The 55,740-nt window shown below is 73.7% G+C and carries 53 protein-coding genes and 1 tRNA gene (2 of these 54 running past the window's edge); 21 read left to right on the top strand and 33 right to left on the bottom strand.

Annotated features, from left to right (window positions below; translation table 11 throughout):
• Both DCS98_RS07865 and purB read right to left on the bottom strand, forming a co-directional pair.
• Positions 1-249 carry the beginning of a phosphoribosylaminoimidazolesuccinocarboxamide synthase gene (locus tag DCS98_RS07865; RefSeq protein WP_116450833.1) on the bottom strand. Its footprint begins 609 nt before the window's first position, so the window shows 249 of its 858 coding nt (coding positions 1-249); it begins with the start codon at positions 247-249; its stop codon lies off the left edge, out of view.
• Positions 249-1,556 carry an adenylosuccinate lyase gene (gene purB / locus DCS98_RS07860; RefSeq protein WP_116450832.1) on the bottom strand — a complete coding sequence of 436 codons (1,308 nt, stop codon included), beginning with the start codon at positions 1,554-1,556 and terminating at the stop codon, positions 249-251. Before purB ends, DCS98_RS07865 begins: the two co-directional genes overlap by 1 nt.
• 97 nt (positions 1,557-1,653) lie before the next feature.
• On the opposite strand from purB, the gene DCS98_RS07855 reads away from it, so the two are divergent.
• Positions 1,654-3,051, top strand: coding sequence for an AI-2E family transporter (locus DCS98_RS07855; RefSeq protein WP_116450831.1), 1,398 nt, complete (start codon positions 1,654-1,656; stop codon positions 3,049-3,051).
• Here DCS98_RS07855 and purD read toward each other — a convergent pair.
• A complete protein-coding gene (gene purD / locus DCS98_RS07850; protein WP_116450830.1) occupies positions 3,038-4,294 on the bottom strand; it encodes a phosphoribosylamine--glycine ligase in 1,257 nt (418 codons plus the stop codon). The two genes, DCS98_RS07855 and purD, sit on opposite strands and share 14 nt — an antisense overlap.
• A gap of 11 nt (positions 4,295-4,305) precedes the next feature.
• A complete protein-coding gene (rsgA, locus tag DCS98_RS07845) occupies positions 4,306-5,352 on the bottom strand; it encodes a ribosome small subunit-dependent GTPase A (protein ID WP_164704455.1) in 1,047 nt (348 codons plus the stop codon).
• Between the two features lie 96 nt (positions 5,353-5,448).
• Between rsgA and DCS98_RS07840 the strand changes: the two genes are divergently transcribed.
• On the top strand, positions 5,449-6,510 hold the full coding sequence (locus DCS98_RS07840) for a glycerophosphodiester phosphodiesterase family protein (RefSeq protein ID WP_116450828.1): 1,062 nt from the start codon (positions 5,449-5,451) through the stop codon (positions 6,508-6,510).
• Positions 6,511-6,563: 53 nt separating this feature from the next.
• Here the strand turns inward: DCS98_RS07840 and DCS98_RS07835 are convergent, their stop codons facing one another.
• Positions 6,564-7,853, bottom strand: a complete 1,290-nt coding sequence (locus DCS98_RS07835; RefSeq protein ID WP_116450827.1) for an adenylosuccinate synthase — start codon at positions 7,851-7,853, stop codon at positions 6,564-6,566.
• Positions 7,854-7,931: 78 nt separating this feature from the next.
• Here DCS98_RS07835 and DCS98_RS07830 point away from each other — a divergent pair, with 78 nt between their 5' ends.
• The 3 genes from DCS98_RS07830 (at position 7,932) to DCS98_RS07820 (ending at position 10,575) form a co-directional block, all read left to right on the top strand.
• Positions 7,932-8,546 carry a hypothetical protein gene (locus DCS98_RS07830; protein ID WP_116450826.1) on the top strand — a complete coding sequence of 205 codons (615 nt, stop codon included), beginning with the start codon at positions 7,932-7,934 and terminating at the stop codon, positions 8,544-8,546.
• A gap of 122 nt (positions 8,547-8,668) precedes the next feature.
• Positions 8,669-9,727, top strand: a complete 1,059-nt coding sequence (locus DCS98_RS07825; protein WP_241037353.1) for an ABC transporter permease — start codon at positions 8,669-8,671, stop codon at positions 9,725-9,727.
• Positions 9,724-10,575, top strand: coding sequence for an ATP-binding cassette domain-containing protein (locus DCS98_RS07820; protein WP_116450824.1), 852 nt, complete (start codon positions 9,724-9,726; stop codon positions 10,573-10,575). The genes DCS98_RS07825 and DCS98_RS07820 overlap by 4 nt, the downstream gene beginning before the upstream one ends.
• Before the next feature lie 30 nt (positions 10,576-10,605).
• On the opposite strand, the gene DCS98_RS22920 is transcribed toward DCS98_RS07820, so the two are convergent.
• The 6 genes from DCS98_RS22920 to pyrE form a co-directional block, all read right to left on the bottom strand.
• Positions 10,606-10,749, bottom strand: a complete 144-nt coding sequence (locus DCS98_RS22920; RefSeq protein WP_164704454.1) for a GPGG-motif small membrane protein — start codon at positions 10,747-10,749, stop codon at positions 10,606-10,608.
• 144 nt (positions 10,750-10,893) lie between these two features.
• Entirely contained in the window at positions 10,894-11,313 is a 420-nt protein-coding gene (locus DCS98_RS07815) for a DUF3151 domain-containing protein (RefSeq protein WP_116450823.1), read from the bottom strand.
• A complete protein-coding gene (gene fbaA, locus DCS98_RS07810) occupies positions 11,313-12,344 on the bottom strand; it encodes a class II fructose-bisphosphate aldolase (RefSeq protein WP_116450822.1) in 1,032 nt (343 codons plus the stop codon). The genes DCS98_RS07815 and fbaA overlap by 1 nt, the downstream gene beginning before the upstream one ends.
• Before the next feature lie 85 nt (positions 12,345-12,429).
• Complete coding sequence (locus DCS98_RS07805) at positions 12,430-13,776, bottom strand: FAD-dependent oxidoreductase (protein WP_241037351.1); 1,347 nt, start codon at positions 13,774-13,776, stop codon at positions 12,430-12,432.
• A gap of 37 nt (positions 13,777-13,813) precedes the next feature.
• Positions 13,814-15,238, bottom strand: a complete 1,425-nt coding sequence (locus DCS98_RS07800) for an FAD-binding oxidoreductase (RefSeq protein WP_116451116.1) — start codon at positions 15,236-15,238, stop codon at positions 13,814-13,816.
• Positions 15,239-15,269: 31 nt separating this feature from the next.
• Positions 15,270-15,824, bottom strand: coding sequence for an orotate phosphoribosyltransferase (gene pyrE, locus DCS98_RS07795; RefSeq protein ID WP_206340155.1), 555 nt, complete (start codon positions 15,822-15,824; stop codon positions 15,270-15,272).
• Positions 15,825-15,857: 33 nt separating this feature from the next.
• On the opposite strand from pyrE, the gene DCS98_RS07790 reads away from it, so the two are divergent.
• Positions 15,858-16,313: a TspO/MBR family protein gene (locus DCS98_RS07790; RefSeq protein WP_116450820.1), complete on the top strand. Its 456-nt coding sequence runs from the start codon at positions 15,858-15,860 to the stop codon at positions 16,311-16,313.
• A gap of 61 nt (positions 16,314-16,374) precedes the next feature.
• On the opposite strand, the gene DCS98_RS07785 is transcribed toward DCS98_RS07790, so the two are convergent.
• Both DCS98_RS07785 and DCS98_RS07780 read right to left on the bottom strand, forming a co-directional pair.
• Positions 16,375-17,040, bottom strand: coding sequence for a fasciclin domain-containing protein (locus DCS98_RS07785; RefSeq protein WP_241037349.1), 666 nt, complete (start codon positions 17,038-17,040; stop codon positions 16,375-16,377).
• A 119-nt stretch (positions 17,041-17,159) separates the two neighbouring features.
• A complete protein-coding gene (locus DCS98_RS07780) occupies positions 17,160-18,830 on the bottom strand; it encodes a molybdopterin-dependent oxidoreductase (RefSeq protein WP_206340154.1) in 1,671 nt (556 codons plus the stop codon).
• Positions 18,831-18,945: 115 nt separating this feature from the next.
• On the opposite strand from DCS98_RS07780, the gene DCS98_RS07775 reads away from it, so the two are divergent.
• A complete protein-coding gene (locus DCS98_RS07775) occupies positions 18,946-19,416 on the top strand; it encodes a hypothetical protein (RefSeq protein ID WP_164704442.1) in 471 nt (156 codons plus the stop codon).
• A gap of 42 nt (positions 19,417-19,458) precedes the next feature.
• On the opposite strand, the gene DCS98_RS23285 is transcribed toward DCS98_RS07775, so the two are convergent.
• Together DCS98_RS23285 and clpB are read right to left on the bottom strand one after the other, a co-directional pair.
• The gene (locus DCS98_RS23285; RefSeq protein WP_206340153.1) at positions 19,459-20,172 is read right to left on the bottom strand and encodes a hypothetical protein; all 714 of its coding nucleotides are present in this window, start codon (positions 20,170-20,172) and stop codon (positions 19,459-19,461) included.
• A 170-nt stretch (positions 20,173-20,342) separates the two neighbouring features.
• The gene (clpB, locus tag DCS98_RS07765) at positions 20,343-22,934 is read right to left on the bottom strand and encodes an ATP-dependent chaperone ClpB (RefSeq protein ID WP_116450817.1); all 2,592 of its coding nucleotides are present in this window, start codon (positions 22,932-22,934) and stop codon (positions 20,343-20,345) included.
• A 203-nt stretch (positions 22,935-23,137) separates the two neighbouring features.
• Between clpB and DCS98_RS07760 the strand changes: the two genes are divergently transcribed.
• Together DCS98_RS07760 and DCS98_RS07755 are read left to right on the top strand one after the other, a co-directional pair.
• Complete coding sequence (locus DCS98_RS07760; RefSeq protein ID WP_116450816.1) at positions 23,138-23,593, top strand: MarR family winged helix-turn-helix transcriptional regulator; 456 nt, start codon at positions 23,138-23,140, stop codon at positions 23,591-23,593.
• Between the two features lie 96 nt (positions 23,594-23,689).
• Positions 23,690-24,118, top strand: a complete 429-nt coding sequence (locus tag DCS98_RS07755; protein ID WP_116450815.1) for an OsmC family peroxiredoxin — start codon at positions 23,690-23,692, stop codon at positions 24,116-24,118.
• Between the two features lie 61 nt (positions 24,119-24,179).
• Here the strand turns inward: DCS98_RS07755 and DCS98_RS07750 are convergent, their stop codons facing one another.
• From DCS98_RS07750 to dnaK, 7 genes are all read right to left on the bottom strand, one after another.
• Positions 24,180-25,802 (bottom strand): DHA2 family efflux MFS transporter permease subunit, encoded by a 1,623-nt coding sequence (locus DCS98_RS07750; protein ID WP_241037347.1) that lies wholly within the window; start codon positions 25,800-25,802, stop codon positions 24,180-24,182.
• 40 nt (positions 25,803-25,842) lie between these two features.
• Positions 25,843-26,331, bottom strand: coding sequence for a MarR family winged helix-turn-helix transcriptional regulator (locus DCS98_RS07745; RefSeq protein WP_116450814.1), 489 nt, complete (start codon positions 26,329-26,331; stop codon positions 25,843-25,845).
• Positions 26,332-26,441: 110 nt separating this feature from the next.
• Positions 26,442-26,906 carry a MarR family winged helix-turn-helix transcriptional regulator gene (locus DCS98_RS07740; RefSeq protein ID WP_116450813.1) on the bottom strand — a complete coding sequence of 155 codons (465 nt, stop codon included), beginning with the start codon at positions 26,904-26,906 and terminating at the stop codon, positions 26,442-26,444.
• On the bottom strand, positions 26,903-27,340 hold the full coding sequence (locus DCS98_RS07735) for a heat shock protein transcriptional repressor HspR (RefSeq protein WP_116450812.1): 438 nt from the start codon (positions 27,338-27,340) through the stop codon (positions 26,903-26,905). The genes DCS98_RS07740 and DCS98_RS07735 overlap by 4 nt, the downstream gene beginning before the upstream one ends.
• A complete protein-coding gene (gene dnaJ, locus DCS98_RS07730; RefSeq protein ID WP_116450811.1) occupies positions 27,337-28,533 on the bottom strand; it encodes a molecular chaperone DnaJ in 1,197 nt (398 codons plus the stop codon). The genes DCS98_RS07735 and dnaJ overlap by 4 nt, the downstream gene beginning before the upstream one ends.
• 28 nt (positions 28,534-28,561) lie before the next feature.
• Positions 28,562-29,263, bottom strand: coding sequence for a nucleotide exchange factor GrpE (gene grpE / locus DCS98_RS07725; protein ID WP_116450810.1), 702 nt, complete (start codon positions 29,261-29,263; stop codon positions 28,562-28,564).
• Entirely contained in the window at positions 29,260-31,122 is a 1,863-nt protein-coding gene (gene dnaK / locus DCS98_RS07720; RefSeq protein ID WP_116450809.1) for a molecular chaperone DnaK, read from the bottom strand. Before dnaK ends, grpE begins: the two co-directional genes overlap by 4 nt.
• Positions 31,123-31,512: 390 nt before the next feature.
• Here dnaK and DCS98_RS07715 point away from each other — a divergent pair, with 390 nt between their 5' ends.
• Positions 31,513-32,019: a phosphatase PAP2 family protein gene (locus tag DCS98_RS07715; protein WP_241037344.1), complete on the top strand. Its 507-nt coding sequence runs from the start codon at positions 31,513-31,515 to the stop codon at positions 32,017-32,019.
• A complete protein-coding gene (locus DCS98_RS07710) occupies positions 32,016-32,924 on the top strand; it encodes a decaprenyl-phosphate phosphoribosyltransferase (protein WP_116450807.1) in 909 nt (302 codons plus the stop codon). Before DCS98_RS07715 ends, DCS98_RS07710 begins: the two co-directional genes overlap by 4 nt.
• A 21-nt stretch (positions 32,925-32,945) precedes the next feature.
• On the opposite strand, the gene DCS98_RS07705 is transcribed toward DCS98_RS07710, so the two are convergent.
• The 4 genes from DCS98_RS07705 to DCS98_RS07690 all read right to left on the bottom strand — a co-directional run bounded on the left by DCS98_RS07705 (position 32,946) and on the right by DCS98_RS07690 (position 36,502).
• On the bottom strand, positions 32,946-33,701 hold the full coding sequence (locus DCS98_RS07705; protein ID WP_116450806.1) for a decaprenylphospho-beta-D-erythro-pentofuranosid-2-ulose 2-reductase: 756 nt from the start codon (positions 33,699-33,701) through the stop codon (positions 32,946-32,948).
• Entirely contained in the window at positions 33,698-35,059 is a 1,362-nt protein-coding gene (locus DCS98_RS07700; RefSeq protein WP_116450805.1) for a decaprenylphosphoryl-beta-D-ribose oxidase, read from the bottom strand. The genes DCS98_RS07705 and DCS98_RS07700 overlap by 4 nt, the downstream gene beginning before the upstream one ends.
• Before the next feature lie 112 nt (positions 35,060-35,171).
• Entirely contained in the window at positions 35,172-36,173 is a 1,002-nt protein-coding gene (locus DCS98_RS07695; protein WP_116450804.1) for a DUF1700 domain-containing protein, read from the bottom strand.
• Positions 36,170-36,502 carry a PadR family transcriptional regulator gene (locus DCS98_RS07690; protein WP_116450803.1) on the bottom strand — a complete coding sequence of 111 codons (333 nt, stop codon included), beginning with the start codon at positions 36,500-36,502 and terminating at the stop codon, positions 36,170-36,172. Before DCS98_RS07690 ends, DCS98_RS07695 begins: the two co-directional genes overlap by 4 nt.
• Positions 36,503-36,818: 316 nt before the next feature.
• On the opposite strand from DCS98_RS07690, the gene DCS98_RS07685 reads away from it, so the two are divergent.
• Entirely contained in the window at positions 36,819-39,119 is a 2,301-nt protein-coding gene (locus DCS98_RS07685) for a heterodisulfide reductase-related iron-sulfur binding cluster (RefSeq protein ID WP_116450802.1), read from the top strand.
• A 125-nt stretch (positions 39,120-39,244) separates the two neighbouring features.
• Positions 39,245-40,594, top strand: coding sequence for an MFS transporter (locus tag DCS98_RS07680; protein WP_116450801.1), 1,350 nt, complete (start codon positions 39,245-39,247; stop codon positions 40,592-40,594).
• On the opposite strand, the gene dcd is transcribed toward DCS98_RS07680, so the two are convergent.
• On the bottom strand, positions 40,566-41,150 hold the full coding sequence (dcd, locus tag DCS98_RS07675) for a dCTP deaminase (protein WP_116450800.1): 585 nt from the start codon (positions 41,148-41,150) through the stop codon (positions 40,566-40,568). The genes DCS98_RS07680 and dcd overlap by 29 nt on opposite strands.
• A 170-nt stretch (positions 41,151-41,320) precedes the next feature.
• Here dcd and DCS98_RS07670 point away from each other — a divergent pair, with 170 nt between their 5' ends.
• The 4 genes from DCS98_RS07670 (at position 41,321) to DCS98_RS07655 (ending at position 45,888) form a co-directional block, all read left to right on the top strand.
• The gene (locus DCS98_RS07670) at positions 41,321-44,080 is read left to right on the top strand and encodes a S8 family serine peptidase (protein ID WP_116450799.1); all 2,760 of its coding nucleotides are present in this window, start codon (positions 41,321-41,323) and stop codon (positions 44,078-44,080) included.
• Between the two features lie 126 nt (positions 44,081-44,206).
• Positions 44,207-44,785, top strand: coding sequence for a PAS domain-containing protein (locus DCS98_RS07665; RefSeq protein ID WP_206340152.1), 579 nt, complete (start codon positions 44,207-44,209; stop codon positions 44,783-44,785).
• Between the two features lies 1 nt (position 44,786).
• Positions 44,787-45,749 (top strand): methyl-accepting chemotaxis protein, encoded by a 963-nt coding sequence (locus DCS98_RS23575; RefSeq protein ID WP_241037338.1) that lies wholly within the window; start codon positions 44,787-44,789, stop codon positions 45,747-45,749.
• A gap of 65 nt (positions 45,750-45,814) precedes the next feature.
• Positions 45,815-45,888, top strand: a tRNA-Gly gene (locus tag DCS98_RS07655).
• 16 nt (positions 45,889-45,904) lie between these two features.
• Here DCS98_RS07655 and DCS98_RS07650 read toward each other — a convergent pair.
• Complete coding sequence (locus tag DCS98_RS07650) at positions 45,905-47,947, bottom strand: putative bifunctional diguanylate cyclase/phosphodiesterase (RefSeq protein ID WP_116450797.1); 2,043 nt, start codon at positions 47,945-47,947, stop codon at positions 45,905-45,907.
• A 274-nt stretch (positions 47,948-48,221) separates the two neighbouring features.
• On the opposite strand from DCS98_RS07650, the gene DCS98_RS22915 reads away from it, so the two are divergent.
• Both DCS98_RS22915 and DCS98_RS07640 read left to right on the top strand, forming a co-directional pair.
• Positions 48,222-48,770: a universal stress protein gene (locus DCS98_RS22915; protein ID WP_164704453.1), complete on the top strand. Its 549-nt coding sequence runs from the start codon at positions 48,222-48,224 to the stop codon at positions 48,768-48,770.
• Between the two features lie 79 nt (positions 48,771-48,849).
• A complete protein-coding gene (locus DCS98_RS07640) occupies positions 48,850-50,535 on the top strand; it encodes a sensor histidine kinase (RefSeq protein WP_241037336.1) in 1,686 nt (561 codons plus the stop codon).
• A 2-nt stretch (positions 50,536-50,537) separates the two neighbouring features.
• Here the strand turns inward: DCS98_RS07640 and DCS98_RS07635 are convergent, their stop codons facing one another.
• The 4 genes from DCS98_RS07635 to DCS98_RS07620 all read right to left on the bottom strand — a co-directional run bounded on the left by DCS98_RS07635 (position 50,538) and on the right by DCS98_RS07620 (position 53,397).
• Complete coding sequence (locus tag DCS98_RS07635; protein WP_206340151.1) at positions 50,538-51,194, bottom strand: response regulator; 657 nt, start codon at positions 51,192-51,194, stop codon at positions 50,538-50,540.
• A 66-nt stretch (positions 51,195-51,260) separates the two neighbouring features.
• On the bottom strand, positions 51,261-52,289 hold the full coding sequence (locus tag DCS98_RS07630) for a type III polyketide synthase (protein ID WP_116450794.1): 1,029 nt from the start codon (positions 52,287-52,289) through the stop codon (positions 51,261-51,263).
• A 64-nt stretch (positions 52,290-52,353) separates the two neighbouring features.
• Entirely contained in the window at positions 52,354-53,046 is a 693-nt protein-coding gene (locus DCS98_RS07625) for a methyltransferase domain-containing protein (RefSeq protein WP_116450793.1), read from the bottom strand.
• 9 nt (positions 53,047-53,055) lie between these two features.
• Complete coding sequence (locus DCS98_RS07620; protein ID WP_116450792.1) at positions 53,056-53,397, bottom strand: DUF3140 domain-containing protein; 342 nt, start codon at positions 53,395-53,397, stop codon at positions 53,056-53,058.
• A gap of 81 nt (positions 53,398-53,478) precedes the next feature.
• On the opposite strand from DCS98_RS07620, the gene DCS98_RS07615 reads away from it, so the two are divergent.
• The gene (locus tag DCS98_RS07615) at positions 53,479-54,402 is read left to right on the top strand and encodes a ribokinase (protein ID WP_116450791.1); all 924 of its coding nucleotides are present in this window, start codon (positions 53,479-53,481) and stop codon (positions 54,400-54,402) included.
• 65 nt (positions 54,403-54,467) lie between these two features.
• Positions 54,468-54,623: a hypothetical protein gene (locus tag DCS98_RS22910; RefSeq protein WP_164704452.1), complete on the top strand. Its 156-nt coding sequence runs from the start codon at positions 54,468-54,470 to the stop codon at positions 54,621-54,623.
• On the opposite strand, the gene DCS98_RS07610 is transcribed toward DCS98_RS22910, so the two are convergent.
• A protein-coding gene (locus DCS98_RS07610) for an acyl-CoA dehydrogenase family protein (protein ID WP_206340150.1) crosses the window boundary here: on the bottom strand, positions 54,617-55,740 show its 3' portion. 34 nt of this gene lie beyond the right edge of the window; the window shows 1,124 of its 1,158 coding nt (coding positions 35-1,158); the start codon falls outside the window, past its right edge; the stop codon is at positions 54,617-54,619. The genes DCS98_RS22910 and DCS98_RS07610 overlap by 7 nt on opposite strands.

The raw sequence follows: 55,740 nt of genomic DNA, 5'->3' as shown, positions 1-55,740 counted from the left end.
GGCGACGTCGGCCGGCACGTCGGTGGCCGACACCAGATGGTGCGACGCCCCGAACCCGGCCAGCACCGGCGCCAGCTGCTCGAACCACCAGACCGACAGCTGCGTCAGCACCCGCCCCTTGTCCGGGATCGGCGTGGGCAGCACGTGGTCGTAGGCCGAGATGCGGTCCGAGGCGACCAGCAGCAGCCGGTCGTCGCCGGCGTCGTAGATCTCCCGCACCTTGCCGCGGGCGACGAGCGGGAGGTCCATCAGGTCAGCGCCGCGAGCCGGTCGAACAGCGGGCCGAGGTTCGCCACGTACCGCTCGGGCCGGCAGATCTCGTCCAGCCGCGCCTCGTCCAGCGTCACCGACGAGGCCGCCGCGCGAGCACGGAGGGTCTCGCGGAACGGCGTCCCGCTCTTCCAGGTCTCCATCGCCGCCGACTGCACCAGGGCGTAGGCGTCCTCGCGGGACAGCCCGCCCTCGACCAGCTCCAGCAGCACCGACGAGGTGTAGATGAGCCCGCCGGTCGACTCCAGGTTGGCCCGCATCCGCTCGGCGTCGACGACCAGGTTCTCCACCAGCCCTGCGGTCAGGTCCAGCAGGTAGTCGGTGGTGATCGCGGCGTCGGGGAGGAAGACCCGCTCCGTGGACGAGTGCGAGATGTCGCGCTCGTGCCACAACGGGATGCCCTCCATCACCGGCACGATCGCCGCCCGCACCACGCGGGCGAGGCCGGCGATGCGCTCGGAGCGGATCGGGTTCTTCTTGTGCGGCATGGCGCTGGAGCCCTTCTGCCCCGCGCCGAACGCCTCCGAGAGCTCGCGCACCTCGGTCCGCTGCCCGTGCCGCACCTCGAGGGCGACTGCCTCGCAGACCGTCGCGATGATCGCCAGTGCCGAGACCCACTCGCTGATCGAGTCGCGGATGACCACCTGGGTCGAGGCGTCGGCGGCCCGCAGACCCAGGGCCTCGGCGACGTGCACCTCGACCGACGGGTCGATCAGGGAGTAGGTGCCGACGGCACCGGAGATCGCCACCACGCCGACCCGCTCCCGCGCCGCGCGCAGCCGGTCCCGCGAGCGGGCGGCGGCGAAGGCGAGGTCGGCGACCCGGTGGCCCCAGACGTCGGGCTCGGCGTGCACGCCGTGCGTGCGACCCACCTTGATGGTGTCCCGGTGCGCCAGGCCGTGGTCGCGCAGCGCGGCCACCAGCCGGTCGGCCTTGGCCAGCAGGACGTCGGTGGCGTCGGTCAGCTGCACGGCGAGCGCGGTGTCCAGCAGGTCGGACGACGTCATGCCGTGGTGCACGTACGCGGCGGCCGACCGGGGCTCGGTGTTGTCCGCCCACGCGGTGAGGAAGGCGATGACGTCGTGCTGCGTCGTCTCCTCGATCTCCGCGACCCGTTCGGGGGTCGGCGGCGGCGCGTCGCGCACCGGCCCGACGACGTCGGCGGGCACGCGCCCGGCGGCCGCGTGCGCCTCCAGCACCAGCGTCTCGACCCGGCACCACAGCTCGTACTTGTGCTGGTCGCTCCAGACCCGGCCCATCTCGGGGAGCGTGTAGCGCTCGATCATGCGGGTACCGCCTGCCACTGCTCAGCTCGTCGCGCCACGGGGACATCCTCCCGCAGGGCTAGCGTGATCATGACCGGCCCCTACCTGGAGGTGAGCGATGCGGCGTCGCGCCCGTGATCTCACCGCCCGTGCCCGCGAGCGCATCCGGGCCGCCCGGGAGCACGACCCGCACGCCTGGCACCCCCACGGCGACGGGGAACCGGGGCCCATCGACTTCGTCCACGACCCCCAGGAGGACGAGGACGGCGAGCCGCCGCTGGGCAGCCCGGAGCCCGGCGCCCCCGACGTGGACGGCGCGGTCGGCCCGGGCGGCGCCAGCGGACCGCCCCCGGTGACCACGCCCGAGGGCGGCCGACCGCGGCGCCCCGCCCCGCGCATCCCGTCCCGTCGCGCGGGCGCCGAGGACGACGTGCCGTTCGGGCTGCGGACGGCTGCCGCGTGGTCGTGGCGGCTGATCGTCGTGATCGCCGGCTTCTACGTGCTGCTCTACGCCGCCGCGTACATCGCCGTCGTGATCGTGCCGGTCATCGTCGCGCTGCTGCTCGCCGCCCTGCTCCAGCCGGGCGCGGCCGCCCTCGCCCGCCGCGGGTGGCCGCGGGGGCTGGCCGCCACGACGATGCTGCTGGTCGGCCTGACCGTGGTGGCCGGGATCATCACGCTGGTGGTCGAGCGCTTCACCGCCGGCTTCTCCGACCTCGCCGACCAGGTCAGCCAAGGCCTGGAGGAGGTCGAGTCCTTCGTCGTCCGCACCTTCCCGATCACGACGAACCAGCTCGAGGACGCCATCGGGCAGCTGCAGGACTTCCTGGTCAGCAACGAGGAGACCCTCGCGACCGGCGCCATCACCACGGCGACGACGGTGGGCGAGGTGTTCACCGGCCTCGTGCTGGCGCTGTTCACCCTGTTCTTCTTCCTCAAGGACGGCCGGTCGATCTGGCTGTGGCTGGTCGGCCTCTTCCCCCGCGAGTCCCGGGCCTACCTCGACGAGGCGGCCCGCCGCTCCTGGCGGACGCTGATCTCCTACGTGCGGGCCACCGTCGCCGTGGCGCTGGTCGACGCGGTCGGCATCGGCATCGGGCTGGCGGTGCTCGGCGTGCCGCTGGTGATCCCGCTGGCCGCCCTCGTGTTCCTCGGCGCCTTCATCCCGATCATCGGCTCGTTCCTCGCCGGCTCGGTGGCGGTGCTGGTCGCCCTCGTCTCGGTCGGGCCGATCAAGGCGCTCATCGCCCTGGGCATCGTGGTCGCCGTCATGCAGCTCGAAGGGCACGTGCTGCAGCCGTTGCTGCTCGGGCGCGCCGTGCACGTGCACCCGCTCGCCGTCGTGCTCTCGATCGCGGCCGGCCTGCTCATCGGCGGCATCTTCGGCGCGCTGATCGCCGTCCCCACGGTGGCCTGCGTGAACGTGGCCGGCACCTACCTCAGCCGGCGGCACGAGGGGCCCCGGCCACCGGAACCCAAGCCGGAACGGGCGCGGCCCGCCGTCACGGCGGGCTGATCCGCCCCTCGACGGCCGCCATCGCGATGTCGGTCCGCCAGTGGGCGTCGGCCAGCCGGACGGCGGCCACCCGCTCGTAGGCGGCCTGCCGCGCGGCTGCGAGGTCCGGCCCCAGCCCGACGACCGACAGCACCCGCCCGCCGGCCGAGACGACCGAGCCGTCGGCGGCGACCGCCGTACCGGCGTGCAGCACGCCCTCGCCGTCGCCCCCCGTGACCGGAGAGCCGGTCCGCGGCGCCTCCGGGTAGCCCGGCGCGGCGACGACGACGGTCACCGCGGCGCCCTCGCGCCAGCGCAGCGGCGGGTGCTCGGCCAGGGTGCCGGTGGCGGCGGCGTGCAGCAGCCCGGCCAGCGGCGTCTCCAGCAGCGGCAGCACGACCTGCGTCTCCGGGTCGCCGAAGCGGGCGTTGAACTCGACCACCCGCACCCCGCGCGAGGTCAGCGCGAGACCGGCGTACAGCAGGCCGCTGAAGGTCTCGCCGCGGCGTTCCATCTCGTCGACGGTGGGCTGCAGCACCGTCTCCAGCACCTCCTCGACCAGGCCGGGTGGCGCCCACGGCAGCGGCGCGTACGCGCCCATCCCGCCGGTGTTCGGGCCGCCGTCGCCGTCGTCGCGCCGCTTGTGGTCCTGGGCGGGGACCAGCGGGAGCACCGTCGTCCCGTCGGTGATCGCGAACAGCGACACCTCGGGGCCGTCGAGGTACTCCTCCACCAGCACCGCTCCCCCGGCGTCGAGGATCCGGCGGCCGTGCGCGGAAGCCGCGTCGCGGTCGTCGGTGACGAGGACGCCCTTGCCCGCCGCGAGGCCGTCGTCCTTCACGACGAACGGCGCGCCCACCTCGTCGAGGACGGTCTCCAGCTCGGCCGGGCCGCCGACCGGCCAGGCCCGAGCGGTCGGGACGCCGGCGGCGTCCATCACGTGCTTGGCGAAGGACTTGCTGCCCTCGAGCTGCGCGGCCTGCTGGGAGGGGCCGAAGCAGGCGATCCCGGCGTCGCGGACGGCGTCGGCCGCCCCGTGCACCAGCGGCACCTCGGGCCCGATGACGACGAGATCGGCCCGCCAGGCGGTCGCCACGGCCGCGACGGCGTCCGCATCGGCCACGTCGAGGGCCAGCGGCTCGGCGATCGCGCGGGTCCCCGCGTTCCCGGGAGCGCACGCGAGGGCGCTCACCCCGGGGTCGGAGGACAGAGCGACGCACAGGGCGTGCTCCCGGGCACCGGAGCCGATCACCAGTACGCGCACGCCTGGCGACGCTACCGAGCCCGCTCCGCGCGCGGCCTGTTGGGCTGGTCCTTGAGCGCGCGGTGGAAGGACCGGAGGCGGGCGCGCTCCTCCGCTCGCGCCCGGGCGTCGACCCGCAGGCGCTGGCGGTGCGCCTCTGCCTGCAGCTTGCGCCAGGCGGTGAAGCGCGCGGGATCGAGCCGGCCGTCCTCGATCGCCGCGGCGACGGCGCACCCCGGCTCGCCCCGGTGGCCGCAGTCGCGGAAGCGGCAGTCCTGAGCCAGCTCGGCCACGTCCGCGTAGGCGGTCTCGATGCCGTCCTCGTCGTCGTACAGGGCCAGCTCCCGCATGCCGGGGGTGTCGACGAGCAGCCCCCCGCCGGGCAGCACGTGCAGCTCGCGCGCCGTGGTGGTGTGCCTGCCCCGCCCGTCCTCGCGGATCTCGTGGGTGCCGGCGACGGTCCGGCCGGCCAGCGCGTTGGCGAGGCTGGACTTGCCCACGCCGGAGGGGCCGACCATGGCCGCCGTCCGCCCCGGGCCGAGCAGGGCCCGGACGGCGTCCAGCCCCTCACCGGTGACCGAGCTGACCGGCAGCACCTCGACGCCGATCGCGTCCTCGCGGACGGCCGCCACCGCGGCGGCGACGTCGGCGCAGAGGTCGGCCTTCGTCAGGACGACGACCGGGGTGGCGCCGCTGCTCCACGCGACGGCGAGATAGCGCTCGACGCGGCGCAGCCGCGCATCACCGGTCATGGCATCGACGACCAGGACGACGTCGACGTTGGCGGCCACCACCTGGGCCGCCGACGTCCGGCCGGCGACGGTGCGGACGAAGGCACTCTTCCGAGGGAGGATCTCGGTCGCCAGTTCCCCGCGCAGCACGACCCAGTCGCCGACCGCCGGGCCGCCCAGTTCGGACTCGTGCAGCGCCCTCCCCGGCACCACCCGGCGCTCCCCCTCGGCGGTGAGAACGGTCAGCCGACCTCGGTCGATGCGCGCCACACGGGCGAGGACGACGCCGCATGGCGGTTCGTCACTCCTGCCCCAGCCCAGCGATGAGAGATCGGTCACGGGGCGCATGGTGCTCCGCTGGTCAACGAGGTGTCCTTCCAATTTCCGGCAACCCGTCCTATTCAGTTCACTCCGCAGCCATCCGATTACGGTTCTGTGACGGACATGCGCGCGACCGAGTCGCTGGCAACGCGCCCAGCGACCCGCCTTCCCCGTCCTGTCGTCATCGGCCACCGCGGTGCCCCCGCCTACCGCCCCGAGCACACCGTCGCCAGCTACGAGCTCGCGATCGACCTCGGTGCCGAGCTGATCGAGCCCGACGTCGTCATCAGCCGGGACGGCGTCCTCGTCGTCCGCCACGAGAGCGAGCTCTCCTGGTCCACCGACGTGAGCGGCCGCCCGGAGTTCGCCTACCGGCGGACCACCAAGGAGATCGACGGCGCCCCGTGCACCGGCTGGTTCGCCGAGGACTTCACCCTCGACGAGCTGCGCACCCTGCGCGCCGTCGAGCGCATGCCCGAGTACCGCCCGATGAACGCCGCCTACGACGGCCGGTTCGGCATCCTGACGCTGGCCGAGGTCGTCGAGCTGGCCCGGACGAGGTCGACCGAGCAGCGCCAGATCCGGGTCCTCGCCGAGCTCAAGCACCCCGAGTGGGCCGCCGAGCTCGGCCTGCCCATGGCCGAGCTCGTGGCCGACGAGCTGACCCGCCTCGGTGCGACCGAGGAGCAGGGCCCGGTCATGCTGCAGTCGTTCGACGCCGCCGTCCTGCGCGACCTGCGCGCCCGCCTGGGCGAGCGCGGCCCTCAGCTGGTCCAGCTGGTCGACGACCTCCCCGCCGGCGACGCCATGGTGACGCCGGCCGGCCTGCGGGAGATCTCCACCTACGCCCAGGGCATCGCGCCCAGCGTGGAGCGCGTGCTGCGCGGTGTGCACCCGGCGCGCGGCACCTCCCGCCTCGTGGCCGAGGCGCACCGGGCGGCGCTCACGGTCTTCACGTGGACCCTCCGCGCGGAGAACGCCTTCCTCCCCGAGCACCTGCGGATCGGCACCACGCCCGACGCGCAGGGTGACGCGATCGGGATCGCCCGCGAGCTGCTCGCGCTCGGCGTCGACGGCCTCATCACCGACTCCCCCGAGCACGCAGCGCAGGCGGTCAGCGAGCTCTACGACATCGCGGTCCTCCGGACCGCACCGCGGCCACGGGCCGTCCCCCTGTCGCGTTGAGCCGGTGCGTCACGGCTGCGCGGACCCTCCGGGCCCACTCGCCGTGACGGTGCTCAGCCGATCAGGTCGTTGATGACGACGTTCTCGTCGCGGCCGGGGCCGACGCCGATGACGCTGATCCGCGAACCGGAGAGCTCCTCCAGGCGCTTCACGTAGGCCTGCGCGTTCGCCGGCAGCTCGTCGAACGTCCGGCAGTGCCGGATGTCCTCGAACCAGCCCGGCATCTCCTCGTAGACCGGCTTCGCGTGGTGGAACTCGGTCTGCGTCATCGGCATCTCGTCGTGCCGGACGCCGTCGACGTCGTAGGCCACGCAGATCGGCACCGTCTCCAGGCCCGACAGCACGTCGAGCTTGGTGAGGAAGTAGTCGGTGATCCCGTTGACGCGCGTGGCGTACCGGGCGATGACGGCGTCGAACCAGCCGCAGCGGCGGTCGCGACCGGTGGTCACGCCCACCTCGCCGCCCTGCTTGCGCAGGTACTCGCCCCACTGGTCGTGCAGCTCGGTCGGGAACGGCCCGGAGCCGACGCGTGTCGTGTAGGCCTTGAGGATGCCGACGACCCGCTCGATGCGGGTGGGGCCGATGCCCGAGCCGACGGCCGCCCCACCCGACGTCGGGTTGGACGAGGTGACGAACGGATACGTGCCGTGGTCGACGTCCAGCAGCGTGCCCTGGGAGCCCTCCAGCAGGACCCAGTCGCCCTTGTCGAGGGCGTTGCCGAGCAGCAGCCGGGTGTCGGCGATCCGGTGCTTGAGGATCTCGGCGTACTGCGCGTACTCCTCGACGACCTCGTCGACGTCGATGGCCTTGCGGTTGTAGACCTTGACCAGGATCTGGTTCTTCTCCTGGAGCGTCCCCTCGAGCTTCTGCCGGAGGATCGAGAGGTCCAGGAGGTCCTGCACGCGGATGCCGACGCGGGCCACCTTGTCGCCGTACGCGGGGCCGATCCCGCGGCCGGTGGTGCCGATCTTCCGCTTGCCCAGGAAGCGCTCGGTGACCTTGTCGAGGGCCCGGTGGTGCGGCATGATCAGGTGCGCGTCCGCCGAGATGACCAGCCGCGAGGTGTCCACCCCCCGCTCGTCCAGGCCGGCGAGCTCGCCGATCAGCACCTCCGGGTCGATCACCACGCCGTTGCCGATGACCGGCGTGCAGCCGGGGGTCAGGATGCCCGACGGGATGAGGTGCAGCGCGTACTTCTCGCCGTCCGGCGTGATCACCGTGTGGCCGGCGTTGTTGCCGCCCTGGTAGCGGACGACGTAGGGGACGCGGCCGCCGAGGAGGTCGGTGGCCTTGCCCTTGCCCTCGTCGCCCCACTGGGCACCGATCAGCACGACAGCCGGCATCGGGTCCTGGTTCTCCTCTGCACTCCGGTGCGCTCCGGCACCCGGAGGTCCCGGGGAGCCAGATGGCAGGGTATCGGCATGCCCGACGTGCAGCTGGATCTCCGCCGTCTGGAACCCGGTCAGGCCCCCCGCCCGGAGGACGTCGCGGCCGCGGCGGAGGCCGACGCGCTCCGGGTGCGCGGGGCCGTCCCCGCCCTCGCCGCCGTCCTCACCGTGCTGCTCAAGGCGCAGCGCACCGCGCGCGTCCCGGTCGCCTGGGATCCGGCCGGCGACAAGGCCTCGCTGGCCCTCGCGCGGGACATCGGCGTCGGTACCGGGGAGCCCCGCGACCTCTGCCTCGTCCGCGACGACCACGGCGGGGTCCTCCTGCACCACGGCCGGGTGGAGGCCGCCGGTGACGGCCGCCGGTCGCTGAGCCGGCGGATCGGGCTGCAGGCGCACCACGACGACATCAAGGTCGCCGACGGCGAGATCACCCGGATCGACGTCCGGCCCGACTGGCGGGCGGTGGACACCATCGGCGTCACGGTGATGCTGCAGCCGCTGCGGCCGACCCGGCAGACCAGCGGCCGGGCGCTGCAGATCGCCTCCGACCCCGCGCGCATCGTCCGGGACGGCGTCCCCTTCCCCCGGCCGGTGCACCGCTGGACCTGGTACGCCGACGACCGCGTCCGCTGGCGGCTCCAGCCCTAGCACCGGGGCGGGTCGCTGCGGAGGACCGGGCAGGTCGTGGACACTGGTCCGATCACCCCGCCGAGGAGGTCCCCGCTGCCGTCGTCCCGCACCCCGACCGGGATCCGCCGCGAGGCGTGCCGGTGATCTCCGATCGCCTCTCCACGCTGAGCGCGCCGGCCCCGCTCTCCCGCGGCCGCGGGCTGATCGGTCGCGCGCTCGCGCGGCCCAGTCTGCCCGCGCTCGTGGGCCTGGTCCTGGTGCTCCTGGTGTTCGGCGTCAACTCCCCCGGCCTGCTGACCGCCAGTGGCATCGCCGGTGTCCTGGACGTGGCCGCCCCGCTGGGGATCGGCGCGGTCGCGGTCGCCCTGCTGCTGGTGGCCGGCCAGTTCGACCTGTCGATCGGCGTGGTCGCCGTGGCCAGCGCGCTGTTCACCGCTCTGCTGATCGGCCCCGCCGGGTGGCCGACCTGGCCGGCCCTGATCGTCTCGCTGGCCGCCTCGCTCGCCCTGGGTGTGGTCAACGGCGTCCTGGTCGTCAACACCGGGCTGCCCAGCTTCCTGGTCACCGTCGCGACCTTCCTCGTGCTGCAGGGCACCTCCCTGGCCGGTTTCGAGGTGATCGTGGGTTCGACGCAGGTGAGCGGGCTCGACCAGGCGGCCGGGTGGGACTCCGCGGCGGCGCTGTTCGGGTCCTCGGCGGAGATCGGCGGGGCGCGCTTCCAGGTCTCGGTGCTGTGGTGGGTCGGTGTGACGGCGCTGGCGACCTGGGGCCTGTGGCGCACCAAGTTCGGCAACGCGGTCTTCGCCAGCGGCGGGGCGCGCACGGCGGCGCGGGAGCTCGGCGTGCCGGTGCGCCGGACGACGATCACCCTGTTCTGCCTCACGGCGGGCGCCGGCTGGCTGATCGGGACGCTGGGCCTGCTGCGGCTCGAGAGCGTGCTGGTCACCAACGGGCGGCTCGGGACGAGCATCGACTTCATCGTCGTGGCGGTCATCGGGGGCTGCCTGCTCACCGGCGGCTACGGCTCGGCGGTCGGGGCGGCCATCGGCGCCCTCCTCTACGGGGTGGCCCGGCAGGGCATCTCGCTGGCCGGCTGGGACCCGCGCTGGTTCCAGGCGCTGCTCGGCGTCCTGCTCCTGGTCGCGCTGGTCGCCAACGGCGTGGTGCGGCGGCGGCTGAAGGCGGTGCCGCGCTCGTGAGCAGCACTCCGGAGGGCAGCGCACCGGAGGGCACCGCGCCGGAGGGCAGCACACCCGTACCCGTGGTGGAGCTGCGCGGCGTCACGGTGCGGCACGGCAACGTGCCGGCGCTGTCGCGCGTGAGCACCGTCCTGCCGGCCGGCCAGATCACCTGCGTGCTCGGCGAGAACGGCTCGGGCAAGTCGACGCTGGTGGCCGTCCTGTCCGGGCTGCGACGGCACGACGAGGGCGAGCTGCGGCTCGACGGCCGGCCGGTGCGCTTCCGCTCTCCCGCCCAGGCGCGCGCCGCCGGGATCGCGACGGTGTGGGAGGACCTCGCGGTCGCGCCGCTGCTGTCGGTCTGGCGGAACTTCTTCCTCGGCGCCGAGCTCACGCGCGGCGTCTGGCCGCTGCGGCGGCTCGACCTCGACCGCGCCCGCGAGGTGACCCGGCGGGAGATGACGCGGGTCGGCGTCCCCGGGCTGGACCCGGACCAGCCGGCCAGCGCGCTGCAGGCAGGGGAGCGGCAGAGCCTGGCCGTCGCGCGGGCCCTCCACTTCGGGGCCCGGGCGCTGATCATCGACGAGCCCACGGCGCCGATGACGATCGCCCGCCAGACGCTGTTCGGGCAGGCGATCCTGGCGGCGCGGGCGCAGGGCCTCGCGGTCGTCGTCGTCACCAACAACCCGCGCTACGCGCACCTCATCGGTGACCGGTTCCTGCTGCTGGCCGGCGGTCAGGTGGCCGGCAGCCTCACCCGGGACGACGTGGACGCCGACGTGCTGACGGCGCTCATGGCCGGCGGCGAGGAGCTGAGCACCCTCACCGAGGCCCTCACCGCGCTGCACCCGGAGCTCGGCGAGCGGTGAGCCCCGGGCCCCGCAGGGCCCGGGGCGCGCTCAGGCGAAGATGCTCACCCCGCCCGGGCCGACGAGCAGGCCCACGATGATCAGGACGATGCCCCACAGCAGCTGACCGCGGATGATCGCGAAGATCCCGGCGATCACCAGGATCACGGCAAGGATCCACAACAGGGTCACCATTGCTCATCCCCATTCCGTGCGGGCGCCTGGTCGGCGCCGTGCACGGACAGTGATGCGCGTCACGATCAACTGTCAAACCTCGGCCACGTCCGGCCTGGTCAGCGCGTCGCCGTCTCCGGAACCGAGCGTTACCGAGTGTGAGGGTCAGGGCGCGAGGGTGGGGTCGCAGTCGCGCAGCAGCTGGATGCAGCGCTCGTGCTCCTCGTGCTCGCCGATCGCCTCGGCCGCCGTCGCCAGCACCGTGACGCAGCGCAGGAACCCGCGGTTGGGCTCGTGCGACCACGGGACCGGGCCGAAGCCCTTCCAGCCGTTGCGGCGCAGCGCGTCCAGGCCGCGGTGGTACCCGGTGCGCGCGTAGGCGTAGGCCTCGATGGTGTCGGTCAGCTGCCGCTCGGGCCGGCCGATCGCCGCCTCGGCCAGCGCTGCCCAGGCGGCGCTCACCGTCGGGTGGTGGGCGGCGACCTCCGCGGCCGGGGTCCCCTCGGCGAGCTCGCGCTCGGCCTCGGGGTTGCCCGGCAGGAGCGTCGGGTCCGGCTCGCCCAGGAGGTTGTGCGAGTGGGTCATCAGCCGGCCTGCGACTGGCCGGCGGACAGCAGGTCCTCGCAGGCCTCGACGATGCGCGCGGCCATGCCGGTCTCCGCGGCCTTGAGGTAGCTGCGCGGGTCGTAGGTCTTCTTGTTGCCCACCTCGCCGTCGACCTTCAGCACGCCGTCGTAGTTGGTGAACATGTGCGCGGCGATCGGCCGGGTGAACGCGTACTGGGTGTCGGTGTCGACGTTCATCTTCACCACGCCGTAGGACAGCGCCTCGCGGATCTCCGACTGCGCCGAACCCGAGCCGCCGTGGAAGACCAGGTTGAACGGCTTGTCGTCGGAGGTGCCGAACTCCTTGGCGACGACGTCCTGGCCCTGCTTGAGGATCTCGGGCCGGAGCTTGACGTTGCCCGGCTTGTAGACGCCGTGGACGTTGCCGAACGTGGCGGCGAGCAGGTAGACGCCGCGCTCGCCGAGGCCCAGCTTGCGGGCGGTGGCCACGAAGTCGCCCTCGGCGGTGTAGAGCTTCTCGTTGATGTCGTGGGCGACGCCGTCCTCCTCGCCACCGACGACGCCGATCTCCACCTCGAGCACGATCTTGGCGGCGGCCGCCTTCTCGAGGAGCTCCTCGGCGATGTCGAGGTTCTCGTCGAGGTCGATCGCCGAGCCGTCCCACATGTGCGACTGGAACAGCGGCTCCTGGCCGGCGTCGACGCGGTCCTTCGACAGCGCGATCAGCGGACGGACGTAGGCGTCCAGCTTGTCCTTGGGGCAGTGGTCGGTGTGCAGCGCGACGTTGACCGGGTACTTCTCGGCGACGACGTGGGCGAACTCGGCGAGCGCCACCGCGCCGGTGACCATGTCCTTGACCCGCGTGCCGGAGCCGAACTCGGCGCCGCCGGTGGAGAACTGGATGATGCCGTCGCTGCCCGCGTCGGCGAACCCGCGCAGCGCCGCGTTGACCGTCTCGGACGAGGTGCAGTTGATCGCCGGGTAGGCGAACCCGCCTTCCTTGGCCCGGCGGATCATGTCGGCGTAGACCTCGGGGGTCGCGATGGGCATGCGGGGCACTCCTCGGTTGGGATCTGGCGCTGCTCGATGATCAGTATTCCGCCGGACCGGCCGGTCCGGGACGTCGGGGCGCTCGTCAGCCCTGCTCGATGCGGCTGGCCACCCGGGCGGCCACCACCACCGGGTCGTAGGTGGGTGAGAACGGCGGGGCGTAGGAGAGGTCGGAGCCGGCCAGCGTCTCGGCGGTCATCCCCGCCCAGATGGCGGTCGCGAACACGTCGATCCGCTTGCCGCTGCCCGGCCCGCCGACGATCTGGGCGCCCAGGAGCAGCCCCGATCCGCGCTCGGTGATGATCTTGACGGCGATGGGCGCTGCCCCGGGGTAGTACCCGGCACGGGTCGAGGACTCGATCAGCTCCGTCCGGTAGTCGTAGCCGCCCTCCTCGGCCTGCGTCGTGCAGAGACCGGTGCGGGCGACCTCCAGGTCGCCGACCTTCGTCATCGCCGTCCCCAGGACGCCGGCGAAGCGAGCCGGCCGCCCACCGATGACCGAACCCGCGACCCGGCCCTGCTTGTTGGCGTGCGTGCCGAGGGCGACGTGGATCGCCTCGCCGGTGATGCGGTGGAACGTCTGCGAGCAGTCGCCGGCCGCGAACACCTCGGGGTGCGAGCGGCTGCGCTGGGTGTGCGCCACGTCGATCGCCCCGGTCGAGCCGAGCGCCAGGCCGGCCTCGCGCGCCAGCGCCGTCTCCGGCCCCATGCCGAGGCCGAGGACGACGAGGTCGGCGTCGTAGCTCGCCTCGTCGGTGCGCACCGCGCGCACGGCGCCGTCCGGGCCCATCTCGATCTCGCGGACCGGCTGGTTCGGCTGCACGTCGATCCCCGCCGAGCACATGGCGGCGCAGACCCGCTCCCCCATGTCGTCGTCCAGCTGGGCCATCGGCAGCGGGTCGGCAAGGACGACGGTCACCTCGAGGCCACGGGTCTGCAGCACCTCGGCCATCTCCAGCCCGATGTAGCCGCCGCCGAGCACCACGGCCCGCTTCGCGCCGGCCGCGATCGCCGCGCGGATGTCGGCACCGTCCGCGAGGCGGTGGACGCCGTGCACGCCGTCGGCGTCCAGACCGGCGATCGGTGGCCGGAACGGCTTGCCGCCGGTGGCGACGACCAGGTGGTCGTAGCCGAGCCGCTCGCCGCCCGCGACGAGGACCTCGCCGGCCGCGAGGTCGATGCCCTCGGCCCGCGTGCCCATGCGCACGTGGATGTCCTGGGCCGCGAACTCGTGCGGAGCCCGGGCGAGCAGCTGGTCGCGGTCCTCGACCAGCCCGCCGATCCAGTACGGGATCCCGCACGCCGAGTAGGAGATCTCCGGCCCCTGCTCCAGGACGACGACGTCGAGGTCGTCGGCCTTCCGCAGGCGCCGCGCCTGGGCGGCCGCCGACAGACCTGCGGCGTCGCCCCCGATGACCACCAGCCGTTCCACGCCCACAGCGTGTCACCCGGGACCGACGACCGGCAGCTCAGCGACCGCCGAGTTCACCCACGGCGGCGAGGTCGCGCACCGCCGCCCGCCGGAACACCTTGCCCGGGTTGAGCAGCCCGGCCGGGTCGAGGGCGTCCTTGATCGCCCGGTGCACGTCGAGCGCCACCGGCCCGATCTCGCGCTCCAGCCAGTCGACCTTGATCGCCCCGACGCCGTGCTCGCCGGTGATCGTGCCGCCCAGGGACAGCCCCAGCTCGAGGATGTCGTCGAAGGCGCCGAACGCGCGCTGGCGCTGGTCGGCGTCGGCGGGGTCGAAGCAGATCGTCGGGTGCATGTTGCCGTCCCCGGCGTGGCCGACCACCCCGATGGTGAGGGCGCGGGCGGCGGCGACGGCATCGCAGCCGTCGAGGAACTCGGCGATCCGGGAACGCGGCACGGCGACGTCGTCGATCAGGGTGCTGCCCAGTTGCTCGAGCGCGGGCAGCGCCATCCTGCGGGCCTGCAGCAGGAGGTCGCCCTCGGTGGGGTCGTCGGTGGTGTGCACGAGATCGGCTCCGGCCTCGCGGCACAGCGCGGCGAGCGCCTCGATCTCCCGGGCGGCCGCCTCCCCGCCGGCGTCGGACTGGGCCACGAGCAGGGCGTGCGCCGAGCGGTCGAGATCGGCCTTCAGCAGGTCGTCGACGGCGCAGATGCAAGTGTTGTCCATGACCTCCAGCAGGCTGGGCACCAGACCGGTGGTGACCACCCGCTCCACCACCTCGCCGGTCTGCGCGGTCGTGGCGAACGTTGCGGCGAGGGTCACCGGCCGCTGCGGGGCCGGCCGCAGAGCGAGCGTCGCCTCGGTGATGACGCCGAGCGTGCCCTCCGAGCCGACGAACAGCCGGGCGAGGTCGTAGCCGGCGACGCCCTTGACCGTGCGCCGGCCGGTGCGCAGCACGCGGCCGTCCGCGAGCACCACCTCGAGCCCGAGCACGTAGTCGGTGGTGACGCCGTACTTCACGCAGCACAGGCCACCGGAGTTGGTCGAGAGGTTGCCGCCGATCGTGCACCAGTCGTAGCTCGACGGGTCGGGAGGGTAGAAGAGCCCCGCCCCCGCGACGGCGTCGCGCAGCGCCTTGTTGACCACGCCCGGCTGGACGACGGCGAGCCGATCGGCGGGCGACACCTCCAGGACGGCGTCCATGCGGGTCATCACCAGCGTGATCGCGCCGTCGACGGCGTTGCTGGAGCCGGCCAGCCCCGAGCCGGCGCCGCGCGGGACGACGGGGACGCCGTGCCGCGATGCCGTCCGCAGGACGGCGACGACGTCGTCCGTGCTCCGGGGCAGGACGACGGCCGCGGGCGTGCCCGCCGGGGCGAGCATCGCCTGGTCACGGGCGTAGGCAGCCGTGACGTCCGGATCGGTGAGGACGCTGTCGGCGCCGAGCGCGTCCTGCAGCTCGGCCACCCACGAAGTGGTCACGGTCACACGGTACGGCGGTGCCCCGGCGGGATCAGCTCAGGCCGAGGTCGGCGAGGGTGAAGGCGGAGCGATACTCGAAGCCGGCCTTCTCCACGGCCTCGCGGCCACCGCGGTCGACGATGACGGCGACCCCGATGACCTCGGCGCCGGCCTCCTGGAGCGCCTCGGCCGCGGTGAGCGGGCTCCCGCCGGTGGTGGACACGTCCTCGACGACGAGCACGGAGCGGCCCTCGACGTCCGGGCCCTCGATCCGCCGCTGCAGCCCGTGCGCCTTGCCCGCTTTCCGGACGACGCAGGCGTCCAGGAAGCCCTCGCCGTCGGCGGCCGCGTGCAGCATCGCCGTCGCCACCGGGTCGGCGCCCAGCGTCAGGCCGCCCACGACGTCGTAGCGCAGGTCGCGGGTCAGCTGCCGCATCACCCGGCCGACCAGCGGCGCGCCCTCGTGGTGCAGCGTCAGGCGGCGCATGTCGATGTACCAGTCGGCCTCGCGCCCTGACGACAGCGTGACCTTCCCGTGCACGACGGCGAGCTCGACGATCAGCTCGAGCAGGCGGTCACGGTCGGGCAGGGTCGCGGGAGCCGTCATGCGCCCGACCCTACTGAGGCCCAGGATCACGCCATGTCCTCCCGTCGCACCCGGCTGCTCGCCGCCGCCGGCCCGGTCACCGCAGCAGTGCTCGGCGGACTGGCCACCGACCCCGACAGCCGGTGGTTCCGCAAACTCCGGAAGCCCGCCTGGTACCCGCCGCCGCAGACCTTCGGCATCGTGTGGACCGCCCTCTACGCCGGTATCGCGTGGGCGTCCGGCGAGGCCCTGATCAAGGGCGCGGGCCCCTCGTTCGGCCGCGCCTACGCAGGCAACCTCGTCCTCAACGCCGCGTGGACGCCGGTCTTCTTCAGGGCTCACCGGCCCTGGCTCGCCGCTGCCGAGAGCGCGGCGCTCACGGTCTCCTCCGTGGACCTGGCCCGCCGGGCGGCCCTGGTGAGCCCGCCGGCCGGCGCCGTCCTCGTGCCCTACGCGGCGTGGACGGCGTTCGCCACGGCCCTGACCGTGGCGATCGCCCGGAGCAACTGACCGACGACGCAGGGCCGCCGTCCGACCGGAGTCGGACGACGGCCCTGGGGCGCTGCGGGGATCACATACCAGCGGGCTTGAGCACCTGGTCGATGATGTAGACGGTGGCGTTGGCGGTCTGCACGTTGCCGCAGATCACCGAGGCCTCCATGCCCACGACGGTGCCCTCGCCGGCGATGGTGAAGTTCTCACCCGAGCCCTCGATGGTGACCTCGTCGTTGTTGAGCGTGGTGTGCGTGCCGGCCAGCTCCTCCGGGGTCAGGCGACCCGGGATGACGTGGTGGGTGAGCACCGTCGTCAGCATGGCGGTGTCGGCCAGCAGCCCGTTGAGCGCGTCGGCCGGGACGGCCTCGAAGGCCGGGTTGGCCGGGGCCAGCACGGTGATGTCGTCGGTGGTGTTCAGAGTGTCGCCGAGGTTGGCGGCGGTGACGGCCTGCACCAGGGTGGACAGCGCCGGGTTGTTGCTGGCGGCGGTCGCGACCGGGTCGTCGGTCATCCCGGTGAAGCTGCCCTCGCCCTCGGTCGGGACCGCGGAGCAGCCGGCGCCGAACGGCTCGTCGGACATCGGCATCGCGCTGCTCTCGGTGGCCTCCGAGCTCTCCATGCTGCTCGTGTCCGCCGAGGCGCTGCTGTCCGACGAGTCGTCGGAACCGCAGGCCGTGAGCGTGATGGCGAGGGTGGAGACGGCGGTCATGAGGACGCCGCGGGTGAGGAGGTTGCTCTTCACGGTGATGGTGCTCCTTGTCCTGTCCGTGCGACCGCTTCGTCGCGGGCGGGTGGTGCGCCGGGCCGCGGGGAGCGGTCCGGAGTATCTCGCCCCGGCGGGTGCCGTGGCGGGTCTGGGGGTCAGCCGGCGACGACCTGGACGGTGTGCCAGCCGCTGGATCCGGCGGGGAAGGGCGACGCGCGCTCCTCGGTCTGGACCTCGCCGTCGGCGCTGGTCGCGCGCACGGTGATCGAGTGCCGGCCGGCGCTGAAGTCGTAGGGCAGCACCCACTGGCGCCACAGGTCGGCGTCGACCTCCGGGGACAGCTCGGCCTCCGCCCAGTCCTCCTCGTCGACGCGGACCTCGACCTTGGCGATGCCGCGGGTCTGCGCCCACGCCACGCCGGCGATCGCGCGGCGGCCGGCCGGGAACTGGCGGAGCGGGGCCGGGGTGTCGATCCGGGAGGCGACCTTGATCGGCCCCTCGGCAGCCCAGTCGCGCTCGGTCCAGTAGGCGTCGACGGCGTCGTACGTGGTGGCCTCGATCCGGACCAGCCACTTGCACGCCGACACGTAGCCGTAGAGGCCGGGGATGAGCATGCGCACGGGGAAGCCGTGCTCGACCGGCAGCGGCTCGCCGTTCATGCCGAAGGCCAGCATGGCGTCCTCGACCTCGAGGGCGTTGCGCGTCGGGGCGCCGATCGTCATGCCGTCCTCGGAGCGGCACAGCAGCTGGTCGCTGCCCGAGCGGATGCCGTTCTCCTCCAGCAGGGGGGCGAGCGGGACGCCGATCCAGCGGGCGGTGCCGGCGAGCGTGCCGCCCACCTCGTTGGAGACGCAGGTCAGGGTGATGTCCCGCTCGATGACGTCGTCGCGCTCGAACAGGTCGGCCAGCGTGTAGCTGCGCGGCGAGTCGAACATGCCCGCCATCTGCAGGCGGTAGTCGGCCGGCCGGATGCGCGGGACGGTGATCGCGGTGTCGACGCGGTAGAACTCGCCGTTGTCGGTGAACAGCGGGGTCAGCCCCTCGACGTCCTCGGCGAGGTCGGCACCGGCGGGCAGGGCGGCCGCCCGCGACGTGGGCGACGGCAGCTCCAGCGCCGCGCGGTCGGCGGCGACGTCGAAGCGCCGCTGGAGGAGCCGGCCACCTCCGCCGGTCAGCGCGGCCGCGCCGAGCGCGACGCCGCCGGTGAGGAAGAAGCGCCTCCGGTCCAGCCCGGCGCCCTTCCGGTCGGTCGAGCCGAGGACCTCGCGCAGCCGGTCGACCACCTTCTGGTCCGCGTGCCCCTCGGCGGTCGGGAGCTCGTCCCCGCGCGGAGCGGCGACCGGGACCTGCAGGGGAGCGAGGAGGGCCAGCAGCGCGAGGACACCGGCGGCGGCGCCGACGAGCGACGGCAGGGCGTCGAGCGGCCCGCCTGCCGGACGGGTGAGGGCGGCCAGGACGCCGACCGCTCCGAAGAGCGCGATGCCGAGGGTGCCGAGGCGGCGGTTCCGCAGCCCGACGATGCCGACGACCAGGGCGTACACCGCGATGACGGCGAGGGTGCCGACGATCAGGGCGATCTTGTCGTTCTCGCCGAAGGTGCGGATCGCGAAGGCCTTGACCGGCTCGGGGGTCAGGGTGATCGCCGCGTCCCCGACCGCGATCACCGGGGAGGAGGCAGGGCCGACGAACCCGGCGACCAGCTCGGCGAAGCCCAGGGCGACGGCGGCGGCCAGCAGCCCGGCCAGCGCCGCGAGGGCGCGGCGGCCGCGGGGCTTCTCGGCACGGTCCTCCGGGGCGCTGCCCGGGGCCGTCAAGGACGTCGTCACGCACTGTCTTCGTGCGCCGGTGCCGATCCGGATTCGTCGGCCGCGAAATTGTCTGGGGCACAACCGGACGGGTGACACGCCCGTCCCGCCGGCGCCGGTCTGCCAGGCTGTGGCCGTGCCGAACGCCCAGTCGCCCGACCCCGCCCCCTCGCCGCGCCCGCCGATGCCGCCGTCGGTGCGGGTCGCGGTGATCGTGATGGGCATCCTCGCCGCGCTGCTGCTGACCAACGCGGCTTTGCTCTGGTACTCCTACGACGACGCGGTGGCGCGGCTGGTCAGGGACGGCGCGGACGTCTCCCGGTCCGAAGCCAGCCAGTTCGTGATCATGTCGCTGGTGCCCTACCTGGCCATCGGGCTGCTGCTCGCCCTGGCCGCGGTCTTCCTGCCGCGCCGCCAGCCGTGGGCGCGCTGGCTGGGGCTGGCCGCGAGCGGCCTGCTGGTCCTGCTCTCGCTGATGTCGGCGCTGACCCTGGGCGGGGTCACGATCTCGCTGCTGCTGCTGCTCGTGCTGTCGGCCTCGGCGGTGGCGAGCCTGCTCGCCCGCACGACCGGCGCCTGGGTGCCGAAGCTGCGCACCCCGGCCTGAGGAGCGGACGCCGGCGGCCCGAGGACCGCCGGCGTCCCGGGCTCAGCCCTGCCCGTTGGCCCGCTGCCAGCCGCGGTAGCGGTACCAGTCGTTGGACGGCTTCAGCGCCAGGGCGACGACGCCGACCGCGACGAGGATCGTCTGGAACCACGACAGCGAGGTCAGGAAGCCGCTGCCGGTCGACCCGACACCGGCGGCCGCGCCGATCAGGGCGAACAGCACGTTGAGCCCGCCGAGGACGAAGATCACGATCCGAGCCCAGTTGCGGCCCTGGTGCGCGAACCAGATGAACAGCGCCATCAGGCCCAGGATGATCAGGGCGATCACGACCCCGATCAGCACACCGGTGCGGGCGAGGTCCTCGGTGACCGCCGGGTCGGTCGACTGCCGCAGCGCCTCGTCGACGAGCGAGTCGAAGTCGGCGAACGTGACGATCACGGAGATCGCGCTCAGCACCAGGCTGGCCACGAGTGCACCGATGCCGACGCGCACGGTGGTGGGCCGCTCCACGGGTGCCGGCGCCCCGTAGCCGGTCGGGGCCGACGGCGCGGGCGCGTACCCGGGGTACTGCTGCCCGTAGGGGGGCTGCTGCCCGTACTGCGGGGGCTGGCCGTAGGGCGGCTGCTGACCCTGCGGCGGCTGCCCGTACGGCGGCTGTCCCTGAGGTGGCTGCTGACCGTACGGCGGCTGGCCCTGCTGGCCGCCCTGCCCCTGCTGTGAGGGGTCCCCGTACGGACCGCCCTGTCCTGACGTCATGTCGCTCTCCCGTCGTTCCGGTTCCCCGCGATCATGGTGGACGGGGGAAGGGAGCGACCGGCGCCGCACCGCGCATCGCCCACTCGTGTCACCACCGCCACGGGCCGTGGACGACGGAGGGGCCCGCCGGATCGCGGTGATCCGGCGGGCCCCCAGGAGTGGTCGAGCCGCTACCCGCGCGTGACGCTCAGCCCGCTGTCGCCGTCCGTGACGTCGGCCGGCCAGTCGACGACGACCTCGTCGCCGTCGCGGATGTCGCCGGACAGCAGCGCCTTCGCCAGCTGGTCGCCGATCGCCGACTGCACCAGCCGGCGGAGCGGACGGGCGCCGTAGACCGGGTCGAACCCGTTGAGCGCCAGCCACTCCTTGGCGGCGTCGGTGACCCGCAGCGTGAGCCGCCGGGCCGCCAGCCGCCGCGCCAGGACACCGACCTGGATGTCGACGATCCCGGTCAGCTCCTCGCTGCCCAGGGCGCGGAACACCACGACGTCGTCCAGCCGGTTGAGGAACTCCGGCTTGAAGTGCGTGCGCACGACCTCCATCACCGCGGTGCGGCGGCGCTCCTCGGGCACCGACTGGTCGGCGATGATCTGCGACCCCAGGTTCGAGGTCAGGATCAGGATCGTGTTGCGGAAGTCCACCGTCCGGCCCTGGCCGTCGGTGAGCCGGCCGTCGTCGAGCACCTGGAGCAGCACGTCGAAGACGTCGGGGTGCGCCTTCTCCACCTCGTCGAGCAGCACCACGGTGTACGGACGCCGTCGCACCGCCTCGGTGAGCTGGCCGCCGGCCTCGTAGCCGACGTAGCCCGGAGGGGCACCGACCAGGCGGGCGACCGAGTGCTTCTCCGAGTACTCGCTCATGTCGATGCGGACCATGGCCCGCTCGTCGTCGAACAGGAACTCGGCCAGCGCCTTGGCCAGCTCGGTCTTGCCGACACCCGTGGGTCCCAGGAAGAGGAAGGAGCCGGTCGGGCGATCGGGGTCGGCCACGCCGGAGCGGGCGCGGCGCACGGCGTCGGACACGGCGCGGACGGCGTCGGGCTGGCCGACGACGCGGCCGGCCAGGCCCTCCTCCATGCGCAGCAGCTTCTGGGTCTCGCCCTCGAGCAGCCGGCCCGCGGGGATGCCCGTCCACGCCTGGACGACCTCGGCGATGTCGTCGGGGCCGACCTCCTCCTTGAGCATCGACTCGCCCGAGGCCACGGACTCCTCGGCCGAGGTCAGCGACCGCTCCAGGTCGGGCAGCCGGCCGTAGCGCAGCTCCGCGGCCCGGGCCAGGTCGCCGTCGCGCTCGGCGCGCTCGGCCTCCAGCCGGACCGACTCGAGCTCCTCCTTGATGCGCTGGATCCGCTCGATGGCGGTCTTGTCCTGCTGCCAGCGGAAGGTCAGCTCGGCCAGCTCCTGGCGGCGGTCGGCCAGGTCGGAGCGCAGGGCGGCCAGGCGGTCCAGGGACGACGGGTCGTCCTCCTTGGACAGCGCCATCTCCTCGATCTCCATGCGCCGCACGGCGCGCTCGACCTCGTCGACCTCGACGGGACGGCTGTCGATCTCCATGCGCAGCCGGCTGGCGGCCTCGTCGACCAGGTCGATCGCCTTGTCGGGGAGGAAGCGGGCCGTGACGTACCGGTCCGACAGCGTCGCGGCGGCCACGATCGCGGCGTCGGTGATGCGGACACCGTGGTGGACCTCGTAGCGCTCCTTGAGCCCGCGGAGGATGCCGATCGTGTCCTCGACCGAGGGCTCGCCGACGAAGACCTGCTGGAAACGGCGCTCCAGCGCGGGGTCCTTCTCGATGTGCTCGCGGAACTCGTCGAGGGTCGTGGCGCCGACCATGCGCAGCTCGCCACGGGCGAGCATCGGCTTGATCATGTTGCCGGCGTCCATGGCGGAGTCGCCGCTGGCCCCGGCGCCGACGATCGTGTGCAGCTCGTCGATGAAGGTGACGATCTCGCCCTCGGAGTCGGTGATCTCCTGGAGCACCGCCTTGAGGCGCTCCTCGAACTCACCGCGGTACTTGGCACCGGCGACCATGGCCGACAGGTCCAGCGCCATCAGGCGCTTGCCCTTGAGGCTCTCGGGGACGTCGCCGGCGACGATGCGCTGGGCCAGCCCCTCGACGATCGCGGTCTTCCCGACGCCGGGCTCGCCGATGAGCACGGGGTTGTTCTTCGTGCGGCGGGACAGCACCTGCACGACGCGGCGGATCTCGGTGTCGCGGCCGACGACGGGGTCGATCTTGCCGTCGCGGGCCCGCTGGGTGAGGTCGACGGCGTACTTCTCGAGGGCCTGGTACGTCGCCTCCGGGTCCGGCGTCGTGACCTTGCGGCTGCCGCGGACGGTCCGGAAGGCACCGAGCAGGGTGTCGCGGGTGGCACCCGCGCCGGTGAGGACGTCGCCGGCCTCGCCCCCGGAGCCGGCCAGACCGACCAGCAGGTGCTCGGTGGAGATGTACTCGTCACCCAGGGCGCCGGCCTGCTCGCCGGCGTCGTTGATGACGCGCAGCAGCTCCCGGGACGGCGCCGGCGCGGGCACGGTCGCCCCGGTGACGCTGGGCATGCGGCGCAGCGCCGCCTCCGTCTTCGCACGGACATCGGCGGGATCGGAGCCGACCGCCGTCAGCAGCGGGCCCGCGATGCCGTCGGCCTGCTCGAGCAGGGAGGCGAGCAGGTGCAGTGGTTCGAGGGCCGCCTGACCGCGGGCGACCGCCAGGCGCTGCGCGGCGGCGACGGCCTCCTGCGACCGGGTCGTGAGCTTGCTCTCCATGGTCGTGGACGCGCTTCCTCTCGTCGTGGTGCGTTCGGCCGCCGGGTGCTCCGGCGGGGGGTGGTCGACCAGTGCAACGACCACCAAGTTGAGTCTGTTCCGCTCAACCTTGCCACGTGAACCCGGCGTCCTGCCCCACCCGGCGGGACGATCGGCCCTGGCGTGGCCATGGCATTCGCCGTCCTGCGCCCTAGACTCTGGGCATGACCGCTCTGCCGGCACCGAGCGTGGCGCTCGACGACCAGTTGTGCTTCGCGCTGTACGCCGCCTCCCGGGCGGTGACGGCGCGCTACCGCCCGATGCTCGACACCCTCGGCCTGACCTATCCGCAGTACCTCGTCATGATGCTGCTCTGGGAGACCGACCACCAGACCGTCGGCCAGCTCGGTTCGCGCCTGGCGCTCGACAGCGGCACCCTGTCCCCCCTGCTCAAGCGGCTCACCGCCGCCGGGCTGGTCACCCGGCACCGCCGGGTCGAGGACGAGCGCTCGGTGTCCATCGCGCTGACCGACGAGGGCCGCGCCCTGCGCGACAAGGCGTTCGCGATCTCCGAGGAGATGATCGGCGCCATCGGGTTCAGCACGGGCGAGTTCGACGAGCTGATGGAGCGGCTGCGGCTGCTCACCGAGCGCGTCAACCGCGGCGAAGCCGTCTGCTGAGCCGCGTGCGGGCGCGGTAGCAGCGGCGATCGGCGGGTAAGGGCTTCGCCGACGCGCCGTCCAGGAGCGGGCGGCGCCCGGTACGGAAGAGGCGACATGCCCACTCGCAGCGCACGCACGGCCTGGAACGGCACCCTGCAGGAGGGCTCCGGTCAGGTCGAGCTGTCCAGTTCGAAGGTCGGCACGTTCGACGTGTCCTTCCCCAAGCGCACGGCGGACGACGCCGGGGGCACCACGAGCCCCGAGGAGCTCATCGCCGCGGCGCACTCGGCATGCTTCTCGATGGCGCTGTCGAGCGAGGTCGCGAAGGCCGGCGGCACGCCGGTGGCGTTCGAGGTCACCGCGGACGTGACCCTGGGCGCGGGCGCGATCACCAAGATCCACCTGACGGTCCGCGGCGAGGTCGAGGGTCTCGACGCCGCGGGGTTCGAGCAGGCGGCGCAGGCGGCCAAGGCCGGGTGCCCGGTGAGCAAGGCGCTGGCGGGGGTCGAGGAGATCACCCTCGACGCCGCACTCGAGTCCTAGACCGCCCCGTACGGCACGAAGGCCCGGCCCCCGAGGGGACCGGGCCTTCGTCGTCGCCGGCTCAGGGGGCGACGACCTCGACGGTCTCGTCCCGCAGCCGCGCCGCACCGCTCCTGGTGCTGAGCGCGATCTCCCGGATGAGCACGATCGCCCCCATCGCGATCACGGCGATGACGGCGGAGATGAGGAAGATGCGCCCCGTGGCGTCGCCGTAGGAGACCCGGATCAACGTCTGGATGGCCGGCGGCGCGTCGGCGAGGTTCGCCAGGCCCACGTCTCCAGAGCCGGCGGCCTCGGCCGCCCCCGGAACGCCGGCCAGACCGTCCCGGATCAGGTCGCCGACCCGGGTGGAGAGGACCGCACCCAGCACCGACACGCCGATCGTGCCGCCGAGGCTGCGGAAGAAGGCCACCGCGGAGCTCGCGGCACCCAGGTCCGCCGCCGCCACCGTGTTCTGCACGGCCAGCACGAGGTTCTGCATCGTCATCCCGATGCCGACGCCGAGCACGAAGAGGAAGCCGCTCAGCAGCACCATGTCCGTCTCGTGGTCGACGGACGAGAGCAGCCCGAAGCCCACGACGACCAGCACCGAGCCCGCGACCAGGAACCGCTTCCAGCGCCCGGTCCTGGTGATCAGGATCCCCGACACGGTGGACGACAGCAGCAGCCCGGCGACCATCGGGATCGTCAGCAGACCGGCCTCGGTGGGCGAGTAGCCGCGGGAGATCTGCAGGTACTGGCCGAGGAAGACCGACGAGCCGAACATCGCCACACCGATCGCGATGCTGGCGATGATGGCCAGCGTCGTCGTCCGGTCCCGGAAGAGCCGGAGCGGCACGATCGGCTCCTTCGCCTTGAGCTCGGTCACGACGAAGGCGACGACGGCGGCGATGCCGCCGGAGAGGAACAGCGCGGTCTCCGTCGAGGCCCAGGCGAAGCTGTCCCCGGCGAGCGTGACCCAGATGAGCAGCGCCGAGACGCCGGCGGTCAGGAACGCGGCGCCGAGGTAGTCGATGTGCACCGTCCGCTTCGTCACCGGCAGGTGCAGGGTGCGCTGGAGCAGGACGAGGGCGACGACGCCGAACGGGACGCCGACGTAGAAGCACCAGCGCCAGCCGAGCCAGCTGGTGTCGACCAGCAGGCCGCCCAGCAGCGGTCCGCCCACGGTCGCCACGGCCATGACGCCACCGAGGAGACCGGAGTACCGGCCCCGCTCGCGGGGGCTGATCATCGCCGCCATCGCGATCTGGACCAGCGCCTGCAGTCCGCCGAGGCCCAGGCCCTGCAGCACCCGCCAGGCGATGAGCGTCTCCACCGACTGGGAGAGACCGGCCAGCATCGACCCGACGACGAAGATCGTGATGGAGAGCTGGATGAGCAGCTTCTTGCTGAACAGGTCGGCGAGCTTGCCCCAGATGGGCGTGGACGCGGTCGAGGCCAGGAGCGTCGCCGTGACGACCCACGTGTACTGGCTCTGGGTGCCCCGCAGGTCGGTGATGATCGTCGGCAGCGCGTTCGAGACGACTGTCGAGGACAGGAACGCCACGAACATCGCCAGGAGCATCCCGGAGAGCGCCGAGAGGATCTCCCGGTGCGTCATCTGGCCCTGCTGCTCGGCGGGTGCGGTGTCGGCGCCCGGATCGGGGACGGCGACCCGTTCGGGACGCTGGACGGTGCTGCTCACGGGAGGTCCTTGCTTTCTGGCGGAGGGGCGGGGAAGGAGATCAGCGCGGCGCGGGGACCGCAGCACGGGACGCGACGCGGGCGGATCCGGCGGACTCCAGATCGGCCACGAGCCGGTCGAGGAGGTCGCTGAGGGTGCGGGCGTCGTCCTCGTCCCAGGAGGCGAGGGCGCCCAGCGCCCACTCCTGGCGCTGGGCGCGGGTGGCCGCGATCGCCGCCGCACCGGCGGGGGTGAGGCTCAGCAGGCTGGCCCGCCCGTCGACCGGGTCGGGGCGCCGCTCGACGTACCCGGACCGCTCGAGGACGGCGACCTGGCGGCTGGCGACGGACACGTCGATGCCCGCGGTGCCGGCGAGGGCGCTGCAGCGCTGGGCGCCGTCCCGCTCGAGCGGGAGCAGGAGCGCCCAGCCGAAGGACGGCAGCTCGCCGTAGAGCTGCGCGGCGACCCGGGAGCTGACGTGCCGCCCGGTCCGGACGAGCTGGGCGACGCTGGACGTCAACCGGTCCCGGGTCTCGGGGCTGATGGGCATGGAACCTCACGGCGATCGAATAGGTGCAGACCGCAACCATATCCATGCTTGGTTGCGGTCTGCAACGATCTGCAGGGAGATGTGTCCCGTATCGCCCCGTCAGGGGGAGGTCAGTCCTCGGCGGCCTCGCGCGCCTCGCCCAGCCGGTTGAGCCGCGCCAGCAGGTCGCCCAGCGTCGCGACGTCGGTCGCCGGCCAGTCGCCCAGGTCGGTCTCCCACCGGGCCCGGCGGGCGTCGCGGATGCGGGCCAATCGCGCCGAGCCCTCGGCCGAGGGCGTCAGCACCTGGGCGCGGCCGTCCACCGGGTCGGCGGTCCGGTCGACCAGCCCCAGATCCACCAGCTGGGCCACCTGGCGGCTGACGGTGCTCTTGTCCAGGCCCAGCCGACTCACCACGTCGCTGGCCCGGAGCGGCCCGGCGTCCTGCAGCAGTGCCAGCAGCCCGTAGGCGGCGCCGTCCAGGTCGGGGTGCAGCTCGGCCGCCAGGCGCGCCGAGATGGCGCGCGCACGGCGCAGCAGCAGGCCGATCTCCCGCTCCAGGCGGACGAAGGCCTCGTGCTTGTCGATGCCGCTCACCGCTGGCCCCGCGGCCGCCAGACCACGAGCGCGGCGCTCTGCCGGCTCTGCGGCACCAGGTCGCGTCTGTAGCCGGCGGGCACCGCCGCCTCGGCGGCCATGCGCCGCGCCTCGGAGTCGTCCAGCGCCTCCAGCAGCTCGTGCACCCGGGCCTGCAGCGCCTCGACCTGCGACTCGAGGTCGATGATCCGCTTGATGCCGGCCAGGTTGACGCCGTCCTCCTGCGACAACCGCTGGACCTCGCGCAGGAGCGCGACGTCGCGCGGGCTGTACCGGCGACCCCCGCCGGGCGTCCGGCCGGGGCTCACGAGCCCGAGCCGGTCGTACTGGCGCAGCGTCTGCGCGTGCATGCCGGCCAGCTCGGCCGCCACCGAGATCACGAACACGGGCGCGTCCTCGGCGACGGCGCGGACACCGTCCTGGGGGCTGCTCACCGCTCACCTCCGGCCTGCACCGCGGCCGTGATCTGGGGCCGCGGGTCCTCGTGCATCTCCTCGGCCAGGTTCTCGACGACCTTGCGCTGGGCCGGCGTCAGCTTGGCCGGCACCGCCACCTCCAGGGTGACGAGCAGGTCGCCGGACCGGCCCTTGCCGTGCACGCCCCGCCCGCGGACGCGGAGTGTGCGGCCGCTGGCCGTGCCGGCCGGCACCTTGAGCGAGACGCTGCCGTCGAGGGTCGGCACCGTCACCGTCGTGCCGAGCGCGGCCTCGGCGAAGGTGATCGGCACCGTCAGGGTCAGGTCGTCGCCCTTGCGGCCGAACAGGGCGTGCTCGGCGACGTGGACGACGACGAACAGGTCACCGGCCGGCCCACCGCGCCGCCCCGGGGCGCCCTTGCCGGCCAGCCGGATGCGCTGCCCGTCCTTGACGCCGGCCGGGATGCGGACGGTGATGGTGCGGGTCTGGGTCGTGACGCCGTCGCCCGCGCACGTCGGGCATGGGTCGTCGACCACCGAGCCGGTGCCGCGGCAGTTCCGGCACGGCTCGGAAAAGGCGAACGCGCCCTGGCTGCGGCTGGTGACGCCGGCGCCCTGGCACACCGGGCAGGTGTGCGGCGAGGTGCCCGGCTTGGCGCCGCTGCCGTTGCAGGTCGGGCAGGTGCCCGGGCTCTGCATCCGCAGCGGCACGGTCACCCCGAGGGCGGCCTCCTCGAAGGAGAGCGTCGCCTCGGTCTCGACGTCCTGGCCCCGCGCGGGACCGGACGCCGCCTGGCTCCGGGCGCGGGCGCCGCCACCGGCCCCGCCGAACAGGCCGCCGAGCAGGTCGCCCAGCCCGCCGGCACCACGGCTCGCGGCCCCGCCGGCCGCCCCGAACAGGTCGCCGACGTCGAACGGCTGGCCACCGCCGGCACCGGGGAACCCGCCGGGGAAGCCACCGGGGCGTCCCCCGGCGCCGAACAGCCGCCGAGCCTCGTCGTACTCGGCCCGCCGCTTGGTGTCGGACAGGACGTCGTAGGCCTCGGAGACGTCCTTGAACCGCGCCTCGGCCTCGCTGTTCCCCGGGTTCTTGTCCGGGTGCAGCTCCTGCGCCAGCTTGCGGTACGCCTTCTTGATCGCCGTGGCGTCGGCGTCCTTCGGGACGCCCAGTGCGGCGTAGTAGTCCTTCTCGATGAAGTCCCGGGTGCTCACCGGGCGCCCCCTCTCGCTGTGGGTCGGGTCAGTTCGCGGCCGTCTCGTCCGGAGCCGGTCCCGTCGTCTTCCCCGCCGCCGGGGCGGGGGACTCCGGGTCGGTGACGGCGACCATGGCGGTCCGCAGGACGCGGTCCCCGCGGCGGAAACCCTGCCGCAGCACGGTGGTCGCGGTCGGGACCTCGACCTCGGACGACGTGTCGTGGATGACCGCCTCGTGCAGCGCCGGGTCGAACGGGTCGCCGGCGACGCCGAACGCCGCCACCCCCAGCCCGTCGAGCAGCCCGAGCACCCGGTCGGCCACGACCTTGAAGGCGCCGGTCAGGTCGCCGTGGTCGCGGGCCCGCTCGATGTCGTCGACGATCGGGAAGAGCTGCAGCGCGAACCGCTCCGCGGCCTGGTCGACGACCAGCGACCGGTCGCGGTCGACCCGCCGCCGGTAGTTGGCGTACTCGGCCGTGACCCGCTGGAGGTCCTCGGTCCGTTCCGCCAGCTGCTTGTCCACGTCACCGGCACCCGCCGCGGGGGACGGTGTGGCCGGGTCCTGGGTCGGCTGCTCGTCGACCGGTGTCTCGTGCTCGCTCATCTGCTCCCCTGGGGCGGCTGGATCGGATGCGGGGCCGGAGGTGCCGGCCGGCTGTGCGCCGGCCGGCACCCGCACCGCCCCGGTGACCGGGTCGATGCGCCGCTTGTCGTGGATCACGACGCGCGGCTCCTGCGGCTCGCTCATGCCCGCTTGTCGGTGTCCTCGTCGACGATCTCGGCGTCGACGACGTCGTCGTCAGCGGACGGGGCCTGGCCGGCGTCGCCGGTCGGGGCCTCACCACCGGCGGCACCGGCCGCCTCGGCGTTCTGGGCGTACAGCGCGCCGCCGACCTCCTGGGAGACCCGGGCGACCTTCTCCTGGGCGGTCTTGATGGCGTCGATGTCGGAGCCACCGAGGGCCGAGCGCAGGTCGGTGAGCGCCTCGCCGAGCTCGTCCTTCTTCTCGGCCGGGATCTTGTCGCCGTTCTCGGCCAGGAACTTCTCGGTCTGGTACTGCAGCGACTCCGCCAGGTTGCGGGTCTCCGCCTCCTCGCGGCGCTTCTTGTCCTCCTCGGCGTGCGCCTCGGCGTCCTTCATCATCCGCTCGATGTCGTCCTTCGGGAGCGCCGAGCCGCCGGTGATGGTCATCGACTGCTCCTTGCCCGTGCCGAGGTCCTTGGCGTGGACGTGGACGATGCCGTTGGCGTCGATGTCGAAGGCGACCTCGATCTGCGGGACACCGCGCGGCGCCGGGGGCAGACCGGTCAGCTCGAACATGCCGAGCTTCTTGTTGTAGGCGGCCATCTCGCGCTCGCCCTGGAAGACCTGGATCTGCACGGACGGCTGGTTGTCGTCGGCCGTCGTGAAGATCTCGGAGCGCTTCGTCGGGATCGTGGTGTTGCGCTCGATGAGCTTGGTCATGATCCCGCCCTTGGTCTCGATGCCCAGGGACAGCGGGGTGACGTCGAGGAGCAGGACGTCCTTGACCTCGCCGCGGAGGACACCGGCCTGCAGCGCCGCGCCGATGGCCACGACCTCGTCCGGGTTGACGCCCTTGTTGGGCTCCTTGCCCCCGGTCAGCTCGCGCACCAGGTCGGACACGGCCGGCATGCGGGTCGAGCCACCGACGAGGACGACGTGGTCGATCTGACCCACGGAGATGCCGGCGTCGCGGATCGCCTGGTTGAACGGCGCGCGGGCGCGGTCGAGGAGGTCCTGGGTCATCCGCTGGAACTCGGCGCGGGTGATCGTGACGTCCAGGTGCAGCGGGCCCTCGGCGCCGGCCGTGATGTAGGGCAGGTTGATGTTGGTCGACTGCGCGCCCGACAGCTCGATCTTGGCCTTCTCGGCGGCCTCGCGGAGGCGCTGCATGGCCAGCTTGTCCTTGGACAGGTCGATGCCGTTGGAGGCGTTGAACGTCTTGACCAGGTGGTCGACGACCTTCTGGTCCCAGTCGTCACCACCGAGGTGGTTGTCACCGGCGGTGGCCTTCACCTCGATGACGCCGTCCCCGATCTCGAGCAGGGAGACGTCGAACGTGCCGCCACCGAGGTCGAAGACGAGGATCGTCTGCTCGGTCTCGCCCTTGTCCAGGCCGTAGGCCAGCGCGGCGGCGGTGGGCTCGTTGACGATGCGCAGGACGTTGAGGCCCGCGATCTCGCCGGCCTCCTTGGTGGCCTGGCGCTGCGCGTCCTCGAAGTAGGCGGGGACGGTGATGACGGCGTCGGTGACCGGCTCGCCCAGGTAGGTCTCGGCGTCCCGCTTGAGCTTCTGCAGGATGCGCGCGGAGATCTCCTGCGGGGTGTACTTCTTGCCGTCGATCTCGTCGGTCGCCCAGCTGGTGCCCATGTGGCGCTTGACGGAGCGGATGGTGCGGTCGACGTTGGTGACCGCCTGGTTCTTCGCGGACTGACCGACGAGGACCTCGCCGTTCTTGGCGAAGGCGACGACGGACGGGGTGGTGCGCGAGCCCTCGGAGTTCGCGATGACCGTCGGCTCGCCGCCCTCCAGGACGGTGACGACGGAGTTGGTGGTGCCGAGGTCGATGCCGACCGCTCGAGCCATGGGGATGGCCTCTCTTCCGTTCGTGTGCGGGGGTGGTGCCTGATCCGGTAGCCGAGAGACCTCGGACGACCTTGCGCCGGGTCCGCTCAACTTTCCTGCCCACGATAACGGCAGGGGGATCCGCCGTGTTCCCGGGGGCGGCTGGGATCCACGGGACGCCCGGGACGGGCACCCCGCGCGACGGCGGCGCCCCGGAGCCGCCCGCGGTTACCCTGCTCTGGATGTGCCTCGCCCCGGGGACCGGGCTCGGCGAGGGCACGCGCCCGACCGGGGCGTCCGCGCATCCGGGCCGCCCCCTCGAGCAGGTGCGGCCCAGGAGCGGGCCGCCGGTCCCGGGAGAACGTCGCTGCGCGTCGACCGACGCGGGGGAAGAAGGCCGGAGGACCGTCCGTGACGGACGTCGAGACACGAATGCTGATCGGGCTGCAGCGGGCCACCGCCCGGCCCGCTCCCCTGCGCGCCGCTCGCGCGCTGAGCCACGCCGGCGAGCACGCCGCCGCCTGGCTGGCCGTCGCCGGCGCCGGTGCGGTGCTCGCGCCCCGCCGCCGTCCCGACTGGCTGCGGGCCGGTGCCGCGGTGTTCGCCGCCCACGGGCTGAGCGTCGTCGTGAAGCGGGTGGCCCGCCGCGTGCGGCCGGTCCACGACGACCTCGTCAGCCACGTCGCGGTGCCGAGCCGGTGGAGCTTCCCGTCCTCGCACGCGACCTCCACCACGACGGCGGCCGTCGTCTTCGCGCCGCTGCTGGGCCGGTGGACCCTCCTCGCGCCGCCGCTCATGGCGTGGTCGCGGATGGCCCTGGGCGTGCACTACCCGACCGACGTCCTCTCCGGCGCCGTGATGGGCGCCGCCGTGGGGCTGGCCAGCGGGCGTTCCCGCGACGGGAGGACCACCCGATGACCCAGGAGACCGCGGTCCGGCCGCGCAAGGTCAGCACTGCCACGGGACCCGCGGCGTTCGTGCAGGCCATCCGCGTCCGCCAGTGGCACAAGAACGCCCTCGTGCTGGCGCCGCTGCTGCCGGCCGGCGACGCGCTGCGCGACGCCGACCTGCGGGGGGTCGCCCTCGCCTTCTCCGCCTTCTGCCTGGTCAGCTCGAGCATCTACCTGATCAACGACGCCAAGGACGTCGAGGCCGACCGGGCGCACCCGGTGAAGCGGTACCGGCCCATCGCGTCGGGTCGGCTGTCGGTGCGCACCGCCGTCGCGACCGCCGTGCTGTTCGCCCTGGGCGGCTTCACCCTGGGCCTGCTCGACGGCTGGCCGCTCACCCTCACCCTGGCCATCTACTACGGCATCCAGCTCGCCTACTGCTTCGGCATGAAGCACGAGCCGGTCCTGGAGATGGTCAGCGTGGCCTCGGGCTTCCTGCTGCGCGCCCTCGCCGGCGGCGTGGCCGCCGGCCTGCCCCTCTCGCAGTGGTTCCTGCTGACCACGGCGTTCGGATCGCTGTTCATGGCGGCCGGCAAGCGCTACGGCGAGGCCCGCATGGGCGAGCGCACGGGCGCGAAGGTCCGCCGGGTCGTCGAGCGCTACACCACCACCTACCTGCGCTTCGTCTGGACGCTGTCGGCGACGGTCGTCGTCGTCACCTACGCCCTGTGGGCCTTCGAGGTCGGCGAGCAGACCGGCTCCGTGTGGCCGCAGGTCTCGCTGGTGCCGTTCACGATGGCGATCCTGCGGTTCGCCATCGACGTGGACGCGGGCACCGCCGAGGAGCCCGAGGTGATCGTGCTGCACGACCGCGTGCTGCTCGGCCTCGGCCTGGTGTGGGCCCTGACGCTGGCGCTCGCCGTCTACCTCTGAGCGCCTCCGAGGGCGCCGGGCTCAGATCGGCAGCCGGCGGAACAGCGGTGCGGGCACGTGCCGCAGCGCCGACATGACCGCGCGCATCGGCGCGGGCGCCCAGACCGTCTCCTTGCCCGACCGGAGGGCCGCGACGGTGATGTCGGCGACCTGCTCGGCGGTGACCGACAGCGGCGCGGCCTTCATGCCGGCGGTCATCTTCGTGGTGACGAAGCCGGGGCGGACGACGAGCACCGAGACGCCCTCGGGGCGCAGCGCCTCGCGCAGACCGGTGAAGAACGCGTCGAGCCCGGCCTTGGTCGACCCGTAGGCGAAGTTGGTGCGGCGCGGCCGCTCCCCCGCCACGCTCGACAGGACGACGAGGGCGCCCCGGCCCTGCTGACGCATGCGACCGGCGACCTCGACGCCGATCGTCACGGGCGCGGTGTAGTTGACCGTCGCCAGCGCGGCGGCCACGTCCGGCTCCTGCCACGCGCGCTCGGCGTCGCCCAGCACGCCGAAGGCGATGATCGCGACGTCGACGTCCCCGCCCTCGAACGCCGCGGCGACGGCCGGCGAGTAGGTGGCCCGGTCCTCGGCGTCGAACGGGACGACCTCGACGCGGTGCCCGGCGCTCTCCAGCTCGGCGGCCGCCGTCTCCAGGCGGCTTCCCGGCCGGCCGGCGAGGACGACGTCGATCCGCCGCTCCCCCGCGAGCCGGCGGACGGTCGCCAGCCCGATGTCGGAGGTGCCGCCGAGCAGCAGCACCTTCTGCACGTCACCGACGGCGTCGATCACAGGGAGAGCCTCCTGGCCTGGTCGGAGGTGAAGATCCCCTTCGGATCCACCCGTTCGCGCACCGCGCGCCACTCGTCGATGCGCGGGTACATCGCGTGCACCGTCGCTGCCGTCGCCCGGGAGTCCTTGGCGAGGTAGAGGCGACCGCCGGCGGCCAGGACGAGCTCGTCCATCTCGTCGAGCAGCCGGCCCAGCCCCGGGGTGACCGGGATGTCGAGCGCGAGCGTCCAGCCGGGGCTGGGGAAGGACAGCAGTCCGGAGTTGCCGGGGCCGAAGCGCTTGAGGACGGCCAGGAAGGACGCCGTCCCCGAGGCGGCCAGCTTCTCCACCGCCCGGCGCATCGCGTCCTCCTCGCCGAAGGGCACGACGAACTGGTACTGGAGGAAGCCGCGGCGCCCGTAGATCCGGTTCCAGTCCTTGGCGATGTCCAGCGGGTGGAAGAACGGGCCGATGCCCTGGATGACGCCGCGCTGCTCCTTGGGGGCCGCACGGTAGTAGGCCTCGTTGAACGCGGAGATCGTCAGCTTGTTCAGCAACCCGGACGGGAAGACGTCGGGCGCCGTGAACAGGGAGCGCGGCGCGAAGTGGTACGGCCGGTCCCGCAGCTTCGCCGGGAGCTGGTCGCGGGTCGCCGACCAGCCGCGGGTGAGGACCGAGCGGCCGAGCGAGGCGCCCCGCGCCACCAGGTCGATCCACGCGACCGAGTAGGTGTACTCGTCGTCGTTCGCCTGGAGGCGGGCCATCAGGTCGTCGAGGTCCTTGGTGCGCTCGGTGTCGACGGCGAAGAAGGCCGTCTCGACCGGCGTCGCCCGGATGGTGGCCCGGAGGATCACGCCGGTCAGCCCCATGCCGCCGACCGTGGCCCAGAAGAGCCCCGGGTCGGAGTCCGGCGTCAGGGTCCGCACCGCGCCGTCGGCGGTCAGCAGGTCCATCGACGTCACGTGGTTGCCGAAGCTGCCCTTGACGTGGTGGTTCTTGCCGTGGATGTCGGCGCCGATCGCCCCGCCGACGGTGACCTGGCGGGTGCCGGGGAGCACCGGGACGAACAGGCCCAGCGGCAGGAGGACCTTGACCAGCGTGTCGAGCGACACCCCTGCCTCGACGCTCACCAGGCCCGTCGTGGTGTCGATCGACAGGATCCGCGCCATGGCGGTCATGTCGAGGACGCTGCCGCCGCCGTTCTGCGCGGAGTCGCCGTAGCTGCGGCCGAGCCCGCGGGCGAGCACGCCCCGGCTGCCGGCTCCGGTCACGGCGGCGACGACGTCGGCCTCGGACGTGGGCGGCAGCACCTCGGCCACGGAGGGCGAGGTGCGCCCCCAGCCGAACAGCGGGCGGCGGACGGCGGGAGCCGTGGACATGCGAACCTCTCTCCGACGCCTTCTCCGACGCCTGTGCCTCCGGCGGGAGACCCCTCGACGATAACAAGCGACGGGGGCCGGACCGCCCCGTCCACCACCTCGGGGGGACGCCTCAGCCGCCGGGCTGGACGGGCGGGAAGACGGGCAGCGGGACCTCGGGGCGCGCCCGCTCCGCCACGCACTGCCCCGGGACGACGGGCACCCCGTGGATGTCCACGTCGAGGCCGAGGAGCTCGTAGTCCTGCGGGAAGGAGTTGGGCACCGGCACGCCGTCGGCGGCCAGCGGCTGCTCGAGCGCGCGGACGCACTGGTCGGCCCACCACTCCTGGTAGCCCACGTGCAGCGGTCGGCCGTCCTGGTCGTAGAGCAGCACGTCCTCCAGCGGGGTCCCGTCGGCGGCGTAGGGCAGGACGTCGGTCACCGGCCCGTACCGGGAGACCAGCGGGTAGGCCTCGCTGGGCGCGTCGTCCCCGGCGCCCATCACGAGGACCGGCGTGCTCTCCACGACCGTCGACCACGCGCTCTGGACGGCGACCGCGGAGACGAGGAGCAGCACCACTCCCCCGGCGACGACCAGGCCGCGCACCGTCCCGCGCGCCTCCCGGCGGCCGAGGGCGACCGACCCGGCGACGGCGGCCAGGACCAGCAGCACCCCGAGCAGGTGGCTGCCCAGCGGTGCCGGCACCGGGACGTCGCGCACGCCGTCCGGACGCAGGAGGCACGGCACGGCCACCAGCAGGTACCCGCGCAGCACCCACCAGGCCGGGCGCAGCTCCACCAGCAGCCGCCGGGTCTCCCGGGCGAACGGCGCGGCCCGCCGCGCGGCGGGCGAGGCGAGCAGGGCGTCGAGGCGTTCCCGCAGCCCCGGGGCGACCGCCCGGACGGCGCTCCCCCGGGCCGGCAGCCCGGCGGCCGCCCGCAGGTCCGCGGCGTACTGCGCGGGCAGCCCGAGGCGGACCTCTACGGGCCGGTCGTCGTCCTCGGCGGTCAGGGCGTCGAGGTGCTGGGCGAGGTCCTCCAGCAGCGCGCTGCGGTCCTCGGCGGGCAGGTCGGCCAGCTCGTGCTCGACGGCCGCGAGGTAGTCCTCGGCCTGCCGCGTCACCGTGGGGCTCACGCCGCCACCGCCGGGCCGCCCAGGAGACCGTCGACGGTGTCGGCGAACGTCCTCCACGTCTTCGTCGAGTCCTCGAGCACCGAGCGCCCCCTGTCGTTGATCGCGTAGTACTTCCGGTGCGGCCCCTCGTCGCTCGGGACGACGTACGAGGTCAGGGCACCGGCCTGGTAGAGGCGGCGGAGCGTGCCGTAGACCGACGCGTCGCCCACCTCGTCGAGCCCCGCGGTGCGCAACCGGCGCACCACGTCGTAGCCGTAGCCGTCCGCGTCCCGCACGACGGCGAGCACCGCGACGTCGAGCACGCCTTTGAGCAACTGGCTGGCGTCCACGCGCTGCCCCTCTCCACCCGCTCCTCGGCCACTGCGGCGCGACGGACGGTAGTGCACGATGCGCAGTAGTACCGCCGCCCGGCGACCGGCGTGTCGACGCGAGCTCCGGCGCTCCTGGTTACCGGCGAGTAGCCTCGGGCCGCGCCAGCTATCGTGCGGGGCAGTGCGGGCAGCAGTGCCCGCATGCGGTCCCCGTCCCGGCCCCGGTCGGTGCGGACGACGGCTCGCGCAGCACCACGTACCGACAAGGTGCCCCCGTCCCCGCCTGGCGGACGGGAGTCGGCCGACGCCCTCGTGGCGTGGCGGGAGGAAGAGAATGACGGGCCCGTTGCAGATCGTCCTGGGCACGATCAGCGTGCTGTTCCTGATCGTCGCCTCGGTGATGGCCTACCGGGCCGTGCGGGCGATGGTGCGGATCATCCGCACCGGCCAGCCCGACGGCACCCGCTTCGGGCCGGTGAAGAACCGCCTCAAGGTGCTGGCCGTCGAGTCGCTGGGCCACACCCGGATGCTCAAGTGGTCGGCCATCGGCGCCGCCCACTGGTTCGTCTTCGTCGGCTTCTACGGGCTGTTCCTCACCCTGGTCGAGGCCTTCGGCGAGGTGTGGAACCCCGCGTTCCACCTGCCGATCATCGGCGAGTTCTTCCTGTGGAACCTGTTCGCCGACATCATCGGCACGGGCACGATCCTCGGCATCCTCTACCTGATCTACCGGCGCCAGAAGGACCACCCGCGCCGCCAGGGCCGGGGCAGCCGGTTCGCCGGCACGAACGAGGGCCGCGGCTACTTCGTCGAGGCCGTCGTCCTCACCGTCGGCGTCTGCATCCTGCTGATCCGCGCGCTCAAGGTCTCCTCCGACCTCACCGAGGCCCCCGCCTGGTCGCACCCGATCTCCGGCGCCCTGGCCACCGTGCTGCCCGACAGCCCCGACCTGCTGTCGGTCGTCGCCTTCGTCAAGATCGTGGTCTCGCTCGTCTGGCTGGTGGTCATCAGCCGGATCCTGAACATGGGCGTCGCCTGGCACCGGTTCAGCGCGTTCTTCAACATCTACTTCAAGCGCAACGACGACGGCAGCGTCGCGCTCGGCCCCCTGCTGCCGATGACCAGCGGCGGGAAGCCCATCGACTTCGAGGATCCGGGCGAGGACGACGTCTTCGGTCGCGGGAAGATCGAGGACTTCACCTGGAAGGGGATGCTCGACTTCACCACCTGCACCGAGTGCGGGCGGTGCCAGAGCCAGTGCCCGGCGTGGAACACGGGCAAGCCGCTCAGCCCGAAGATGGTGATCATGGACCTCCGCGACCACCTCTACGCGAAGGCTCCCTACCTCCTCGGCGAGAAGACGGCCTCGGAGACCGCGCCGGACTACGACGTCCTCCAGCCCAGCGACGAGCAGGTCTGGGCCAGCGGCTACGCCCGCATCGAGGGCACCAACGACGCCCAGGCCCACCGCCCGCTGGTCGGCACCCTCGAGGAGGGCGGGGTCATCGACCCCGACGTCCTGTGGAGCTGCACCAACTGCGGCGCCTGCGTCGAGCAGTGCCCGGTCGACATCGAGCACGTCGACCACATCGAGGACATGCGGCGCTACCAGGTGCTCATCGAGTCGAACTTCCCGTCGGAAGCCGGCGTGATGCTGCGCAACATCGAGAACCGCGGCAACCCGTGGGGCATGCAGGCCAGCGTCCGCAACGACTGGATCAAGGAGCTCGACTTCGAGGTCACCGTCGCCGACGGCCCCCTCGACTACGACATCGAGTACCTGTTCTGGGTCGGCTGCGCCGGCGCCATCGACGACCGCGCCAAGAAGGTCACCAAGGCCGTCGCCGAGCTGCTGAACATCGCCGGCGTCGAGTTCGCCGTCCTCGGGGACGGCGAGAGCTGCTCCGGTGACCCGGCCCGCCGCCTCGGCAACGAGTTCGTCTTCCAGATGCAGGCCATGCAGAACATCGAGGTCCTCGACGGCGTCTTCGAGGGCCGGGTGCCCGGCATGCGGAAGATCGTCACGACCTGCCCGCACTGCTTCAACTCGCTCGGCCGCGAGTACCCGGATGCCGGTGGCCACTACGAGGTCGTCCACCACACGCAGCTGCTCAGCCAGCTCGTGGAGGAGGGCCGGCTGACGCCGGTCACGCCGGTCGACCGCAAGGTCACCTACCACGACCCGTGCTTCCTCGGCCGCCACAACAAGGTCTACACGCCCCCGCGCGAGATCCTCGAGTCCGTCCAGGGCCTCTCCACCCAGGAGATGCACCGCTGCAAGGACCGCGGCTTCTGCTGCGGCGCCGGCGGCGCGCGCATGTGGATGGAGGAGAAGATCGGCAAGCGGATCAACGTGGAGCGCACCGAGGAGGCCCTCGAGCTCGACCCGGACGTCATCTCCACGGCCTGCCCGTTCTGCATCACGATGCTCAGCGACGCGCTGACGTCGAAGAAGCAGAACGGCGAGGCGGCCGAGCACGTCGAGGTCCTCGACGTCAGCCAGATCCTGCTGCGCTCGATGACGCCGGTCGGCGTCGGCGCCCAGGGCGCGGAGTCCGGACCCGACGTCGGCACGAAACCGGGCCCTGACCCGGTCGGCGAGGGCTCCGCGGCCACGGAGCACGGCCAGGCCTGAGCGACGACGACGGCGCCCGTCCCCTGCCCGGGGGCGGGCGCCGTCGTCGTTCCCGGGTCCGGTCGTTGCCCCCGCTCACGACCCCGGGCGAGGGACCGGCAGCGCGGGGAGGACCATGGGCGGACGTGACCCGCACCGCCGCCCCGACCGTCGCCGCTCCCGCCAGCCGTCCCCGGGGTCTGGTGCTCATCGGCGTCGCGATCGTCCTCACCGGCCTGAACCTGCGGACCGCGGTCACCAGCATCGGCCCGGTGCTCCGGGAGATCGAGGACGGCCTGGGCATCTCCAGCGGTCTGGCCGGTCTGGTCACCACCATGCCCGTGCTCTGCTTCGCCGCCATCGGCTTCGCCGGTCCGGGGCTCTCGGCGCGCTTCCGCGACTCGCACGTGCTCAGCGCCGCCCTGGCGACGATGGCGGTGGGCCTCGTCGTGCGGGCCATCGCCCCGGCCTTCTGGCTGTTCCTGCTCGGCACGGTGCTGGCGATGGTCGGCGGGGCCCTGGGCAACGTGCTCCTGCCGAGCCTGGTGAAGCGCTACTTCCCCGCCCGCACCGGCCTGATGGTGGGCGCGTACAGCACCGCCATGTCGGTGGGCGCCACCGTGGCGGCCGTGTCCACCGCACCGGTCGCCGCGGCGATCGGGGACGACGGCTGGCGGTGGGCCCTCGGGGTGTGGGCGCTGTTCGCGCTGCTGGCCGCCGGGCCGTGGCTCTTCGTGCGGGCGACCCCTGGCGCATCCAGGGGCACGCACGTCGCCGTCCGGATGCGCGACCTCCGGCACAGCCGGATGGCCCTGGCGCTGATGGTGTTCTTCGGGGTCCAGGGCCTGCAGGCCTACGTGATCATCGGCTGGTCGGCCTCCTACCTGCGCGACGCCGGTCTGACCGCCGCGGCCGCCGGGCTTTTGCTCGGCCTGAACCAGGTGATCGGCATCCCGCTCAGCGCACTGGTGCCCGCGCTCACCGTCCGCCCGCGCCTCCAGCGGCCGCTGCTGCTCACGTTCATGGCCTGCTACACCGTCGGGTGGACCGGGCTCTGGGTCGCCCCGCGCACCGCACCGTGGCTCTGGATGGCGGTGCTGTCGGTGGCGATGGCGAGCTTCCCGATGATCCTGACGCTCATCGGTCTGCGGGCGCGCACGCCCGAGACGACCGCGGCCCTGTCCACGTTCGTGCAGAGCTGGGGGTACGTCATCTCGGCGGTCGGCCCGCTGCTGGTCGGGGTGCTGCTCGGCGCCACCGGCAGCTACGTGCCGATGTTCGTGCTCGTGCTCGCGGGTGTGCTGGTGCTCGCGGTCACCGGGTGGTTCATGACGCGGGAGCGGTACGCCGACGACGAGGTGAACCGGAACGTCGCGGGCTGGTCGTCCAGCGCCCGCTGCGAGGACGTGCTGGAGGTGGCCGGCGTCGAGGCGCCGGCCAGCGCGCACGTCGGGACCGACGACGCGCCTAGGGGCGGCGCGTCTCCGCGCGGGTGAAGTTCCGGTAGGACCGGGACGGCGTCGGGCCGCGTTGGTCCTGGTAGCGGGAGCCGTACACCGCCGAGCCGTACGGGTGCTCCGACGGGCTGGAGAGCCGGAACAGGCACAGCTGGCCGATCTTCATGCCCGGCCAGAGCGTGATCGGCAGGTTCGCCACGTTGGAGAGCTCCAGCGTGATGTGCCCGGAGAACCCGGGGTCGACGAAGCCCGCCGTCGAGTGGGTCAGCAGGCCCAGCCGGCCCAGCGAGGACTTGCCCTCCAGCCGGGCGGCGAGGTCGTCGGGGATGGTGACGACCTCGAGCGTGGACCCGAGCACGAACTCGCCGGGGTGCAGCACGAAGGGCTCCTCCCCCTCCGGCTCGACCAGCGTCGTCAGGTCGTCCTGCTGCTGGGCAGGGTCGATGTGGGTGTACCGGGCGTTGTTGAACACCCGGAAGAACCGGTCGAGCCGGACGTCGATGCTCGAGGGCTGGACCAGCCCCGCGTCGTAGGGCTCGATGCCGAGGCGTCCCTCGGCGATCGCGGCCGTGATGTCGCGGTCGCTCAGCAGCATGGCGCGGAGTCTAGGGACCGCGTCGTTCACCCCTCCGGGCGAACCCCGCGCCCGGGCTCTCAACCCCGGCCCTGAGCAGGCCGTTGACGACCGGGACGACGCAGGTCCGCCCCCATGGACGGGGACGGGCGCCACCGGACGGTCCGGCGGGGGACGTCCGGAGGTCAGGGATGACGAACAAGCGGCTCCAGGCGATGGTCCTGGCCACGGCCGCGGTGGCGGGCTACGCCGGTGCCGCGGCGGTCGTGGCGACGGCGGCCCCGGAGCTCCCCGTCATCACCGACTGGGGTCCGGGAGACGGCCTGTCCCGCTACGTGCTCACCTCGGTCTCCGGCGCCGCCGCTGCCGACCTGCTGTCCGCGCTCGAGGACGTCGACGGCGTCGTCAGCGCCCAGCCGCTCTCCGACGGCCGGGCGCTCGTCGCCACCGAGGGTCTGGTCCCCGCGCAGCTCGGCGCGGTGGCCGGCGTCGCGTCGGTCGAGGTCTCCCCCCAGGTCCCGGTGGCCGGGTCGGTGACCGACCCCTTCTTCCCCGCCTACGGGTGGCACCTGGAGAACACCGGCAGCAACGCCACCGGGCAGAGCCCCGTGGTCGCCGATGCCGACGTCGACGCCACGGACGCCTGGGACACCGTGACCGGCAGCGGGATGGTGGTCGCGGTCATCGACTCCGGCTACGCCTCGGGACACGAGGACCTGGCCGGCGCCCTGTGGACCAACCCGGCCCAGCCCTGCGGTGCCGTCGACACCGACGGCAACGGCAAGGCCGGCGACTGCCACGGCTGGAACTGGTACTCCAACAGCGCCGACATCGACAACGGCTCCTACGGCAGTCACGGCGCGTCCGTCTCCGGCACGGTCGGCGCGCGCGCCGGCAACGCCAAGGGCCTGGCCGGTGTGGCGCCCGACGTCACGATCATGCCGCTGGTGATCGGCGGCGGGAGCACCGTCGACGTGCTGGCGGGCATCGAGGCGATCCGCTACGCCGTCGACCACGGCGCCGACGTCATCAACGCCTCCTGGGGCGGCACGGTCACCGGCAGCGCGCTCACGGCGCTCCGGTCGGCGGTCCAGTACGCCGCCGCCCACGACGTCCTGGTCGTGGCCGCCGCCGGCAACGACAGCGGCAACCGCGACACGAACCTCGTCTACCCGGCCAGCCTGACCGAGCCGAACGTCATCACCGTGGGTTCCTCGACCGCGGCGGACACCGTCAGCTCGTTCTCCGGGTACGGCGCGTCCTCGGTGGACCTGTTCGCCCCGGGCAGCAAGGTCCTCGTCACCACCAACACGGGCGGCTACGCCCTGGCCGACGGCACCTCGTTCTCCTCCCCGATCGTCGCGGCGGCCGTCGCCCTCTACCGCCAGGCGATGCCGACGGCCACCGCGGCGGAGGTCAAGGCCGCCCTGCTCGCCGACGTCGACCCGGTGCCCGCCTTCACCGGGAAGTCGGTCACCGGCGGCCGGCTGAGCCTCGGCCGCCTGACCGGCATCCCGGCCGAGTCGGTGGGCTACGCCTTCACGGCGATGACCTCGCCGGCCGGCGTGGTCTCGCCCGCCATCGGGATCAGCGGCCCGAGCACCCCGGGCGACTACGAGGTCGCCCTCGGGCTGGGCATGGAGGACGCCGGGGCGATCTGGGCGCTGTCGGGCAAGGACGTGACCCTCGGCGGCGTCACCGTCACCACCGACGACGCCGGCGACGCCGTCTTCCCGCTGGGCACCCTCGCGGGCATCGACGGCACGGGCCTGTCCCCCAGCATGGAGCTCGGCGACGGCCGCTACGTCCTCACCGTCCAGACCTACCGCGACGGCGCCCCGGTCGGCCGGACCTACGCGGCCCCGCTGCTGGTGGGCTCGGCCGTCCCCGCACCGACCACCCCGGGCACCGGTCCGGGCACGGCCCCGGGCGGCACGACGCCGGGCGGCTCCACCCCGGGTGGCTCCACCCCCGGCGGCTCCACCCCCGGCGGCTCCACCCCCGGCGGCTCCACCCCCGGCGGCTCCACCCCCGGCGGCTCCACCCCCGGTGGCAGCACTCCGGGCACCGTGCCCGGCGGCGGCACCATGCCGACGACCCCCGGCACGACCGACCCCGGCACGACGGCCCCGGGCACTCCCACGCCCGGCACGACCACCCCGGGCACGACCACCCCGGGCACGACCACCCCGGGCACGACGACGCCGGGCGGCAGCACCCCCGGCGGCTCGACGCCGGGGAGCACCAGCCCGGGCGGCTCGACGCCGGGGAGCACGACCCCCGGCACGCCCACGCCCGGCACGACGACGCCTGGCGGGTCGACGCCCGGTACGGCGCCGGGCGGCAGCACCCCGGGCACGACCGACCCCGGCACGACCACGCCGGGCGCCCCCACCCCGGGCACGACCACCTACCCGGAGGTCGGCGTCTTCCGGATCACCTCGCTGAGCCCCGACGTGGTGGACAGCGCCGGCGGCACGGTGGTCACGATCACCGGCCTGGCCCTTCCGGCGAACCCGACGATCCGCATCGGTGCGACGACGACGGCGACGGTCGTCACGTCGACGACGACCCGCGTCACGTTCCGGGTGCCCGCCCGCGTGGCCGGCGTCTACGACGTGTCGGTCTTCGCACCGGACGGCCGCTCCACCGTGCTGAGCAACGCGCTCACCTACGCCGACGCGGTGGGCACCGCCCCGGGCGGCAGCACCCCGGGCGGGACGACGCCCGGCGGCGGCACCACGCCCACCGCCCCCGGCGGGACGACCCCGGGCGGCGGCACCCCGCCGGGTGGGACGACGCCCGGCGGCGGCGCCACGCCGCCGGACACCGGCCCGGTCGTGCGCACCGGGCCGTCCGGTGAGCGCCTGGTGCGCTCGGCGAAGTTCGACGCCCTGCGCTCCATCTGGTCCATGGACTGCTCGTCGTCCTGCACCGGGGTCGCCGTCTGACCCCTCCCCCGACCGCTGCGCCCCGTCCGACTTCCCCGTGCGGACGGGGCGCAGCCGCGCCGCAGGTCCGGATCGCAGCCCCGCCTGCCGATGACTCCCTGCGGAGGACCACCTGGGGGAGGACACGTGCTGGACACCCGGCCGGCGCCGCAGCCGGCGCGCGGCGCACACCGGACGCTGCGGCCGACGGGCGTGGAGCGGACGTTCTCCGCCGACGAGCTGATCGTGTCGAAGACCGATCCCCGGGGTGTGATCACCTACGCCAACGACGTCTTCCTCCGGGTCAGCGGGTACGCGATGGCCGACGTCGTGGGCCAGCCGCACAACCTGATCCGGCACCCCGACATGCCGCGTGCCGTCTTCGCGCTGCTCTGGGAGACGCTGACCGCCCGTCGGGAGCTGTTCGCCTACATCAACAACCTGGCCGCCGACGGCGCGCACTACTGGGTTCTGGCGCACGTGACGCCGTCCCTGGGACCGGGCGGGTCGGTGGTCGGCTACCACTCGAACCGGCGCAAGCCGTCCCCCCGCGCCATCGAGCGGCTCCTGCCCCTCTACGACCGACTGCTCGCCGAGGAGCGCCGGCACCCGACGGCGAAGGCCGCGGTGGCCGCCTCGAGCGCGCTGCTGGCCGAGGTCCTGGCCGAGCACGGCGGGTCCTACGACGAGTTCATCTGGTCGGTCATCAATCGCGAGGAGCGCTGACGTGGGGATCCGGGGCGGACGCACCGCCGGGCGCGGCGACGCCGAGGAGCTCGAGATCTACCGCGCGTTCGTGCGCCGCCTGACCGAGACGTGCGAGGCCGCCGCCCGCGGCGACCTGGAGGCCCGCAGCCGTCCCGACCCGCAGGCCGGGACGGTGCCGGAGCTGCGCGCCCTGCACCACGCCCTCAACCGGGTGCTCGACGTCTCCGACGCCTTCGTCCGCGAGTCCTCGGCCGCCCTGACCTCGGCCGCGGAGGGCCGGTTCCACCGCCGGCTGCTGGAGGGCGGCCTGCTCGGCGCCTTCCGCGCCAGTGCGACCGACATCAACGGCGCCCGCACGGCCATGGAGGAGACCGCCGGCCGGGTCACGGAGGCCCAGACCTCGCGGTTGCGGCTGGCCGACGCGTTCGAGTCCGTCGTCCTCGCCATGTCGGAGCAGGTCGCCACCGCCTCGACCGAGATGAGCGCCTCCGCGTCCGGGCTCACCGCGGCGGCCGCAGCAGCTAGCAACGAGGTGGCGACGGCGCAGACGACCATCGCCTCCCTCACGCGGTCCTCGGAGGAGATCAAGGAGATCATCGCGATGATCGATGCGGTCGCCGCCCAGACCCGGCTGCTCGCCCTCAACGCGACCATCGAGGCGGCGCGGGCCGGGGAGGCGGGCAAGGGTTTTGCCGTGGTCGCCTCCGAGGTCAAGGACCTCGCCGACCAGACCGGCCGGGCGACCGAGCGCGTCACGGCTCAGGTGGAGCAGATCCGGCAGGCGTCCGAGGCCGTCGCGGTCGGCATGGGCACGGTCGGGACGACGGTGGGCGAGATGAACGGCCTGGTCGACGGGATCGCCGCGGCGGTGGACGGTTCGTCGTCCCTGGCCACGGGCGGGGACGACATCACCGGCCTGTCCCAGATGGCCGAGCGGCTGCGCTCCGAGGCGACCGGTTTCCTCGCCGAGATGCGGCGCTGAACCGGGGCTGATCAGGGGGTCTGCTCCCGCTCGCCGAGGGTCACCAGGTAGTCTGGCGGGCGTTCGCGGGTGTAGTTCAATGGTAGAACATCAGCTTCCCAAGCTGACAGTGCGAGTTCGATTCTCGTCACCCGCTCCACGCAACGGCCGGCAGGTCAGACGAGCGGGACCGAACCCTCGTGGATGGTGCCGACGCGGGCCAGCAGCTCGCTCATCTGCTCGGCGGCCATGGGTCGCGCGTAGTGGTAGCCCTGAGCGATGTCGCAGCCGAGGTCGCGCAGCGCCGAGACGTGCTCGGCGCCCTCCACGCCCTCGGCGACGACGGTGAGCCCCAGGTTGTGGCCCAGGTCGATGGCGGTCCGCACCAGCACGGCGTCGTGCGCGGTGGTCGTCATGCCCAGCACGAACGAGCGGTCGATCTTGAGCTCGTCGACCGGCAGGCGGCGCAGGTAGGCCATCGAGCTGTAGCCGGTGCCGAAGTCGTCGATCGAGAGCTTCACGCCCAGGTCGTGCAGCCGCTGGAGCACGTCCATGCAGCGTGCCGCGTCGCCCATGACGGCGCTCTCGGTCACCTCGAGCCGCAGCAGCGCGGCCGGGACGCCGTGCCGTGCCAGCAACCCGCCGACCAGGTCGGGCAGGCCCGGGTCCAGGAGGCACCGGGTCGAGAGGTTGACCGCGACCGGCACCGCGGAGCCGACGTCGATCCAGCTGCGCGTCTGGGCCAGCGCCAGGTCGAGGACGTGCTCGGTCAGCCGGAGGATGATGCCGGTGCCCTCCGCGACCGGGATGAAGTCGCCCGGGGGGATCAGCCCCTGGGTGGGGTGCTGCCAGCGCAGCAGCGCCTCCAGCCCCTCGATCCGCTCGCCGTCCAGCGTGTACTTGGGCTGGTAGTGGAGGAACAGCTCGCCGGTGCCCTCGAGCGCGCGTCGCAGGTCGCCCAGGACGGTGAGCCGCGGCGGCGCCGTCACGTGCTCCTCGGGCTCGAAGACCACGGCGCCGGCCTTGACCTCCTTGGCGACGTACATGGCGATGTCGGCGTGGCGGAGCAGGACCTCGGTGTCGGTGCCGTGCCACGGCGAGAGGACGATGCCGACGCTGGCCTCGACGTCGAGCGAGACCCCCTCCACGTCGAACGGGCGGTGCAGTGCCTCGCGCAGCCGCTCGGCGACCTGCTCGGCCTCGCCCACGCCGTCCACCAGGGGCAGGAGGACGGCGAACTCGTCGCCACCCAGGCGGCCGACGGTGTCGCCCTCCCGCAGGACCGACTGCAGCCGCGGTCCTACCTGCCGGAGCAGCTTGTCGCCGTAGCTGTGGCCGAGCGTGTCGTTGATCTCCTTGAAGCGGTCCAGGTCGATGAGCAGCAGGGCGACCTCGCCGTCGGAGCGGCTGGCGGCGGCCAGCGCCTGGTCGAGGCGGTCCCGGACGAGTTCCCAGTTCGGCAGCCCGGTGAGGGCGTCGTGGGTGGCCTGGTGCCGGTCGCGCTCGGCGGAGGTCCGCAGCGCATCGGCCTGCCGGCGCAGCTTCGCCGACGCCGAGGCGACGAGGCGGAAGACGACGAGGAAGAACACCGTCAGGCTCGCCACCAGGACCGCGGTCATCGTGCGGACGTCCTCGGCCACCGCGGCCGCCACCGGGGCGTAGGGCAGGTAGAGCTCCATCGCGCCGTCCGGCGTCGCGGAGCCCTCGTACCGGACCGGTACGTAGACCTCGAGCATCACGCGCTCGCCGTCCTCGCTGCCGGCGCTGTCGTCGGCGGAGTGCGAGAAGCCGGACACGACCTCACCCGCGAGCACCTCGTCCAGCTCGTCCGAGGTCGACGTCGAACCGATGTGCTCGTGCTCGTTCGAGTACACGACGGTGCGGTCGCGGTTGAAGATGTTGAGCTCGACGGGGTCCAGGTCGTCGAGCTGGCGCCCCTCGGCCTGCAGGTTCTCGCCGGCAGCGGCGACCGCGCGCTCGACCCGGGCCAGGCGCTCGGGGTCGAACCCCTGGGCGAAATCCTCCGGGGTCAGCTGGGGCTGCAGCCCGAGGCGCACGGTGACGATGGCGGTCCACTCGGCCTGCTGGCGGGCCCGCTCCGCGATCGCGTCGCTCAGCACGGAGGACAGCAGCGCCCCCACGGCGACCGTGAGCACCAGGCTGATCACGCCGAAGCGCATCAGCAGGCTGGCGGCCCGCAGCCGTCGGAGAAGCCTCATGCGTCGTCCGATCGGCCGCCGGAGGGCGCTCCTTGAGTTCCCTCCCTACGAAGGCCACCCCGTCGGGGTGAGAACGTCCGGGTCCTGGGATTGGCCGGTCCGGCCCCCGGGTAGGTGTGCCCCTCAGGCGCGGGGGGCCTGTCGCGACGACATCACCCAGAGTGCGGGACACGCAGTACCGGGAACGGAACGAGGTCGGTACGCCTCCGCGCAACGCCGGGCCGGGTCCTTGGTCCCTGGGAGATCGCTGGGCGTCCCACCACCATTCGGCCCCATGAGCGACATCCGTTCCCCGTGGGACAGCGAGCCGACGGCGGCCCCCGAGCCGCAGCCGGCCATCCCGTCGGCGCGGACGGGGCGCGAGACCGCCGCAGAGCCGGTGGCCGACGTCGAGCCGCTCCGCCTCGCCCCGCTGCTGGCCCGGCGGCAGAACCCGTGGCTCATCGTCGAGGTCGACGGCTCCGCAGCCGGGCACGGTGGTCTGGTGTGGGCGCTGCGCGAGGCGGCCCGGCGCGAGGCGACGGTCGTCGCCGTGCACGTCCTCGACGACTCCGACGGCGACCCGCTCGGGGGTTCGGGGCGGGTGCACCCGCGCACCCGCGCTGCCGCCCGCGACCACCTCGAGGCGCACGTGCTGCGGGCGATCGGCGAGACCGGCGTCCAGGGCCGCTGCCGGACCGCCGTCCTGGAACGGCCGGTCTTCGATGCCCTGTCGGCCGCCACGCAGGGCGCGGACCTCGTCGTCGTCGGTTCGCGCGGCAAGTCCCTGCTCCGCCACGCGATCCCCCGGCCCCTGACCCGCCGGCTGGCCCGTGGCGCCTGAACCACCCCGATCGCCGCGGCACGAGGAGGCCGCTCGCACACCGCTTCCCGGGCCCGCCCAGGGCTCCTACGTTCGGGCCGTGCCCCCGCCCGATCCCCTGGTCCCGTCGCCGGACGACCCTGCCCCGTCGTCCGAGGGCGACCACCGCGTCGTGCCGGTCCTCACGGCTGCCCTGCGCGCGGCCGCGTCGGGCAGCACGCTCGAGGCGACGCTGCGTGACATCGTGCAGGCGGCGGTGCACCACGTGGACGCGTCGTACGGCGCCCTGGGGGTGCTGACCCCGGACGGCCTGCGGCTGGACCGGTTCGTCGTCGTCGGGATGGACGACGACGACTCCGCCCGCATCGGCCGGCTGCCCGAGGGCGAGGGCATCCTCGGCCTGCTCGTCGCCGAGCCCGTGCCCCTCCGCCTCGACGACCTCGGCGAGCACCCCGCCTCCCGGGGCTTCCCGCCCGGGCACCCGCCGATGCGGTCCTTCCTCGGGGTGCCGGTGCGCGTCGGCTCCTCCGTCTTCGGCAACCTCTACCTCACCGAGAAGCGCACCGGCCGGCCGTTCACCGACGCCGACTCGGAGGTGGTGCAGGCCCTCGCCGCCGTCGCGGGGATGGCGATCGAGAACGCCCGGCTGGCCGAGCAGGCCGAGCGCCGCGGCCGGTGGGGACTGGCCGCGACCGAGATGGCGACCGCGCTGCTCTCGGGTGCCGATCCGGACGACGTCCTGCGGGCGGTGTCCACCCAGGTCGAGGTCCTCACCGACGCCGACATGGCCGGCGTGCTCGCGCCCAGCACGGACGACCCGGACACGATGACCATCGTCGCCGCCGTCGGCCACGCGGCCGACGACGTCGAGGGCGTGCGGGTCCCCCTGGCCGGCACCGCCCTGGACCTGACCCGGGCCGCGGGAGAGCCGCGGCTCGTCGACGACATCGGGACGATGCCCCTGGTCGGCACCCGGGCCGCCGTGGTCGTCGAGCTCACCGCCGGGTACGGCCCCGCCCTCGTCGTCCCGCTGGGGACCGGGTCCAGCCGGAGCCTGCTGGTCACCCTGCGCGCAGCCGGCGCCCCCGCGTTCCTCCCGCACGAGCTCGACCTGCTCACCGCGTTCGCCGCGCAGGCCTCGGTGGTGCTCGAGCTGGCCCACGCCCAGCAGCGCGCGCGGTCGCTGCAGCTGCAGGCCGACCGGGACCGCATCGCCCGCGACCTGCACGACCACGTCGTCCAGCGCATCTTCGCCACCGCGCTGTCGCTGGACCGGCTGGGCCGGTCGCTGGAGAACGACCGGCGCGACGTGTCCGCCGCGCTCTCGCAGCGGGTGGACGACCTCCACGGCACGATCGAGCGGATCCGCACGTCCATCTGGGACCTGCACGAGGCGGAGGACGCGTCGACGACAGCGTTCCGACAGCGCCTGGCCGACGTCATCCGCTCCATCACCGACGGGCACGAGGTGCGCCCCGACCTGCGGCTGCGCAGCGACTACGAGGAACTGCCGCCCGACCTGCTGCTCGACCTGGTGGCGGTCGTGCGCGAGCTGGTCACCAACGTCGTCCGGCACGCCCGGGCCCGCCGGGTGACGGTGGCCGTCGAGGTCAGGACCGCCGCCTGCGTCGTCGTCACCGACGACGGCCGGGGGCTCCCCCCGGTCACGGTGCGCAGCGGGCTGGCCAACCTGGCCGACCGCGCGGAACGGCGGGGCGGGGAGCTGACGTGCACGTCCTCGCCGTCGGGGACGGAGATCCGCTGGACCGCGCCGATGCCCCGCTGACCTCAGCCCCCGGCGCGATCGCGCAGCTCGGTCGCGAGGATGGCGGCCTGGGTCCGCCGTTCGAGACCCAGCTTGGCCAGCAGGTGGCTGGTGTAGTTCTTCACCGTCTTCTCGGCGAGCCCCATCCGGGCGCCGATCTGCCGGTTGGTGAGCCCTTCGCCGATCAGCCGGAGCACGGTGCGCTCCTGGTCGGTGAGCGACCCGAGGCGGTCGGCGCCGGCCGCCCCCGGTCCGCGACTCCGGCTCGCCGCGGGGGCGACGTCCTCGAAGGACGTCCCTCCGGCCGCGACGGCGTGCACCGCGGACACCAACGCCGGCCCGCGGATCTGCTTGAGGAGGAAGCCGGAGGCGCCGGCGCGCATGGCGGCGTCCAGGGCCTCCTGGTCGGAGAAGCTGGTCAGCACCAGGCAGCGCAGGCCCGGGACCCGTTCGCGCAGCCGGCGGCACAGCTGCGCGCCGTCACCGTCGGGGAGCCGCATGTCGACCACGACGAGGTCCGGCCGGACGGCCGGCACCCGCGCCAGCGCCTCGGCGACGGTGCCGGCCTCCCCCGCCACGGTGATGAGCGGGTCGTCCTCGAGCACCTCCGCCACGCCCCGTCGCACCACCTCGTGGTCGTCGACCAGGAACACGCGCACCGGCGCGGTCGGTGGCTGCACCGGCGACCTCCCCACGCTCCGTGACGACGCTCACCGAGCGTAGGACGTCAGGAGCCGGAGCGGGGGCTACGCCGGCAGCAGCAGCGCGGCGTACAGCGTGAGACCCGGCCCGAACGCCATGACCACCACCGGGCCGTCGACGTCCGCCATCTCCTCGAGCACGAGCAGCACCGTGGCCGACGAGCAGTTGCCGTGCTCGGCGAGCACCCGGCGCGACGCGGCCAGCTGCTCCTCGGCCAGGCCGAGCTCGTCCCGGACGACGTCGAGGATGCGCGGCCCGCCCGGGTGGACCGCCCACCCGGCGACGTCCTCCATCCGCAGCCCCGCACCGGTGAGCAGCTCCTCCACCACCCCGCCGACGTGACGGGAGAGCACGTCGGGCACGCGAGGGGAGAGCCCCATGCGGAAGCCGAGATCGGTGACGTCCCACGTCATGTGGTCGGCGGTCGAGGCGTCGGTCCGCGCCACCATCCCGGCGACCCGGCGGCCGCGCGCGGCGCCGGGCTCGAGCACGACGGCGGCGGCCGCGTCCGAGAACAGCGCGTGGGCGACCACCTGCTCGAGGTCCCGCTGCGCCGGTTGCACGTGCAGGCTGGTCAGCTCGCAGCACAGCAGCACGGCCGGACGGGACCGGGCCGTCACGAAGTCGCTGACCGCGGCGAGCCCGGGGATGGCGGCGTAGCAGCCCATGTGCCCGACGAGGAGCCGCTGCAGCCCGAGGGGCATGCCGAGGTCGCTGGCCAGCCGGATGTCGAGGCCCGGAGTGGCGTACCCGGTGCAGGTGGCGACGGCGAACAGGCCCACATCACCGGGCGCGAGCCCGGCGGAGTCGAGGGCGCCGGCGACCGCCTGCTTGCCCAGGGGGAGCGCCTCCTGGACGTAGCGCTCCATCCGGGCGCCGGTCCCCCACTGGCTCAGGTCCTCGTCCATCGGGCTGGCGACCGCGTGCCGCCGCCGCACGCCGGCGCTCTGGAAGATCCGCCGCGCGGCGCGCACCCCCTCGTAGTGCCGGGCGAAGAAGCCGTCCCAGATGGCGTCCTGGTCGAAGCTGGCGGGCAGGGCGGACCCCAGCCCGGTCACGACCGCGCTGCTCACAGGCACTCCCGGGCGCTCGGCGTCATGCACCCGACGGTACGTGGCGCACAACCGGCTCGCCGACTCACCGCTTGCGCCCGTACCCGGCGAACACCACGGCGGTGGAGCGGATCGGCTTCATCCGGACGAGCTGGCGGCGGCCGAACCTCCACGCGATCGCCTCCCGCATCGACGGCCGCAGCCCGACGAGCTCGAGGTCGAGCCCCACCTCGTCGGCCGCCGCCAGCAGGTGCCGGCGGTCGACGAACAGCGCCGGGTCGTGCAGGCCCCGGGGCGGCCCTCCGGGCATCCGCTCCAGCAGGTGGACGTTGACCAGCCGCGACAGCCAGCCCGACGCCAGCGCGTCGAGCACCAGGGTGCCGCCCGGCCGGAGCAGCCGCGCGCACTCGGCGAGCACACCGGCGTGGTCCTCGACGTGCTCCAGGATCTCCCCGGCCAGGACGACGTCGGCGCACGCGTCGGCGAGCGGCACCGCGAGGACCGAGCCGCGCACCGGCAGCAGCCCGTGCTGGCGGGCGAGCTCGAGCCCTCGGACGCCGATGTCCACCCCCACGTGCCGGTAGCCCAGCCCCGCGACGTGCGGGCCCATGAGCCCGCCGCCGCACGCGAGGTCGACCAGCACCGCGCCCGGGGAGGCGGCCGGCGGCACGTGCTCGGCGCGCGAGGCGGCCAGCCAGTGCAGGGCGGCGAACTCCCCGTCGTGCCGCCACCACTCGTCCGCGAGCTGGTCGTACTGCGCGGGGTCGTTGCGCCGCATCGGCCGAACCTACTGCTTCAGCGGGTCGTGCCCCCAGTTCATGAGCGAGTACCGCCAGCGGGAGCCCTCGACGTCCTCGGAGGTCGGCCGCTGCGCGAGGTGGCGCTGCACGTAGCCGTGGACCTTCCGCATGTGGGCCAGGTCGTCGTCGGTCAGGTCGTCCTTCTTCGTGCGCAGCAGCTCGACGATCCGCCGTCCCGACTCGTGGCCGGTGGACTCGCCGGAGCCGCCGCTCTTCTGGCCGACCTCCTGCGACTCGTCGGTGCCGAGCCACTTCTCCAGCTCACCGGCGGTCATGTTCACCGCCTCGCCGAACTCGCGGCGGATCTGGTCAGCGTCGTCGGTCGCCATGGGTCGGCGGTACCGCTCCGGGGGCGGGCGGAAACCGTCGGTCTGGTACTGCTGGACGTCCGCACACCTGGAGGTCCGCGCATGTCCGTCACCGTCGTCGGCAGCCTCAACGAGGACGTGCTCGTCGCCGTCGGCCGCCTCCCCGGCCGGGGCGAGACGGTGATCGGTCGCTCCGCGGCCCTCGCCCCGGGCGGCAAGGGCGCCAACCAGGCGGCGGCCGCCGGCGAGCTGGGGCCGGGCGTGCACATGGTCGGCCGCGTCGGCGAGGACCCGGCCGGCGACCGGCAGCTGGCGGCACTGGCCGGCTCCCGCGTCGACGTGAGCCGGGTGCACCGCACCCCGGGCGTGCCGACCGGGTCGGCGACCATCCCCGTGGAGGAGGGCAGCGGCGAGAACCTGATCGTCGTCGTCCCCGGCGCCAACGCCGAGCTGACCCCCGAGGACGCCGACGCCGAGCCGGTCCGGCGGGCCCGGGTGGTGCTGCTCCAGCTCGAGGTGCCCCTCGCGGCCGTGGAGGCCGCCGCCCGGGCCGCCACCGGCACCGTCGTCCTCACCCCCGCTCCCCCGCAGCCGCTACCCCCCGGGCTGCTGGAGCACGTCGACGTGCTGGTGCCCAACGAGCACGAACTCGCCCAGCTGGCGGGCGCGCAGCCGGGTGAGCGCTCCCCCGCCGACCTGGTGGCCCTGGCCCGTTCCGTCGCGCGGTGCGCGGTGGTCGTGACCCTCGGCGCCCGCGGCGCGCTGGTGGTGCCGCCGGAGGGCCCGGCCGTCCTGCAGGCGCCGCCGCCGGTGACCGCCGTCGACACCACCGGGGCGGGCGACTGCTTCTGCGGCGCCCTGGCACAGGCGCTGACCACCGACACCGACCTCGCGGCCGCCGTGCGCGTGGCGGTGACCGCCGCCGCGTTGTCGACGACCGGCCCGGGGGCCCGCGGCGCGCTGCCGGACGCGGCGGCGGTGGAGGCCCTGCTGCCCCGGACGCCCGCGGCCTCCGCGGTCGGCTGAGCAGGGGTTTCCCGGACCACGACGGGGGCACAGGCCGGTCAGCCGACGGATCGAGGAGGACCGCCATGACCGAGCCAGGCCGCACGCCGCACACGTCCGAGCGCGCCGAGGGCGACCCGCCCGGCGACGACGAGACCGGTGGCCGCACGCCGCACCCGCAGGAGCCGGCCGAGGGGGAGGACGCCGGTCAGGGCGAGGGCGCCGACACCCCCGGTCAGTAGGAGCGCGGCAGCCGCAGGTCGTGCTGGGCGACGAAGCTGAGGATCATCTCCCGGCTGACCGGCGCGATCCGGCTGACCCGCGACATCGCCAGCAACGCGGCGACCCCGTACTCCTGCGACAGGCCGTTCCCGCCGTGGGTCTGGATCGCCTGGTCGACGGCGTGCACGGCGGCCTCCGCCGCGGCGTACTTGGCGCTGTTGGCCGCGAGCCCGGCGTCCTGGCCGGCGTCGATCAGCCAGGCGGCCTTCTGCGTCATGAGGCGGGCGCACTCGATCTCGATCTGGCACGCGGCGAGCGGGTGCGCCAGCCCCTGGTGGGCGCCGATCGGCGTGCCCCACACCTGGCGCTCCCGGGCGTACTCCGTCGCCTTGCGCATGGCCAGCCGGGCGACGCCCAGCGAGTAGGCGGCCGCCATGACCCGCTCGGGGTTGAGGCCGGCGAACAGCTGGGCGATGCCCTGGTCGGGATGCCCGACGAGGGCGTCGTCGGGCAGCCGGACGTCGTCGAGGAACACCTGGAACTGGCGCTCGGGGCTGACGATCTCCATCGGGATCGCCGACGCGGTCAGCCCGGGCGCGTCGGTGGGGACGACGAACAGCGCGGGCCGGAGCGTCCCCGTCGGGCCGTCGGCGAGCCGGCCGACCACGAGCAGCGCGTCGGCCTGGTCGACGCCGCTGATCCACACCTTCTGCCCGCGCAGCACCCACCCGTCGCCGTCCCGCCGGGCGACCGTGGTGATCTCGTGGGAGTTCGAGCCGGCGTCCGGCTCGGTGATGGCGAAGCCCATGGTCGTGGAGCCGTCGGCCAGCCCCGGCAACCAGCGGTCCTTCTGCTCCGGGGTGCCGAACCGGCCGATGACCGTGCCGCAGATCGCGGGTGAGACGACCATCATCAGCAGCGGGCAGCCGGCCGCGCCGAGCTCCTCGAGGACGATCGAGAGCTCCACCATCCCGCCCCCACCACCGCCGTGCTCCTCCGGCAGGTTGACGCCGAGGAAGCCCGCCTTGCCGGCCTCCGCCCACAGCGCGTCGGTGCGACCGCCGGAGCGCGCCTGCTCCAGGAAGTACGCCTGCCCGTAGCGGGAGCCGAGGTCGGCGACGGCCGAGCGGAGGGCCC

Source organism: Blastococcus litoris, assembly GCF_003075095.1.
In the GTDB taxonomy this organism is placed as follows: Bacteria; Actinomycetota; Actinomycetes; order Mycobacteriales; family Geodermatophilaceae; genus Blastococcus_B; species Blastococcus_B litoris.
This window is presented reverse-complemented; position numbering and strand designations above follow the sequence as displayed.

What these genes read in the sequence shown, in the direction of transcription:
- purB (WP_116450832.1), bottom strand. Translation starts at nt 1,556, where the DNA reads ATGATCGAGCGCTACACGCTCCCCGAGATGGGCCGGGTCTGGAGCGAC.
- DCS98_RS07855 (WP_116450831.1), top strand. Translation starts at nt 1,654, where the DNA reads ATGCGGCGTCGCGCCCGTGATCTCACCGCCCGTGCCCGCGAGCGCATC.
- rsgA (WP_164704455.1), bottom strand. Translation starts at nt 5,352, where the DNA reads ATGCGCCCCGTGACCGATCTCTCATCGCTGGGCTGGGGCAGGAGTGAC.
- DCS98_RS07840 (WP_116450828.1), top strand. Translation starts at nt 5,449, where the DNA reads ATGCGCGCGACCGAGTCGCTGGCAACGCGCCCAGCGACCCGCCTTCCC.
- DCS98_RS07835 (WP_116450827.1), bottom strand. Translation starts at nt 7,853, where the DNA reads ATGCCGGCTGTCGTGCTGATCGGTGCCCAGTGGGGCGACGAGGGCAAG.
- DCS98_RS07830 (WP_116450826.1), top strand. Translation starts at nt 7,932, where the DNA reads ATGCCCGACGTGCAGCTGGATCTCCGCCGTCTGGAACCCGGTCAGGCC.
- DCS98_RS22920 (WP_164704454.1), bottom strand. Translation starts at nt 10,749, where the DNA reads ATGGTGACCCTGTTGTGGATCCTTGCCGTGATCCTGGTGATCGCCGGG.
- DCS98_RS07815 (WP_116450823.1), bottom strand. Translation starts at nt 11,313, where the DNA reads ATGACCCACTCGCACAACCTCCTGGGCGAGCCGGACCCGACGCTCCTG.
- fbaA (WP_116450822.1), bottom strand. Translation starts at nt 12,344, where the DNA reads ATGCCCATCGCGACCCCCGAGGTCTACGCCGACATGATCCGCCGGGCC.
- pyrE (WP_206340155.1), bottom strand. Translation starts at nt 15,824, where the DNA reads ATGACGGCTCCCGCGACCCTGCCCGACCGTGACCGCCTGCTCGAGCTG.
- DCS98_RS07790 (WP_116450820.1), top strand. Translation starts at nt 15,858, where the DNA reads ATGTCCTCCCGTCGCACCCGGCTGCTCGCCGCCGCCGGCCCGGTCACC.
- DCS98_RS23285 (WP_206340153.1), bottom strand. Translation starts at nt 20,172, where the DNA reads ATGACGTCAGGACAGGGCGGTCCGTACGGGGACCCCTCACAGCAGGGG.
- clpB (WP_116450817.1), bottom strand. Translation starts at nt 22,934, where the DNA reads ATGGAGAGCAAGCTCACGACCCGGTCGCAGGAGGCCGTCGCCGCCGCG.
- DCS98_RS07760 (WP_116450816.1), top strand. Translation starts at nt 23,138, where the DNA reads ATGACCGCTCTGCCGGCACCGAGCGTGGCGCTCGACGACCAGTTGTGC.
- DCS98_RS07755 (WP_116450815.1), top strand. Translation starts at nt 23,690, where the DNA reads ATGCCCACTCGCAGCGCACGCACGGCCTGGAACGGCACCCTGCAGGAG.
- DCS98_RS07745 (WP_116450814.1), bottom strand. Translation starts at nt 26,331, where the DNA reads ATGCCCATCAGCCCCGAGACCCGGGACCGGTTGACGTCCAGCGTCGCC.
- grpE (WP_116450810.1), bottom strand. Translation starts at nt 29,263, where the DNA reads ATGAGCGAGCCGCAGGAGCCGCGCGTCGTGATCCACGACAAGCGGCGC.
- dnaK (WP_116450809.1), bottom strand. Translation starts at nt 31,122, where the DNA reads ATGGCTCGAGCGGTCGGCATCGACCTCGGCACCACCAACTCCGTCGTC.
- DCS98_RS07710 (WP_116450807.1), top strand. Translation starts at nt 32,016, where the DNA reads ATGACCCAGGAGACCGCGGTCCGGCCGCGCAAGGTCAGCACTGCCACG.
- DCS98_RS07700 (WP_116450805.1), bottom strand. Translation starts at nt 35,059, where the DNA reads ATGTCCACGGCTCCCGCCGTCCGCCGCCCGCTGTTCGGCTGGGGGCGC.
- DCS98_RS07685 (WP_116450802.1), top strand. Translation starts at nt 36,819, where the DNA reads ATGACGGGCCCGTTGCAGATCGTCCTGGGCACGATCAGCGTGCTGTTC.
- dcd (WP_116450800.1), bottom strand. Translation starts at nt 41,150, where the DNA reads ATGCTGCTGAGCGACCGCGACATCACGGCCGCGATCGCCGAGGGACGC.
- DCS98_RS07670 (WP_116450799.1), top strand. Translation starts at nt 41,321, where the DNA reads ATGACGAACAAGCGGCTCCAGGCGATGGTCCTGGCCACGGCCGCGGTG.
- DCS98_RS07650 (WP_116450797.1), bottom strand. Translation starts at nt 47,947, where the DNA reads ATGAGGCTTCTCCGACGGCTGCGGGCCGCCAGCCTGCTGATGCGCTTC.
- DCS98_RS22915 (WP_164704453.1), top strand. Translation starts at nt 48,222, where the DNA reads ATGAGCGACATCCGTTCCCCGTGGGACAGCGAGCCGACGGCGGCCCCC.
- DCS98_RS07625 (WP_116450793.1), bottom strand. Translation starts at nt 53,046, where the DNA reads ATGCGGCGCAACGACCCCGCGCAGTACGACCAGCTCGCGGACGAGTGG.
- DCS98_RS07620 (WP_116450792.1), bottom strand. Translation starts at nt 53,397, where the DNA reads ATGGCGACCGACGACGCTGACCAGATCCGCCGCGAGTTCGGCGAGGCG.
- DCS98_RS07615 (WP_116450791.1), top strand. Translation starts at nt 53,479, where the DNA reads ATGTCCGTCACCGTCGTCGGCAGCCTCAACGAGGACGTGCTCGTCGCC.
- DCS98_RS22910 (WP_164704452.1), top strand. Translation starts at nt 54,468, where the DNA reads ATGACCGAGCCAGGCCGCACGCCGCACACGTCCGAGCGCGCCGAGGGC.